General features: G+C 50.8%; 37 protein-coding genes and 2 pseudogenes. 23 read left to right on the plus strand and 16 right to left on the minus strand.

The genetic code is table 11. The annotated features are described in order from the left end of the window. Positions 1-55: 55 nt before the first annotated feature. Positions 56-262, plus strand: a complete 207-nt coding sequence (locus AC2FFA_RS21140; protein ID WP_496853128.1) for a hypothetical protein — start codon at positions 56-58, stop codon at positions 260-262. A 1-nt stretch (position 263) separates the two neighbouring features. On the opposite strand, the gene AC2FFA_RS21145 is transcribed toward AC2FFA_RS21140, so the two are convergent. Continuing rightward, the gene (locus tag AC2FFA_RS21145) at positions 264-449 is read right to left on the minus strand and encodes a hypothetical protein (RefSeq protein WP_496853129.1); all 186 of its coding nucleotides are present in this window, start codon (positions 447-449) and stop codon (positions 264-266) included. 497 nt (positions 450-946) lie between these two features. On the opposite strand from AC2FFA_RS21145, the gene AC2FFA_RS21150 reads away from it, so the two are divergent. From AC2FFA_RS21150 to AC2FFA_RS21170, 5 genes are all read left to right on the plus strand, one after another. Then, positions 947-1,855, plus strand: coding sequence for a helix-turn-helix domain-containing protein (locus AC2FFA_RS21150; protein ID WP_496853130.1), 909 nt, complete (start codon positions 947-949; stop codon positions 1,853-1,855). Between the two features lie 44 nt (positions 1,856-1,899). Beyond that, complete coding sequence (locus tag AC2FFA_RS21155) at positions 1,900-3,267, plus strand: ParA family protein (RefSeq protein WP_496853131.1); 1,368 nt, start codon at positions 1,900-1,902, stop codon at positions 3,265-3,267. Positions 3,268-3,273: 6 nt separating this feature from the next. Further along, the gene (locus AC2FFA_RS21160; RefSeq protein ID WP_496853132.1) at positions 3,274-4,407 is read left to right on the plus strand and encodes a hypothetical protein; all 1,134 of its coding nucleotides are present in this window, start codon (positions 3,274-3,276) and stop codon (positions 4,405-4,407) included. A 434-nt stretch (positions 4,408-4,841) separates the two neighbouring features. Continuing rightward, entirely contained in the window at positions 4,842-5,519 is a 678-nt protein-coding gene (locus AC2FFA_RS21165) for an AAA family ATPase (RefSeq protein WP_496853133.1), read from the plus strand. An 11-nt stretch (positions 5,520-5,530) separates the two neighbouring features. Further along, positions 5,531-5,902 carry a hypothetical protein gene (locus AC2FFA_RS21170; protein WP_496853134.1) on the plus strand — a complete coding sequence of 124 codons (372 nt, stop codon included), beginning with the start codon at positions 5,531-5,533 and terminating at the stop codon, positions 5,900-5,902. Between the two features lie 239 nt (positions 5,903-6,141). Here the strand turns inward: AC2FFA_RS21170 and AC2FFA_RS21175 are convergent, their stop codons facing one another. After that, a complete protein-coding gene (locus AC2FFA_RS21175; protein ID WP_496853135.1) occupies positions 6,142-6,375 on the minus strand; it encodes a hypothetical protein in 234 nt (77 codons plus the stop codon). Between the two features lie 1,162 nt (positions 6,376-7,537). Between AC2FFA_RS21175 and AC2FFA_RS21180 the strand changes: the two genes are divergently transcribed. From AC2FFA_RS21180 to AC2FFA_RS21210, 7 genes are all read left to right on the plus strand, one after another. After that, on the plus strand, positions 7,538-8,041 hold the full coding sequence (locus tag AC2FFA_RS21180) for a helix-turn-helix domain-containing protein (RefSeq protein WP_496853136.1): 504 nt from the start codon (positions 7,538-7,540) through the stop codon (positions 8,039-8,041). A 286-nt stretch (positions 8,042-8,327) separates the two neighbouring features. Beyond that, the gene (locus tag AC2FFA_RS21185; RefSeq protein WP_480719144.1) at positions 8,328-8,516 is read left to right on the plus strand and encodes a helix-turn-helix domain-containing protein; all 189 of its coding nucleotides are present in this window, start codon (positions 8,328-8,330) and stop codon (positions 8,514-8,516) included. Beyond that, positions 8,517-11,741 (plus strand): helicase-related protein, encoded by a 3,225-nt coding sequence (locus tag AC2FFA_RS21190; protein WP_496853137.1) that lies wholly within the window; start codon positions 8,517-8,519, stop codon positions 11,739-11,741. It begins immediately after the preceding gene. Further along, positions 11,738-12,511 (plus strand): DUF4391 domain-containing protein, encoded by a 774-nt coding sequence (locus AC2FFA_RS21195; RefSeq protein WP_496853138.1) that lies wholly within the window; start codon positions 11,738-11,740, stop codon positions 12,509-12,511. The genes AC2FFA_RS21190 and AC2FFA_RS21195 overlap by 4 nt, the downstream gene beginning before the upstream one ends. A 10-nt stretch (positions 12,512-12,521) precedes the next feature. Continuing rightward, the gene (locus AC2FFA_RS21200) at positions 12,522-14,423 is read left to right on the plus strand and encodes a site-specific DNA-methyltransferase (RefSeq protein WP_496853139.1); all 1,902 of its coding nucleotides are present in this window, start codon (positions 12,522-12,524) and stop codon (positions 14,421-14,423) included. Positions 14,424-14,439: 16 nt separating this feature from the next. Then, complete coding sequence (locus AC2FFA_RS21205; protein WP_496853140.1) at positions 14,440-17,433, plus strand: type III restriction-modification system endonuclease; 2,994 nt, start codon at positions 14,440-14,442, stop codon at positions 17,431-17,433. A 270-nt stretch (positions 17,434-17,703) separates the two neighbouring features. After that, a complete protein-coding gene (locus AC2FFA_RS21210; protein ID WP_496853141.1) occupies positions 17,704-18,714 on the plus strand; it encodes a hypothetical protein in 1,011 nt (336 codons plus the stop codon). A 348-nt stretch (positions 18,715-19,062) separates the two neighbouring features. Here the strand turns inward: AC2FFA_RS21210 and AC2FFA_RS21215 are convergent, their stop codons facing one another. From AC2FFA_RS21215 to AC2FFA_RS21225, 3 genes are all read right to left on the minus strand, one after another. Then, the gene (locus tag AC2FFA_RS21215; protein ID WP_480719150.1) at positions 19,063-19,590 is read right to left on the minus strand and encodes a hypothetical protein; all 528 of its coding nucleotides are present in this window, start codon (positions 19,588-19,590) and stop codon (positions 19,063-19,065) included. A gap of 55 nt (positions 19,591-19,645) precedes the next feature. Beyond that, the gene (locus tag AC2FFA_RS21220) at positions 19,646-20,407 is read right to left on the minus strand and encodes an abortive infection family protein (RefSeq protein WP_496853142.1); all 762 of its coding nucleotides are present in this window, start codon (positions 20,405-20,407) and stop codon (positions 19,646-19,648) included. A gap of 133 nt (positions 20,408-20,540) precedes the next feature. Further along, on the minus strand, positions 20,541-21,476 hold the full coding sequence (locus AC2FFA_RS21225) for a hypothetical protein (protein ID WP_496853143.1): 936 nt from the start codon (positions 21,474-21,476) through the stop codon (positions 20,541-20,543). A 569-nt stretch (positions 21,477-22,045) separates the two neighbouring features. Between AC2FFA_RS21225 and AC2FFA_RS21230 the strand changes: the two genes are divergently transcribed. Continuing rightward, positions 22,046-23,095: a hypothetical protein gene (locus AC2FFA_RS21230; RefSeq protein WP_480496639.1), complete on the plus strand. Its 1,050-nt coding sequence runs from the start codon at positions 22,046-22,048 to the stop codon at positions 23,093-23,095. Here the strand turns inward: AC2FFA_RS21230 and AC2FFA_RS21235 are convergent. The 3 genes from AC2FFA_RS21235 to AC2FFA_RS21245 all read right to left on the minus strand — a co-directional run bounded on the left by AC2FFA_RS21235 (position 23,092) and on the right by AC2FFA_RS21245 (position 28,191). After that, complete coding sequence (locus AC2FFA_RS21235) at positions 23,092-23,238, minus strand: hypothetical protein (RefSeq protein ID WP_480496637.1); 147 nt, start codon at positions 23,236-23,238, stop codon at positions 23,092-23,094. The two genes, AC2FFA_RS21230 and AC2FFA_RS21235, sit on opposite strands and share 4 nt — an antisense overlap. A gap of 245 nt (positions 23,239-23,483) precedes the next feature. Beyond that, positions 23,484-25,019 (minus strand): hypothetical protein, encoded by a 1,536-nt coding sequence (locus AC2FFA_RS21240; RefSeq protein ID WP_496853144.1) that lies wholly within the window; start codon positions 25,017-25,019, stop codon positions 23,484-23,486. Between the two features lie 283 nt (positions 25,020-25,302). Continuing rightward, the gene (locus AC2FFA_RS21245; protein ID WP_496853145.1) at positions 25,303-28,191 is read right to left on the minus strand and encodes a hypothetical protein; all 2,889 of its coding nucleotides are present in this window, start codon (positions 28,189-28,191) and stop codon (positions 25,303-25,305) included. A gap of 221 nt (positions 28,192-28,412) precedes the next feature. On the opposite strand from AC2FFA_RS21245, the gene AC2FFA_RS21250 reads away from it, so the two are divergent. Beyond that, complete coding sequence (locus AC2FFA_RS21250) at positions 28,413-29,468, plus strand: peptidoglycan-binding domain-containing protein (protein ID WP_496853146.1); 1,056 nt, start codon at positions 28,413-28,415, stop codon at positions 29,466-29,468. A gap of 215 nt (positions 29,469-29,683) precedes the next feature. After that, a complete protein-coding gene (locus tag AC2FFA_RS21255) occupies positions 29,684-30,199 on the plus strand; it encodes a hypothetical protein (RefSeq protein WP_496853147.1) in 516 nt (171 codons plus the stop codon). 402 nt (positions 30,200-30,601) lie between these two features. Here AC2FFA_RS21255 and AC2FFA_RS21260 read toward each other — a convergent pair. Then, positions 30,602-30,769, minus strand: a pseudogene (locus AC2FFA_RS21260) (transposase); the annotation flags it as partial. A gap of 207 nt (positions 30,770-30,976) precedes the next feature. Between AC2FFA_RS21260 and AC2FFA_RS21265 the strand changes: the two are divergent. From AC2FFA_RS21265 to AC2FFA_RS21275, 3 genes and pseudogenes are all read left to right on the plus strand, one after another. Next, a complete protein-coding gene (locus AC2FFA_RS21265) occupies positions 30,977-31,444 on the plus strand; it encodes a hypothetical protein (protein WP_496853148.1) in 468 nt (155 codons plus the stop codon). 180 nt (positions 31,445-31,624) lie between these two features. Then, positions 31,625-31,927 (plus strand): annotated as a pseudogene (locus tag AC2FFA_RS21270) (Tn3 family transposase); the annotation flags it as partial. Between the two features lie 111 nt (positions 31,928-32,038). Further along, on the plus strand, positions 32,039-34,228 hold the full coding sequence (locus tag AC2FFA_RS21275; protein WP_496853149.1) for a peptidoglycan-binding domain-containing protein: 2,190 nt from the start codon (positions 32,039-32,041) through the stop codon (positions 34,226-34,228). Between the two features lie 92 nt (positions 34,229-34,320). On the opposite strand, the gene tnpC is transcribed toward AC2FFA_RS21275, so the two are convergent. From tnpC to AC2FFA_RS21310, 7 genes are all read right to left on the minus strand, one after another. Beyond that, positions 34,321-35,877: an IS66 family transposase gene (tnpC, locus tag AC2FFA_RS21280; protein ID WP_496853150.1), complete on the minus strand. Its 1,557-nt coding sequence runs from the start codon at positions 35,875-35,877 to the stop codon at positions 34,321-34,323. A 54-nt stretch (positions 35,878-35,931) separates the two neighbouring features. Beyond that, a complete protein-coding gene (gene tnpB / locus AC2FFA_RS21285; protein ID WP_496853151.1) occupies positions 35,932-36,285 on the minus strand; it encodes an IS66 family insertion sequence element accessory protein TnpB in 354 nt (117 codons plus the stop codon). Then, entirely contained in the window at positions 36,282-36,671 is a 390-nt protein-coding gene (tnpA, locus tag AC2FFA_RS21290; RefSeq protein ID WP_496853152.1) for an IS66-like element accessory protein TnpA, read from the minus strand. Before tnpA ends, tnpB begins: the two co-directional genes overlap by 4 nt. A 115-nt stretch (positions 36,672-36,786) precedes the next feature. Then, entirely contained in the window at positions 36,787-39,909 is a 3,123-nt protein-coding gene (locus tag AC2FFA_RS21295; RefSeq protein WP_496853153.1) for a peptidoglycan-binding domain-containing protein, read from the minus strand. A gap of 775 nt (positions 39,910-40,684) precedes the next feature. Continuing rightward, positions 40,685-42,475: a peptidoglycan-binding protein gene (locus tag AC2FFA_RS21300; protein WP_496853154.1), complete on the minus strand. Its 1,791-nt coding sequence runs from the start codon at positions 42,473-42,475 to the stop codon at positions 40,685-40,687. Between the two features lie 283 nt (positions 42,476-42,758). Beyond that, complete coding sequence (locus AC2FFA_RS21305; protein WP_496853155.1) at positions 42,759-45,263, minus strand: tetratricopeptide repeat protein; 2,505 nt, start codon at positions 45,261-45,263, stop codon at positions 42,759-42,761. An 824-nt stretch (positions 45,264-46,087) separates the two neighbouring features. Next, a complete protein-coding gene (locus AC2FFA_RS21310; RefSeq protein ID WP_496853156.1) occupies positions 46,088-48,289 on the minus strand; it encodes a winged helix-turn-helix transcriptional regulator in 2,202 nt (733 codons plus the stop codon). A 1,788-nt stretch (positions 48,290-50,077) separates the two neighbouring features. Between AC2FFA_RS21310 and AC2FFA_RS21315 the strand changes: the two genes are divergently transcribed. The 4 genes from AC2FFA_RS21315 to AC2FFA_RS21330 are packed head-to-tail and all read left to right on the plus strand — an operon-like array spanning position 50,078 to position 52,172. Further along, complete coding sequence (locus tag AC2FFA_RS21315; RefSeq protein WP_496853157.1) at positions 50,078-50,674, plus strand: hypothetical protein; 597 nt, start codon at positions 50,078-50,080, stop codon at positions 50,672-50,674. Further along, positions 50,658-50,867, plus strand: coding sequence for a hypothetical protein (locus AC2FFA_RS21320; RefSeq protein WP_496853158.1), 210 nt, complete (start codon positions 50,658-50,660; stop codon positions 50,865-50,867). Before AC2FFA_RS21315 ends, AC2FFA_RS21320 begins: the two co-directional genes overlap by 17 nt. Then, entirely contained in the window at positions 50,864-51,640 is a 777-nt protein-coding gene (locus tag AC2FFA_RS21325) for a hypothetical protein (protein ID WP_496853159.1), read from the plus strand. The genes AC2FFA_RS21320 and AC2FFA_RS21325 overlap by 4 nt, the downstream gene beginning before the upstream one ends. Next, a complete protein-coding gene (locus AC2FFA_RS21330; protein WP_496853160.1) occupies positions 51,633-52,172 on the plus strand; it encodes a hypothetical protein in 540 nt (179 codons plus the stop codon). Before AC2FFA_RS21325 ends, AC2FFA_RS21330 begins: the two co-directional genes overlap by 8 nt. Positions 52,173-52,186: the final 14 nt, after the last annotated feature.

Raw genomic sequence — 52,186 nt, forward strand, 5'->3', positions numbered from 1 at the left:
GGAGTGGAAGTGCAGCGGTTGTGGACCTGCTACCAGGCGACGAAGGAAACGAACAATGAATGATGAGGGATTCTCAGAAGAAGAAATCTTCGGGCGTCCACTGGAAGACATTCAACTTGAAGACTTGATTGCCGGGATTCGCGCGCGATTGAAAGTGGATGAAGCGGTTTGGCCAGCGTTGCTCGCCGTTGTGCAGGATCACGTTGCAGCAGTTGATGATGTGGCGATCTGGACCGACGAATGGATTAAAGAGAACAAATGAATCAGGACTTCTTGCGATCAAGAACCCGATATGCGTGGGACCAGTCAATATTGGCCATCAGCTCCTCGACAGCCACCGGGTCAACCTTGCGATCAGATCCTGCGGTTTTGATGACCCCGCGGACGTAAACAATGAGTGCGAAGGTCGCGACGATGCTAAGGATGAGACTGATCAACTCAGGTGTCATACCGTTATGGTGCCGCCCTACCCTGTTAAGGTCAAGCTGACGAATCCGAGTCGGCACATCTAGTGCCCGAGATTCGTGTTAGAGACTGATTTAGTGTCTAATCCGATTCTGTGAGAGGGCTTATGAATCAAAAAATCTGAGGGGGCTTATCTAATAGAATCAATAAGTTGCCTGAATATAGGCTAGGAAAATCAATAGGTTATGAGATGGCGGCCTAAAGTTCTTGCGTTCGTGCACCGTTATCGGGTTTAAATATAGCAAAAGAGTAAACAACCAAAGGTCCGTCAGAGGCCTTGAGGCAGATTGAGAACCGAGGAGCAGGAGACGGCAGATGATATAATCCCGACCCCCAGAAAAGCGAAAACCGAGCAGTTGCAGCCGCCCGGTCTTCAAAAATTCAGAAATATCTTCGTCAGATATCCTACTGATTAGCATCTTCAGGATAGCAAGACGAGTTTTGCGTCGCAAGTGTTTTCACTTGTGCGAGCGAGGAAAAATTGTCTTCAGTTCCTACAATAGACGCCGCAAAAGGCTTCGTCGCCCTGCCCGCTTCCATCTTTGATATTGAGATGTCACCGGGAGCATTCCGTGTCCTTGTCGAACTCTGCAACCTTGCATGTATCCACGGATACAGCTGGCCCGGACAAGACCAATTGGCCGAAAAGATCGGCCGCTCCAAGGCTTCGATCTCGGCTTATGTGAAAGAACTCCGAACACTCGGCCTGGTGGAAACCACCAGTCAAAAGATGGCATCCGGATACAATTACCGTTGCAAGTATCTGGTGACATTCTGGGCAGATTGGGTGAATTCCCGAAAAGAGAAACATGCCTCTCAACGGGCGCCCGCCAATGTCGATCAGCCAGCTGAACGCCGTGCTCAGCCTAATGAACGCCCTTCTTCGAAGAAAAACAAAATTCATAAAACACAGACCAGCGAGCGCGCGAGGCGGCTCGCAAGTGTTGTGAATGATGTAGATAAAGCCTGGAAAGAGATTATGGATCGTTCGGGCAACTTCCGACATGCTCCACCTGAGGGATTGGTGCAATTCACGAAGAAGCTTTTGAGTGAAACTCCCGTGTCAGATCCCCTCCCTCAGGACAAGGTGGTCGGTGATCTACAATTAATCTGGAATAGCCAAGGCGTAAGTGTATCCGCGGATACAATCGCGGATCAGGCAGACCTTCTCATGTCACAGAAGTGCTCAGATGAAGGCCTTCAGAACTTGAAAAAGATAATCAAGGATCATTGGCAATCACACTGGAAGAAGCCGCCAACAAAGGACCAGTTCACCGGTTTTGTTGTACACGCGATGCCAAGTGTTTTGACCCTAAACAAGCTTGTCGACATCGGTTGTTCACTTAAATCATGGGAAAAAAGAGAAAAAAGGTTGCCAACCGCTGCGTAGCTCTTTTATCGTGATTGCAGAAACACCGACGAGAGAGTGGTGAAATGAGCAGTGCAGATGTGAGTGTATCCGCGGATACACAGGTGACTCCGGGCGAAGATCTTCAGGTTTTTACAGAGCGCATGGCGCGTGTGATGGGCACGGTCAATACGAAGCTTCAAAGGGACCTAACCCTTCGAAACCGTGTTGCGCGCCGGTTTTCACAACGGGAAGTCGCAGAGTTCCTTGGTGTCGACAAGAACTACCTCATCCGTCTAGCTAAGACCGAACCAGATTTCCCGGAAGGCGTAGTTCGCGGTCGAGAGCGCACGTTCAGTCCTGACGAAATCATGCTGATCCGTGCATTGATCGGATCGAACAAGCTTCAAAAGCGCCCACATCTGTTTTGGAGAAAGCCGGACGAGGATTTGAAGATTATCGTTTTCGGCGCGCAGAAAGGCGGGACGGGTAAAAGCCTCTCGGCCGCCCACCTGGCACAATACCTGGCGCTGACATATGGCATGCGCGTTGGGGTCATCGACAGCGACCCTCAGGGCACGGCATCTTTGTATTTCGCCAATGCTGACCTGCCCCTTTTCAAGGAAGACACCCCGACCCTCGCCGACTTCATGGGTGTTGATGAGCCCGGACAAGATAAGCCGACTGCGCACGATGCCGAAACACTGAATAACTTTTGGCAATCGACACCTTGGCCTGGTCTGAGGCTACTCCCTGGAGGCGCGAACATCCTGGCTGGCGACGTGGCGCTCTACTTCATGCGCACAACAACCCGGATCCACAAAGTCTTCTCCAACGCCGTGCGTACCTGGTCGGACGCCTACAAGCCCAAGACGATGCCTGAGGACTTGCGCAGAGAAGATGGATCTTTCGACATGGATCGTTACCAGGCGGCCCTGTCAGAAACGCTGGATGTCATCATCGTGGACCAACAGCCATCCATCAGTTTGATGCAGCTGAACCCGCTTGTATCCGCGGATACACTTGTAATTCCTCAGACGATGAAAGGGTTTGACCTCAGCACTCTTACGACATTCATTTCGGTGCTGCGAGCATACCTGGAAACACTAACAACGAACGATCCGGCATTGGTGCTTGGCACTGGTGGTCACGTCGTATTGCCAACCATTATCCAGGAGGCAAACGACCGGGATACATCTCATATTGTTGACTTGTACCGACGTGCACCTGACCTGATCTCGCAGGTTTGGTATTCCCGTTCGGACGCCATTGCGAACGCCGCCGAAGAATACAAAAGTATCTATGAATACCAGCCACCTGACAGCAGGCGATCTTCAGCGAGAGCATTCATGGCAAATGCAAATTCGGTAAATGATGCACTGGTAAAGCGTATCTGGCCAAACCTCCCATCAAGAGGTTTTGCAGATCGGTTCATTGAAGATCGGTGGGGATAAGACGAGATGGCAAAGCGCAAGAAATTGGACGCCGGCATTGATGAAGCAGAAATTGTATCCGCGGATACAATTCACGAAAATCCGATGGCGGTCGACGGATTGCCGCAAATGTCAGGCGTTGTTCGAGACGTTGCGGCTGGCGATCAGGCGCAGACGATCATTGAGCTTCGTGAGCAAATTGAGGCCTTAAAGCTAAACCCAGCACGAGAAAAGAAAATGGTAGTTGATGCTATTCTGGCTGGGCGCCTATCTATTCAGCTCCATCCGTCATGGCTTATCGATCAAGTTGGAACAGACCGCGATGACCAACTGGGGAACACGCAGGAAAATCCTTCAGCCTTTGAAGAACTGAAGAAAGACCTAAAAGATAATGGCCAAATGCAGCCAATTCGAGTGCGTGTATCCGCGGATACACCTGAGGTTCGGGAAGCACTATACTTGCTGGCCAACAGGATGGGCGTGAGTGAGCCATCTGAGCTTTCCAGCACAGCTCCAGGCGATTTGCACGGAAGACTATTTCTTCAGTCTGGTCGGCGCAGAACTAAGGCATGCGAACTGAATGAAAGGCCAGTTCTTGCGTTTGTGTCCATTGATAAATCCGCGGATACACCTGCGGAAGCTGCTGACCTGCTAGAGCGTTTCAGAGAGAATGCATTGCGATCCGATCTATCCGGATGGGAGAAAATCCGCAGCATCGCTCAGATCAAGAATGCAATGCCCGGAGTGTCACAGCACTACTTGGCTGAGAAGCTCGGCGTCGGACGTGGAGACATCTCAGTTGCCGTTGATGCCTATGAACTTGAAGCCGATATCGAGGCCATGTTTGGACCAGGGTTCCGAGAAAGGGGCGTGCGATGGTTCAGATCCAGTGTGCCGGCCGTAAAGAACTGGGTTGCAGGTGGCCGACAAGTTGCGTCCGAGACTGGCAACGAGCCTGAAGAAAGGCAAAAGCCACAACCACCGGCCAAGGTAACTGCAACCCGGGAAAAGGGCAGGGCGATCCTCAGTAACGGCCTTACGGTATCCGCAGGCCGCGGAGGGGCGATCAAAGTATCTCTGGAAGACGGATCGAAGCCCAGTCAGGACCAAATCGAATGGATCTTGGAGGCGATAGCGAAAGGGGCAGGGCGGGTTAAGTGACACCTGCCCGATCAACTCATTCAAGATCCCATAAGCATCAAATCTACAAGGAAGCGAAAATCTCCTGTTTTACGTGTGCTTGTCAACAGTTTATACTTTAGATTGTGTGGTTTAGAGGGAGGCTACCCTGACATTACCCCCTTTTTTCGCTAGTAACGAAAAAGGGGGGGTAATACCCTCGGTTTGGGTGCCTGGTCTGCTCAAACTCAATGTCGAACTTCAAAAGCCCAATGAAATAAGGGGCATCGATAAGTCAGTCTTGTAAAGTAAAGACGAGTCCAGTTCAGACTTTACTAGTAAAGGTCAGTAAAGGCTTGCCTTTTAAAGAAAAGTCTTGGCCAGTCTTGTAAAGTAAACGCTGTCTAAACCTTTACTTCGTATTTTCCTCAGTGGGCCGAGCAGCTCATCAAAAAATCATTGAGGAAGATTTTGTTATGTCGACTATTTCATTTTGCAGCTCGAAGGGCGGCTGCGCAAAAAGCACTACATGTATTCTCACATCTCTTGAGGCAGCACGGGCCGGCAAGCGGGTACTGATCCTTGATAGCGATCCGAAGAAGTGGCTATCTGGCTGGTCGGATATCAAAGAGATCCCAGAGAACATAACCGTTCAACATGTCGAACGCGAAGAGATCACAGAGCAAGCCCTGTATGCCGCCGACGAATACGATGTCGTTCTGATCGATGTCGAAGGCTCTGACGATGCAAGCATCATTGACGCAATTCTGGTGAGTGACCTGGTCGTGATCCCAGGTCAGGCGTCTCTTCCAGATGTAAAGGCGGCCGTCCAGGTCCTTAAACGGGTTCGGTCACGCAGTAAGATTCTTGGACGTGATATCGAGGCACGCGTGCTTTTAACATTTACTGAAGCAGGCCCAATCGAGGCGAACATCAGCAAGGACATGCGCCAGGTTCTGGTAGAGAACAACGCCCCCCTCATGCGTGCGCAGTTGGCGCATCGGCCGATCTTCAAATCAATGGTTTCCGCAGGAGGCGACTATGTCGATCTGCCAGCGCGCTACCAAGGCTCCAACCTGGATTCTGCGGTAGAGAATGTAGAAGCCATCACCAACGAAATTTTCACCCTTCTGCGCGAACGCGCCGACAAATAGGGAGTTCAGCTATGAGTGCAGATACATCCGCAATCGGTAAAGTCACAATGGATGACGATGAGCCATGGTCTTACAAGGACAAGCATGGTCGGAGACCATCAGGTTCTGACACCAAGCATGCCAAACGTGTTCGCATGATCGCCGAGATCCAAGCAGACGCGGGTAGGGAGCTCGACACTGAAGAGCTGGAAGATGAGATTGAGCTGCGCCGGGAAAAAGAGAAAAAGGCGGCGCGCCAACAGGTCTTCTCCACAAAGGTGAACCCTCGGCTCTATCGCAAGTGGGACAAAGTTGCCAAGAAGAAGGGCAAAAGTGTCGTCGTGGCTATGGAGGAGTCGATGCTGGCTTTCCTCGAAAAGCACGATGTCGACTTTGAGTTTTAGGTCAGTAAAGACAAGACAAGACTTTACTTAACTTACAGTGGGGCAGGGGGCATCTCCTGCCCTAGGAAATCCCAAAAATACTGAGTGAGGCACGTAGGCACGCGGATAATTCATCAGGCATCAGCATGTTCAGGAAACATTTCTATCAACTTAGCATGACCATGTAGCCTCCGAGCGCCTGAAATACGAGAAAACCCCGCCGGTTGCGACGGGGTTTCGCTGAGAACCTGAATGTCTTTTTACATTGCCAGGCCGGAAGCCTCTTCATTCTCTTCGGCCCACCGACGAAATTCGCCAACGACCTGCTCGGCGAGATCTTCGACCGTGCCAGCTTCAACGAATTGGGCAGCGACCCAGTGAACCCCGACTTCTCCGTTCTTGAGCTGGTAATATGTGCGATCACCATCACTGTCGTATTCGGCAAAAGCTTCGATCTCTCGATCCTCGAGGAGCTCATTGACCTTGTCTTCCATTTGACCAATCAGTTGAGTTTCGATGTCAGGATCATGTTCCGGCCATTCGCCTGCACTGATTGTTGCCGCTAGCTCGCGACCACTGCCAGGATTGGAATTACCGAACAGAAGTTGACACGGCTGGCGGCCTCTCCAAGGCAAAGACTGTTCAAATGCAATCGGGGAAAGTTGAGAGTGTCAGCCTCGATAAGTAATTCTTTCCCTCGAACGACCGGGCGATGCAATTAAAATCACCGTCGGGGCAGGGGCCCAAGCTACCGAAACCCCGCAATTGTTCCGGGTATCGGAACCTTTGTAGTTATGATTTATTTTACAGGCTGGCAGCTCACCAACCAGCGCTGTGCTCAGGAGTTATGGGAATATCCCGGGCGCTCACTTATGCAACAGCGATAGGGATACTATTATGAGCGAAACATCAGATAGAAAAGTCACTCTGGGGCCTCTCGTGCTCCCATATGAAACGGTCGTCTGGAGCCCAAAAGAAGTTAAGCCATTTCGGCCGGGGACCACTTGGCTGACGGATCCAGCTTTAGTTGCGGTTGACGAATGGCTTTGTCAGACTGAACTTGACCCGCTTTGTGCGCGACTTGGCTTGTCACATAGCGAGACGATCATAAAATTGGTTCGCGATCATAAATCCTAGCGACTTATGGTGCTGTACTAACAGATTTGGTGATCGCATTTTCAGAAATCTGATACCCAATAATTCGAGTCCCCAATCGGTGTCAAATTCGGTTGGGGGCACTATGAATGACCTGCTCCCCGAAACTTCCCTTGTTCTGATGTAGAGTTTGCTCAACCTTCCGAAGGAGCAAGCTAATGCGAAAGAGCCGTTTCGGGTAGGGCACCTGGCGGGTGGATGAAGGGCAATACAGGTACTGTGGAAGCAAATTCTAGCAAAAGAGATACCTTGAAGTTATCCCCCAGAGGGGTATATAAATGACTAACATTCGATTTGAGTTCGAGTGGGACGACAGTGAAGGTGATGTGGTTATTGCTTCGATCTGGGTCCCCGAGGGACTCATTACGGTGATTGCTGAGGCTGAGCTCAATGAGAAAATCATCATTCTCAAAGGTTTTCACATCCAGGGCTTAGAGGCGAACCAATTGGGTGTAGCGCGGCTAAGAACAATTGGCCGTTACGTATTGGAGACTGTGAACTATGACGAACTCATCATTGAAGGCGCTCGCCGAACGACTGGGGCCAGTCAAGGACGTCGTCCGAAACCAATCCGGATCAAAAGGCTCAATCGCCCTGGTTAGCGCATCAAAAAACCCTGACATCATTCAGGCCTCTCGCGCGCTTGCGAAGTGCGGCCTCTCGCTTCTCAAAGCCAAACGCGCTGTTGAGCAGGTTGCTACAACGGGAACAACTGCACTGATCTTGCTCCCCAAAATCTCAGATTTGAAGGAACTGCTAGCTGAGCTGAAGCAGGCTGGCGTCAAGGCAGTCTCTACAACGCCGGACAAGGGTGTGAACCTCCCGCGGTTGAGGAAGCGTCTCGGCTATACTCAAGAGCAATTCTGTGTTGCGTACGGCTTTGAGGTGAAGACGTTTCAGAAATACGAGGATGGTAGCCGCACGCCATCAGGACCCACTGCAAAGTATCTCTCAATGATCGAGAAAGACCCGAAAATCATGGAGAAAATCTCATTGAAAGAGTGAATAATTGATTTGAGAACGATGCCCAGAGAGCCGAGCGAATTCGAGCTGGGTAGTCTTATCGACCCGCTTGAGAAGGACACTGTACTAGGAACGCTTATCAGCCTAGTTCCCGGCCAGATTGTATGACTTAGTGCGTCTCGAGATTGACACTAGTGGCATAGGCCAGAATTCCCTAGGACTGTTAGCATTGGACAAGTTTGACCTGCCATGTTTGGTAAATCAGTGTTGAGGCTTTCCACTTATTACCATATTTTCTCATATGGGCATGAATACTCCGAGGGGCTCGATGGACACCGACATACTGACCATCAAGGAAGTCGCCTTGTATCTCAAGATCACCGAAAAAACCGCCTACCGTCTGACTGCTGATGGAGAAATCCCCGGCTTCAAGGTTGGTGGGGCTTGGCGCTTTAGGAAGCAGGAGATCGATGCCTGGATTGACGAACGGCTGAAGAGTGGCGGGAAGAGCGAGTAAATGCTTCTTGATAACAAGAAAAACGGTAGAGTTGGCGACGAACTGAGGAAGCACCTTTCGACAGGAACCAAGCTTTCCGTTATGTCGGGTCTGTTCTCTATCTACGGCTTTGAGGCTCTCAAAAAAGAACTTAAAGCCGTAGATGGCGCCCGCTTTTTGCTTTTCCCAACAACATCCAACAATAACGGGGATGATGTCGTCACCTTCCCGATGCTCGAAGGTGACGACTTTGAGCTGCGCTTTAAGAACCAGCTCAACCAAATGCAGATTGCGAAAGAGTGCTCCAAGTGGCTTGCCGAGAAAGCCGAGGTCCGCACAGCACGCTCGCCGCAATCATTCGGTCAAAACCTTATGCTCGCGAGCCGCGCTGATGGGAACGCTGTTGCTATTCAGGGAAGCTCTACATTCACGAGCACGGGGCTTGGCTACTCAGAGTCCAATCGCTTCCACATGAACATGTGCGCAAAGGATGCGCCCAGCACGTCAGCTATGTTGGAGTGGTTCGAGGGGATCTGGCGCGACACTGAGGCTACCGAAGATGCCAAGAGTTTGTTGCTTAAGCAGATTGAACGCCTCAGCGCGGATCAGTCTCCGGAATTTGTCTACTTCCTGACGCTATACAACCTGTTCAAGGACTTTCTTGAAGACATTGACGAAGAGAACATCATCAAATCCAAAACAGGTTTCAAGGACACAATAGTCTGGAACAAGCTCTACAAATTCCAGCGCGACGGCGTTCTGGGGGCCATCGACAAGCTTGAAAAATACAACGGATGCATCATTGCCGATAGTGTTGGTCTCGGCAAAACCTTCGAAGCCTTGGCCGTTATCAAATACTATGAGCTTCGTAATGATCGCGTTCTGGTGCTTTGCCCGAAGAAACTGCGGGACAACTGGACAGTCTACACTGTCAACGACAAGCGCAACCTACTGGCCGCTGACCGCTTCAACTACGATGTCTTGAACCATACGGACCTCACGCGGTTGCAGGGGCGCTCGGGCGAGATCAACCTGGAAACGCTGAATTGGGGTAACTACGACCTCGTAGTGATCGATGAGTCCCACAATTTCCGCAACTCCAGCTCTGCCAAGGAAGGCCTCACTCGCTACTCCCGCCTTATGGATGAGATCATCCGTTCCGGCGTGAAGACCAAAGTTCTCATGCTATCCGCTACGCCCGTGAACAACAGAATGAATGACCTGAAGAACCAGGTCGCGTTCATCACCGAAGGTATCGATAGCGCCTATGGCGACTTCGGCATTGGAAGCATCGAAGAAACCCTTCGCAAGGCTCAGACTCGATTCAACAATTGGCTGCGGTTGGAAGATCATGAGCGGAAGGTTGAGGCCCTGCTGGACACCATGAACTTCGACTATTTCAAACTCCTTGATCTGCTGACCATCGCGCGTTCACGCAAGCACATCGAGAAGTACTACGACATCAGCGAGATCGGATCATTCCCAGAGAGATTGCAGCCCATCAACATCAAGGCTGATATCGACACACAGGATCAGTTCCCGCCGCTCCGAGAGATCAACAGGACCATCCGCAAGCTGAACCTGAGCGCTTACTCGCCGCTCAAATACGTCCGTGCTGACAAGCGTGAAGAGTATAGTCGCAAGTACGATGTGAAGGTGAAGGGCGGAGCCTCCGTCTTCCGCCAGGTGGACCGCGAGCAGAGCCTTATCCACCTGATGCGTGTCAACCTACTCAAGCGCATGGAAAGCTCGATCCACTCGTTTGGCCTAACGCTCGGCAAGCTTCTGGCCGAGGTCGAGATGCTACTCGAAAAGCTTGAGAGCCACAGCGCCTCGGACATCGAAGAGCTGGGCATTGAGGATATCGAAACGGACTCGCCGGAATTCGAGGATTTCCTCATTGGGCGCAAGGTCAAGGTGCTCATCAAAGACATGGACGAGCATCGCTGGCGACAGGACTTGGAAGATGACCGTGCTAAGCTGGCAGCGCTTCTGGACGAGGCGCAGAAGATCGAAGCCAGCAGAGATGCAAAGCTCCGAGCCTTGCGGGAGCTGATCGTTCACAAATGCAAGAACCCGATAAATGACGGCAACCGAAAGACAATCGTCTTCACGGCATTCTCAGATACCGCTGGCTATCTCTACGAGCACCTAGCCGAATGGGCGCTCAAGGAGCTTGGCGTTTATTCTGCACAGATCACCGGCAGCGGAACGAATAAGACGAACCTTCCTGGTCAAAGCAGTAACTTCGACGGTCTGCTAGCCTCCTTCTCGCCGGTCTCGAAAGAGCGCGCCAAAATCGATGAAGCCGCAAACGAAGAGATCGACCTTCTTATTGCGACCGACTGCATTTCGGAGGGGCAGAACCTTCAGGATTGCGACTATCTGGTGAACTACGACATCCACTGGAACCCTGTTCGGATCATCCAGCGCTTTGGCCGCATTGACCGTTTGGGATCAAAGAACAAAGCGATCCAACTAACGAACTTCTGGCCGAATTTGGAGCTGGACGAGTACATCAATCTGGAAGCGCGCGTCAGCGGCAGGATGGTCCTTCTCGACATCTCGGCGACTGGCGAAGAAAACGTCATCGAACAGGATGCCGCTGGCGGCATGAATGATCTGGAGTATCGCCGCAAGCAGCTCCATCAACTCCAGAACACTGTGGTCGATTTGGAAGAAATGTCAGGTGGGGTCTCGATAACGGACCTGACGTTGAACGACTTCCGCATGGACTTGTCCGAGTTCATGAAAGAGCATCTCGGCGAGCTGGAACAAGCACCTACAGGGCTTTTTGCCGCTGCAACGCTAGACGCTGGCTTGAAGCTCGACGGATTGCCGCCCGGAGTTGTCTTCTGCCTGAAGAATGTCGGCAAGCCCGTGAACCGCGAAGACGGCTATGCCCTTGCGCCTTACTACCTGACCTATGTCACCGATGACGGCCAAGTGAACCTGAACTTTGTACAGTCGAAAAAGATTCTCGACGTGCTGAAGAAGCACGGCCACGGCAAACGGCAACCAGACACCGTCGCCATCGCCCGCATGAATGGCATCACAAAGAACGGCAAAGATGTAAGCCACTACCGCAGCCTATTGGAGGCTGCTGTCAGCAGCATCATCGGCAAGTCCGAAGAGAAAGGCGTTGAGAGCCTCTTCTCGCGCGGCGGCACAAACCTGACTAAGGAGAGCTTCCATGGAATGGAAGACTTCGAGGTCATCAGCTACATGGTGGTGAACGCGCCGTGAGCAACGTTCGCTGCATCGAGGACTTCTACGCGAACCTGGGAGTGCCCGAGGCCTGCTCCCTCGGAAAGCGGCTGTTCAAGAAGCAGTTCTATGAGCATGGGCAGCTTGTCGCGGCGGACAAGAAGGCCTTTGTCGAGGACATCGAAGGGATCGACTGGAGCTACACGCTCAAGCCGTCCACCATCAACATACCAAAGCTGGAAGACGACACACATGAGTATCTGGAGATCGCGGTTCTCCAAATCGGTCTGACCGCTATTGGGCGGCATGCGCGCATTGCCTCGGTCATCCAGAAATCTATCCCGTATCCGCTTTTGATCGTCTTCGTGCGCGGGGATCAAATGGCAATCAACGCCGCCGACAAACGGATCAACCGCGCAGATGCGAACAAGATTGTAGTCGAGGCGAGCTACGACACGGGCTGGATCGACACATCTGAGCCGAGCACTGCACAGGACGCCTTTCTATCGGATTTCCGCACGAACAACTTCAGCTACCGCAATCTCTACGACTTCTATCAAGACGCGGTTTCTAGGATCATTGCGCTTAACTGCGCAGCGCACTCGGGGCAGTACGCACCGCCGAATGAGACCACAAAACCGAAGGCCGACCGCCTGGAGGCCCTGCGGCAAATGGACAAGCTTCATCAGGAGCGGGCCGAAACCCGCAATAAATTGAAGAAAGAAAAAAATCTGGGGACGCAAGTCAATCTGAATACCCGGATCAAGAAACTCAGTGATAGCATCGAAGCTATTCGAAAAGAAATTTGAGGAAAGAGCAATGGACGCATTGAAAAAAGAAGACGGTGAGAGCCTAAGCATCGTGGGCGAAAACATCGAAGCACTTAGGGCAATTTTGCCGGATGCGTTCACTGAGGATGGGATCGACTTCGATGTGTTGCGTCAGTTGCTTGGAGATGACGTCGCAGACAGCGAAGAGAAGTACGGACTGACTTGGCACGGCAAGAAGAAGGCCCGTCAAATCGCACTCACACCATCAACTGGCACATTACGACCGTGCCATGAAGAGAGTGTCGAATGGGAGAACACACAAAACCTCTTTCTCGAGGGTGACAATCTTGAAGTCTTGAAGCTTTTGCAAAAAAGTTATGCTGGCAAAGTAAAAACGATCTATATTGACCCCCCATACAATACGGGAAACGAATTTATCTATCCTGACAAATTTCAAGACAATCTAGACACATACCTTAAGTACACCGGCCAAGTCGATGATGAGGGAGCGAAGTTTTCCAGTAATACTGAGACTGGTGGTCGCAAGCATACGAACTGGATGACCATGATTTATCCAAGGATCAAGCTTGCCAAAAATCTGCTGACCGATGACGGCATTATGTTCGTCTCGATTGACGATAACGAACTATCAAATCTTAAGAATATTCTTGATGAGATTTTTGGCGAAGAAAACTTCCTAGGTTCTGTTTGTAGGGCAACCGGGCAAACAACTGGTCAAGATAGCGGGGGGTTAGGGAGTTCCTTCGACTACCTTCTGGTTTACTCGAAGAAAGCTGAATTTGACCTCAGCGGCCTTCCTCTTTCTGCCAAAGACATTAAGCGTTTCGATAACGAAGATGAGCGAGGAAAATTTGCCTACGATCAAATGAGAAAAACTGGCTCGAATGATAGGCGCTCAGACCGCCCGAAACTTTTCTATCCGGTACAGGACCCTGACGGCAACGATGTACTTCCTATCGCTCCAGCTGGCTACGAAAGCTGCTGGAGATTCGAGAAAAAGACATATGAGCGACTGCTCAAGGATAATTTCATTCTGTGGAAAAAGACTAAGCGTGGCGACGACGAGATTTGGTGGCCATATGTGAAGTATTACCTTGAAGGCAGAACCAAGCGCCCATCACCGCTTTGGAATGACTTGGATGGAAACAAGAAGGCGGCGCGTGACGTGCGCGCTTTGTTCAATGGTAAGAAGGTATTTGACTTCCCGAAGCCTGTGCCAATGATCGAGCGCTGCGTACAAATTGCGCCGAACTCATCAAAGAGTGATATTATCCTTGATTTCTTTGCAGGTTCCTCAGCAACCGCTCATGCGGTTATGTCGCTGAATGCCTCGGATGATGGCGATAGACGATTTATTATGGTCCAACTGCCTGAAAAAATTGAAAGCGAGACCGAAGCATTTCGCGAAGGCTTCTCAACTATTGCTGAGATTTCTAAAGAACGAATTCGTAGAGCAGCTAAAAAAATAAAACACGACAACCCCAGCTTCAATGGAGACCTTGGCTTCAAGGTTTTCAAACTCGACAGTAGCAACATCCGCGTGTGGAACCCCGATGCGTCCGATCTGGAACAGAGCTTACTTGAGCATGCAGAACACTTGGTCGAGGGTCGCAGTGAGCAGGACGTGCTCTACGAGCTTCTCCTCAAACGCGGCGTCGATCTTGCCGTCCCAATTGAAGACAAGGAGATCGCCGGCAAAACGGTCTACTCCATCGGTTACGGCGTGCTTTTTGCCTGTCTAGACGAGACCATCGACAGCACCGAGATCGAGACCCTCGCCAAGGGGATCACGGATTGGCACAAGGATCTGGAGCCAGCGGCAGACACGCAAGTTGTCTTCCGTGACAGCGCCTTTGCAGACGACATCGCCAAGACAAACATGACCGCCATTCTGGAACAGAACGGCATCGCTCATGTGCGCAGCCTGTAGGATCGGGGGCTGAGCGATGAAACTGCACTTCGAAGACAATCTCGACTATCAGCACGCCGCTATAGAATCCGTGGCGGCGCTGTTCAAAGGCCAAGAGATCAACCGCACCGAGTTCACTGTCACCTACCGCTCTGGCGACGCGGCGCAGGGCTCGTTCGGCGTCACTGAAAGCGAGCTTGGCATCGGCAACAAGCTTGAGCTTCTGGATGATGAAATCCTGGAGAACATGAGGGAAATCCAGCTCAAGAACGGACTACGGCCGTCGGAATCCCTGACCAGCGGTGACTTCACCGTCGAGATGGAGACAGGCACGGGTAAAACCTACGTGTACCTTCGCACCATCTTCGAGTTGAACAAGCGCTATGGCTTTACCAAGTTCGTTATCGTCGTTCCCTCCGTTGCAATCAAGGAAGGGACCTACAAGACCCTCCAGATCACACGCGAGCACTTCGAGAACCTCTACCCGATGGCCAAGGGCTACGAGTATTTTCAATATGACTCCAGCAAGCCAGGAACGGTGCGCAACTTCGCCACCAGCCCGAACATCCAGATCATGGTCGTCACAGTCGGGGCGATCAATAAAAAGGATGTGAACAACCTCTACAAGGAGAGCGAGAAGACAGGCGGTGAGAAGCCCATCGATCTTGTGCGCGCGACCAACCCCATCATCATCGTGGATGAGCCGCAAAGCGTTGATGGCGGGATGACGGGACGCGGCAAAGAAGCGCTTGAAGCCATGAACCCGCTTTGCACGCTGCGCTATTCGGCCACCCATGTGGACAAACACCACATGGTCTACCGCTTGGATGCGGTAGATGCCTATGAGCGCGAGCTGGTGAAGCAGATCGAAGTGGCGTCGCTCGAAGTCGAGGGCGGGCACAACAAACCATACGTGCGGCTGATCTCAACCGAGAACAAGCGCGGCTCCATTACAGCTAAGATTGAGGCTGACATCTTAAGTGGAGGCAAGATCAAGCGTCAGATTTTCACGGTCGAGGACGGCGACGATCTGGAACAAGAAACAGGCCGCGAGCTGTATGCCAACTTCCGCGTCGACACGATCACGGTCGGCAAAGACAATCAGTCAATGGAACTAAGCATGCCGGGTGGCGAAGCCCTGCTGCGCCCTGGCGATGAAGTTGGGGGCGTCAATCAAGACGACCTCAAGCGGCTAATGATCCGCCGCACCATCAAAGAGCATCTGGACAAGGAAATGCGCTTTGCCGCGCAAAAGCGTGAAGTCAAAGTGCTGAGCCTATTCTTCATAGACAGCGTAGATTTCTACCGTCAGTACGATGAGGACGGAAACATCGTAAAGGGCAAGTATGCCCTTATGTTCGAAGAGGAGTATCGGAAGCTGGCCAAGCAACCCGATTATCAAACCCTCTTCGAGAAGGTCGATCTCGATATCGAAGCTGATGAAGTGCACAACGGCTACTTCTCCATCGACAAAAAAGGTGGTTGGACCGAGACGGCGGAAAACAACCAGACCAACCGCGACAACGCAGAGCGCGCATACAATCTAATTATGAAGGACAAGGAGAAGCTGCTCAGCTTTGGCTCCAAGCTGAAATTCATCTTCTCCCACTCGGCCCTTAAGGAAGGCTGGGACAATCCGAATGTCTTCCAGATTTGCGCCTTGCGCGATATCGGGACAGAGCGCGAGCGTCGTCAGACCTTGGGACGCGGGCTTCGCCTATGCGTCAATCAGGAAGGTCAGCGGCTTCGCGGTTTCGACGTGAATACCCTTACTGTCATCGCCACTGAAAGCTACGAACAGTTCGCCGACAATCTCCAGAAAGAGATCGAAGCCGATACAGGCATTCGTTTTGGAGTAGTCGAGAAGCACCAATTCGCTAACCTGGCCGTCACCGCTGAAGATGGCACCACCAGCCCCCTCGGAGTTGATAGGTCAGAAGAGGTCTGGACATATCTCAAGGATAACGGCTTCGTTGATACTAAGGGCAAGGTGCAGGACACGCTCCGCACGGCGCTCAAAGACAACACCCTGAAACTGCCTGAGGACTTTTCAGAGCAGGAAGGCGGTATAAAAGACATTCTGCGCAAGCTGGCGGGCAAGCTCGACATCAAAAACGCAGACGAGCGGATCACGATCCGCACCCGAGAGGCCGTACTTGAGAGCGAAGGCTTCAAGGCGCTTTGGGAACGTATCAAGCACAAGACAACCTACCGCGTCGAGTTCGACAATGCCAAGCTCATCGAAGATTGCGCACGTGCCATCACGGACGGCCCCAGCATCACCAAAACCCGCGCACAGTTCCGCGTTGCTGACATCGCCATAGGAAAAAGCGGTGTTCAGGCCAACGAGACATCGGCGTCTGGATTTACATCCATTAGCGAGAGCGATATAGAGCTTCCCGATTTGCTGACGGATCTTCAGGACAAAACCCAGCTCACACGCAAAAGCCTGGTCAAGATATTGAGCGACAGCCGCCGTCTGCCAGACTTCAAAAAGAACCCGCAGGAATTCATCGATTTGGCGTCCGAGGCTATCAACCGCACAAAGCGTCTCGCTCTCGTCGATGGGATCAAGTACCATCGCATCGGCGACGATCATTACTACGCTCAGGAACTCTTCAAACAGGAAGAACTGACGGGCTATCTGAAGAACACACTACAGACACAAAAGTCCGTCTACGAGCATGTCGTTTATGACTCAGCGGGCGTTGAACGGCGTTTCGCCGAAGAGCTGGAGGCCAATGAAGCGGTGAGGGTCTACGCAAAGCTTCCAGGCTGGTTCAAAGTCCCGACACCGCTCGGCACCTATAACCCTGATTGGGCCGTGCTGATCGAAGATGAAGGTCAGGAAAAACTTTTCTTTGTGGTCGAAACCAAAGGCAGCGGCTGGTGGGATGACCTGCGGCACAAAGAGGGCGCAAAAATTGCCTGCGGAAAGGAACACTTCGCGGTTCTGGCTCAAGACAAAAATCCGGCTAAGTACATTAAGGCCACCGGCGTAGGTGACTTAATGAAAGCAACAGTATCTTGAGAACAAAGTCGATGATTGGCATCAAAGCCGAAGAAGAGTGCGCGGTTGTGGACTGTTTTTGAGATTGCCAGCAGTGTCGGCGCGGTGCTTTACGGTTCCTCATTGTCTGAGATATTCCTCGACGGTGACTTGGACGCAGGACCTACCACTTAGTTAGATTTAAAGGTCGCCAGGTTTTCGACAACATTGGCGCGGAGCAACTCACCCCGGACAAAAGACCAAAAGAGAAACGCAAGGAAGGGCAGCTTTTAGGTGTCCTAGTGGAAGAGCATGTCAAAGAAATCCAAGCCGACACGGGTCTTTTACTCTTGGCAGAGTGACTTGCCCAAAAAGTCAACTCGCTACGCCATCAAAAATAGTTTGGAGGCGTTCAAGAAAACCAGCAGTTTTCCTGTCCTCATTGATGAAGCAACACGTGATGAGTCTGGCAGTCCTAACATCCCACAGACCATACTGGAAAAGATAGGAAAAGCAGATGTATTTGTCGCTGATGTGTCGACTATAAATTTGCACGACAAGGACTCTAGGAAATGCCCAAATCCAAATGTTGTTTTTGAGCTTGGCTATGCGGTTCAGACACTCGGATGGTCGCGAATTGTCCTACTGTTCAACACTGCGTACGGAACCTTTCCTGACGATCTACCGTTCGATTTCGATAGACATAGGGCGAGCCACTTTGAACTTACAGATACAACAGCAAAGCAAGAGAACGAAACGCTTCGAAAGCTAGTGGCAACTGCGGTAGACAGAATCATCGCCCAGGACCCAAAGCGTCCTTCGGAACTTGCCGGCCTTACTGAAGAGCAGTTGCGCCACTCTCGTGATCTTCGTACGGTTGAATGGGTGCTTGAAGAAATGCACATCCCAACAATTGACGACCATCTAGCGAGTTTGCCACATTCGTTTCCCTATCGAGGGTTGCACTTCTTAGCAGGTGTGGACGGGATTGTACTTGGGAACAGCTTATTTCATCTAAACGACAAAAAATTAGAGTCTGCTTTTCGTGCGTTCACCCGAGCATGGCACCAGACTGTCTCGCAGGATCATCTTTACGACCTAAATCAGGGAGGTACGCTGGCGATTTTTTCCAACCCTGGAGATATGCCACTGCCCCCCGAGAAAGAAGCCGAATGGCAGAAAATCGTTTCAGCGAGAGATATGATGAAAAAAAAACTGAAGTACATCTTGAAGCGAGTTCGAGATGACTTCCCTCGTATCGATTTGCATGAAACCAGCAAAAAAGCTTGGCAGGACTACTTGGCCCATCAATTAGACAGCTAAGCAGCTTGAACGCTTCTCCTTGCCAACCGTCTCTTGGCAATCCAAAGCAATTTCAAAGATTCTTGGTTCTTGTCCGGTTGCAGGTATAGCTGTTTCGCAGAAATGTGTTAAAGACGGCTCAAAACAGTCCTTCGTTGCAATTCCTAGCGCGGGAGTAGGTAATGCCGAGGGCAATACGCATCATCATCAAAAAAAGACCGCACCCGGTGAAGGGCGCGGCCATGCCTCTCAACTTATCGGTATTGGGGGCGGTGGTTCCTTTTAAAGGTGATATTTACCCTGTGGCTGTTTTTCCTGTGTTCGAAGAATATTTTGAGTAAAGCCCGGCAGCTTGTCAGCAAACGCAATTCATCTATCTCCAATCTTTTGCGAAATAACTTTGTTCAAGAACTCAAAAGCAGGTTTGAACCCAACTTCAAACAGGTCGAGAAGAGCATAGCTATTCGTGCTGATTGCCTTCGCCTCTAGCCAGTCCACCCATTCTGCAACAGAGCTGTCCCCAGCCGCTTGTTTTCTGAATGCCTCCTTAAAAAGTATGATAGATTCTTCAAAGATCTGCTTCTCTAGGGCATCCTTTTCCGCCCTGAGTATCATCGACTTTTTGCGTTCGCTTTTGGCCGCCTTAGGGGAGATGGTTTTTATTAGTTGAGATTGATTGTCGTAGTACTGTTCTAGCAGGTCCAGCAAGGAGATCGCGATTTTTGCGGCACTTGGACCAAGTCGGGGCATTCCCGATACGGCATTGGAAGTTCCACGGTTTTTTTGGCCTTGCGCGTGGTCGCTTGGAAGGGAAATCTCCGAGGCTTCGCGTGCTAGTTCTCGACGCAGGTTGTCGATGAAACGAAGGTGCGGGCGACTGTGATTAATCTTACTCAAAACGCGTTCCTTAAATTCACTATTGTAAAAGTCTAATTGCTACTCGCTTTCAAAGCTATGAATGTTCTTTGTGCGTCTCTACGATAAATGCGGCCAAACCGCCGGCCATGTTCACTGCCAGCGCCGCGTGGCGGGCAGAAGGCTTCACAGGTGCTTTGCCGCCCCTGCCATGGCTATCTGAAAAGCGATTTCGAAGGGTTCCTAGGCCATTAACGAGGTTCATGGCGCCGCCCAATATGGCCTTTATTGGTTCCTCAACATGCTGGTTGGGTGCGAGGTTTAGTTCTTTCGCGACCATGCCGTAGAGTTTGGGGAGATCTTCTTTGTCGGAGTACGTTTTCCCCAGATCGTCCAGAACATGCTTGCAAACTGTTTCCAGCAAGGTGCGCGCCGCTGTGATCGCACCTGCTGGATCAGCTGAACGGCGTGACAGTGCGCGAGCCCAGGCCTCGTTTACTCCTGCGGCCGAAAACTCTGACAATGCTTCGGAGACGCGGGTATCACCTGGATTCCGTTGCGGTGCTTCCAAATAATCTATCAGTGGCGTGAATGCTTCAGAGATTACCTGTCGGCGCTCAGCATATGTGCCGCGCTCATGTTTGATGTAAGGCCAGAAAGCATCCAGGCTTCTGTATTTCCGGACAAAGTGGGGCAGGCGATCTCTGATTTCAGGATCGTTCATAAATTCTGTGCGGAGAAGCGCATAGTTGGGATCGGCGTGACTTCCGCCGGTCGCCGCGCTGATCATAATACCCTCAAGCATAGCCACACGTTCAACGCGAGAGGCCGGCAGATCAGCTTCAAATCCAGAGTACATTTGCCCCCTAAAAACTTAGAGTTTGTGGTGACATCGAAGTTCAGAAATCGGCAGCTGTAAAGAGCGAACTATGCAGATCTTGGCTTCCCAACCAGATGCACATGTTCGCTTGCAATGCCGGAGGATCTCCCGATCAGAGAAATTTCTCTGCCAGCGCTCGCTTTCCACGCGGATCCGAACACTGCAACTTGTCACCTTTTTGATAATAGAACCCCGATGTGCTCAAGTCGTAGTCCCCGATCATGACCTTGATCGATAGCTCATGCCCGTCGCTCCAGGTGTCGCGTACGGTTGCTTTGCAGGTCTCACCCCTGAGCTCGAAATCGAATTCTTCACCCTTGCTTTTTGACGCCTTCAACGCTGCCCTGAGGAGCGTTTGGCTGATGGTATCCCGCTTCTTTTCAGACAGCATGTCAAGCGACGACTCTTTGATCTCGCCAAAGATGCCGCTGGCATTCAGGGTCTCTAAGATCTTTCTGATATGCCCACCAGCGTACTGATTTACGAAGAGAGATGACCGCGAACCATGTGGTCTGCCCAGAAGGTAGGAGCGGATGTTCCACCAGGTCTCGGCGACTTCAGCATCGCGGCCAACCTCGATGGTCTTCTCGACAAACCACCGGATCGCATCCCGGCTTTTGATCGTACCGTCCGCTTCCAGTGTCACACTGGTTGCCTCAACGACCACGGGATAGGCGCTGTCAGCGTACAAGGGGCCATCAGGTCGATAGGCGTAGAGATCCGGGACTTTGTTGACTTTGTTGACAAGGCGATCAGCGACTTCTTCCGAGTATGGGCAGGTGACAAAGCCGCGCACGAAGCGGATCGTGTGATCGATACCATCAAAAACAGGGAGGCTTCCAAGATCATATGGTGGCCGATGACGAGGTTCGGGTGGTGCAGTCAGGATTGGGTGCCATTCAGGATAAGATTCAACGGCACACCCCAGACCTTCTACCAGGCCATCGAAGAGCTGGCGTCCAGCCTCGGCGTCCTCCAGGTTTTGCGTCAGGTACTTCAAAGCAAGCGCATTTTGCTCGGCCGCAACACTAGATGCACGGAATTCCATAGGTAGTCCTCACGATTAGCCAGTTCACGTTATGCATCAAATATCGTAAAAAGTACTTTCACGTAAAGTTAATTTTTACGTGAGTGGACAACATCACGGGATCTTCTCATTATGGGAGATGTTCCGACAACATGGGATGAATCCCATGTTGCAGCCCCCTCACATGCATTTTTAGGTCCGACACATCTAATACGGCGGACTAGAATGATGAGAATTGGAAAATTTCGCATAGACTACGATCTCTATATGTCTGGCCAGCTTGAGCTGGAGGACTGGGTGAGATCGGCTCAAATTGAGGCTGGTGCAGATTTCAATGATGAGGGTATTATTGGGCCAGCGGAGATCGCGTCCGCGATTGTTATCGCACTAATGAACACTGAAATACCTGGGCTCAGAGTCGATAGCGCTGATACCAAGAAAATGTTGCCATAGTCTTCGTCTGGATTTTGAGTTTGTTTTCAGAGCCGCCATCGGACAGCGTCTTGACGCCTTCAGGAAGGCGATAGCCAAGGCCTACCGAAACTCGTCTTGGTCAATTGCTTGGACCCATTGAAACTACTGAGCTAAAAATGTACTTCTTTTCAGAGCCTGATGATGTCTACAGAGTTGTTGGTGGCAATCTGACCACCTTCATTTTGGGTAGTAAAAGCGGCAACGAGCGAGCTTACCGGGCAGCTCAGCGTGCTCGCGCGAAGAACACTCCTATGTCGCAGATGGCGAACAGTAAGGGTGGTCAGGATTTTCTGGACGCATTTGATGCTTTGCTGCGAAAGCTAAATTACGGTGAGGCTGATGTGGAATTTTTCAATCAGGCTCCACCAAGTGAAAGGGAGTCCGACTGGTCTCGCTTTTTGCTATCTGCCCGGATGAAAAACTGGGCCCCGCAGACGGCGGACTTCACTACAAAGTTGGCGAGAGGGTCTATCGTTTGTCGAGCCCTTTGGCAGGTGAACAGGCGCTCAGAGGCGATTGATATGATTGCCCAGCTGCCTTGGGCGCATACGGATACAATGCAATGGTATCTTTCTGCGCTCCGAACAAATGAGGCAGATCTCTCGGATGACTGGCATTTTCCGGCACAAACCTTGGGGCTATTTGCGTTCCTTCGCATGTTGAGTATTGAGAGTGCTGAAAGGAACCCTTCGGAAAAAGCTTTCTGGAGTTTTGCTGATTTGCTCGCTTCGAGAAACCCAGACACAGGCAATCTTGAGGCCATCCGGTATTTCCTGGATCGAGCAAAGAAAATCAGTGGCATTGAGACCAACGCTGACTTTTACAGGAAGGCGTTTGATCTTCCCGCAGAGCCCAGCACACACAGAGAGGCTAAAAGGTTTCGGGCTGGCACCAGTATTCCAGCGCACCATGTTTGTCTTAGTGTTCATGCAAACCTGTGCACGAAATCAAGGCTGGATGAGAGATCGGATATCGCACTCTTTATGCTCGCAAACACAGCCAGCTTCTGTCAGCGGGCATTTGAGCGTCTACGACAAACCAGCAACCTAACGCTTGATCCGATCTCTCCGTTTGACGATTATCGGGAACTTCAGGCTATGCCTAAAGAGAGATTGCAGGAGGCTCTGAACCTAGAGACCTCCTACGTCCCCGCGCTGACTCCTTAATCGTCGTCGTAGACGCTTTCCCAGTCGTCCGGCCGCTCGTCGTGGCCCCGGTCGGTCCAATATGTGTCGTTGTTCGGGTTCATCTGATCCGAGTGGTTGTCGTTCTCGTCTTTGCTGTGGTCGTTGCCGTTGTAGCGTCCCATGTGCTGTCCTTTCATTGCTAGGGTGACCTCAAAATATGATGAGCAATCAAGCCATTGGAGTGGGGAATCGGGGACAGTCTTGAATGGCTGACAGAAGTCAAAACCCATTGGGGTTAGAATCCGGTGCTGTGTGAACTGGTAGTGTAGGGGACAAACGGGATTGTCTTAGGGTGAGTGTGAAATCCAAACTCGTGTAATATACATTATGTTAAAAACAATAGGTGTCTTCCGTCGCAAGAATCACCTTATTTCCATTCGTTCGGATCGGGGGCAACACGCATTGTGTCAGGGTCAAAAACTACCTCCAAGCGTGTTGGTCCATTTTTAGGAATTGGCAGACCATTGGCTCCGCACCTCAGAATCGCGCGGCTTGCAGCTTGGAATGCTTGCTCGAAGGCTTTCCCATTTTCACTGCGACCTTCTCTCAATCCTATACCGGAGATGGTGTCAGCAATCGGCCGTTTCTGGGCATCAACCTCAAAGCTTACTTTGACGGTAACCGACAAAGCATTTGTTGATAGGCTTCCGATGTTCCAGCAGCGTGAGATCGCAAGCGAGATGTTTTTTTTGTCGGTAACGGAGACCTCATTGTCGCTACCTTGTGGTTCTTTTTGCCAGACTTCAGATTGTATAGCCGAGCAAATTTTTCCAACATTCGATTGCACTTCGGATTCGCTATTGCCAAGAGCCAAGCCCACATCCTCCACAAATGCTGCGGCTGCCAGAATTGACTTACTGTGTTTTGCCATTACCTGACCACGCAACGCTTCAATCTCTTGATCTTCTGCATTTCGGCGTTCATTTCCGCTTTGACCCATCGCTTGGCGGATGTTTGCCACACTTGGATCTTCAAGAAGTATCGAGTACCTCGTTATGCCATCCAGAAGTTGCTCTTCGCGAACTTCAGACGCAGTTGGTGGCTCCCTGAAAAAACCTCCAAATCTCAATACATCGTTTCGTATTCCATGATAGCTTGCTAGTGCCATTGCTTCGTAAGGTGAGTCTTCATCCAAGCGCTCACCCACCAGACTTGGGCGCTCAAGTACAAGGCAAGAATTGAGGTCATTGTTCCAAGCGTTGATGTTTGGTCGGAACGGGTGGATAATGAATAATTCAGCAAGAAGTAGTTTTTCGGATGAATAAAGTTCTTCAAAGCTGACGTCGCTATTCACTCTAATGTTAACTAGGTCAGCAAACCGAACAGGCCCAACTTCTGACACTTCTAACCCAGACGTTAGAAGGTGATTAGCTATCTCGCCAAAGGGATCAAGTCGAAACACTTCGTCAATCGCCTTTTGAACAGCATCCAATTTTGCGGATGGGTTCTCATCTCTGTTTGGTGGGCGATCCTTGGGCAACTTTTTGATCATTTCTAGGATCAGCGCCGCGATAGATACCTCGTTATCAGGATCAGCTATAGTGCCTTCAATTGACTGTAGAGTTTTCAAGCGCGATTTCAGTGAAGCAATAGTCACTCTTGAAACGCTGTTTCCGCTCAGAATCTCAACTCCTGCACCTCCTATTTGCTGAGCAACCGGTGAGTCTGGATACCGTTCTAAGATGTACTCTAACGTCGAGATCACTTCTTCAATTTGCGCGACCTTCGTCTCGAGTTCCGTATCTTCATTTAGAACGACAAGGCTCTCCAACGCGTCTGCAAGCAAGTCTTCTGGTTCTGTCAACGACTGAGCGCGAGCTTGCATCAAACACGTTGAAGCCAAAATTATCAAAGTCAAACTAATAACTTTTAATACCTTGCCAATTGTCTGCGAGTTATTCATCCAGATCGCTCTTCAAGGTTTTTTGTGCCCCAGTTCTTCTACCACAGTTTTGCATTAACTTGTACGCTAGTTCGCATTCCACCATAGCGAATGTAAGCGTGCAAAAATGCTTAAGGAAGTGACTGGAAGCCTCTCACAAGCACTTGCATTAAGACCTTTGGTTATTCGGTTTCGATATCGGCGGCGACTCTCAATGTTCCTTTCCATATTTTGAATGCGCTCCGCGCAAGCTGACTGAGCTCAACTTAGGTGCTGGCCTAATCGATGACTAGGATCAGGATATTCAAAGCTTCTGGCAACTCGCGACCGCCAGCTTCAGCAAACTTTCGAATTCAAGCACATCATTTCTGGCAACAAACTTGGATACGTAGCTTTCAGGGTTAACGCGATTTGAAACGCTGTCTTTAACATCGAAGAAAAGGCCGCGTTTCGCATGGATTCTGTATACTTGTACATTACTGCTACCCACCGCCATCTCTCCTGGGTGGGATTTTTGAGCATCAACCTGCGCCAATGGGATCACAAAAGATGTCTCGAAGTTCTTGCCGCGATGCGTCCATCTTTCCTCCCTCTTGTACACGCAATTTTCGATGTTTTCGAAATAGTAGAATGGATTGTTGCCCAACACAGCGCCGGCAAGTTGAAGGAACCTCTGTTTATCGGCTGCTGTAAACGATCCCTTCGTTTCCTGATGTTGGTTCGCGGCAGATGTTTTTGAGCCATTTGCCTGCTCTGATGATACCAAGGCCGAAACAGCTTCAAAACACAGGAGGCGCGCCTCGGTGCTCTCGATGCTCGAACACGTGGCCAGTGCAGCTGCCAATCCAGAGCCCGGTGGTATCTCACCCTGTTCTGAGGGTGTTTCTGAACCATGGGCTGACTCAGATGTTGATGTGTTTTCAGAAACCCTCTCGTCGACGGCAGCATGAACCGTCTCGCCTTTGCAAAGGCGTATAAGAGTATTCACGTTTCGAAACAGGACAAACCTGTCCACCCCGTCGGCAACTGAGATCGAAATGCCCCCTGCCAACTGACGGCTTTGGTGCACGTTTCTCTCTGGATTTTGCGGGTATTCTTCTTGTTTTGTCTCCAAAACTTGACCGCCGGTACTGTTCAAAACTAACACACCCGCAGAGCCTTCGGTGACGCTATCGATAGTTTCTAGGCTGATCTGATAGCTAGTCGTCGAGCTTCCAATAGTTAGCTTGCCATCTGTCGTATGCCCCATCCAGTCACCCCAGCTAAAACTCCCTTGTGGAACAGTCTGCTGTTCAATCGGCCGTTTATCGATAGCCGTCAAAGTGCAAGCATCTGGGGAAATCTGCACAAACTGAGTGCCAGTTGCGAGGGCTCCTATAACGCTTAGAATAGCGTCTCGGTGCGATCCCGGTATCGGCGTGTAGTTGCGAGAATTGTTACTAACCGCCTCAACAGAAGTACCATCACTTTCAGTTACCCGGTCCCAGTTTTGGTCGTGAAACGATTGCCCGAGGCCTTTCTGGGAACTCGTTATGACTGAGGTCTGTTTGCCTTCAACAACATCTGAAATAACATATTCGCCTTCATTACTCAGACACTCAGATACAACCTTGCATCTCATGCTATCAGCGTTTCCGTACCCGAAGCAGAGGTTATTGTAGTCGATACGATACGCGCCATGGAACAACTGGCCTTGATGGTTTTCGAGAATTGTATTGCCTGACCAACCGTCGGGTGAGGGACGTGACAGGTATTCACTCCAAGCCTGGCCCTTGCTGTTAACTCCAACAAGTTTTGCGTCAGTAAATGAGTTCTTGAGCCTCTCATTTGTCAACTGCGCCCCAACTGATCGACAAAGGGCTTCACTCGTTGGAGATGACAAAGGGAGATCCCTCAGGCTTGTTCCCTCGATAGCAATTCGAGCGGCCCGCTGTGGTCCATCCCTACCCCAATTGAAAGCGGCATCAATCCAATCTTTAGGGTCATTGACCAAAGTAAGCGGAGACAGGTTGGCAGTATCATTTCCAACTTCGATAATTCGGTCGCGAAGCAAAATTGCCTTTTCAATATCGCCTCGCTTTCGGCGGATCAGAGCACTTCGAGTCAGCTTGAGGATGTGCGCGATTGCAGCAGCATCGTCGGAACCATAGATGTTCTCCGCAAGTCCAAGTGTATCTACAAACACATCATTTGCTATTTGATCTGATCGTTCAGTGGGCTCTTGGCTCATCAGTTCCGCAACGCTATCTGTACTCAAAACAGCGGCAATCATTTGCTGATCTTGCACCTCCATGAGACCACGCGTCGCGAGATAGATATCTACGATATCCCAAAACCGTCGGAACAAACCAGAAGACACCATTGAAGCTCCATGGGGAGCGCTGATGTAATGCAGCGGCTCTTGAATGGCTGTTGAAAGCGCGGCTATGGCAAGATTTTGGTAAGCGTAATCTGCATTCGGCAATGCGTTCCGAACTATAGCTTCGCTGACCAAGTCCGACGTAATGGAAATTGCCGCATCCTTAACAAAACCTTCCGCAACATTTTGGGTGAAGCTTGGGTTCAGACCGGAACCAAATATGTCATTTCCCAAAAAGAATTCGTCCAAAAATTCACTCGGGCCAATGTTCAACCTATTCAAAACGAGTTGGCCGAAGGTCTCTGAGTATGCCAGCTCGATTACCTTCTCAAGAGCTTCAGTAACGGCTTCCCGCGCCAAAGCTTCTCCTGAAAAAACCTCGTCCAGTCGCGCTTGTACGCTGGGGTATCGCTCAGCCAGGCTCTTATCCGGCTCGCTTTGAGGTAGAGTCGATACTCGTGCGTATGGATTCTCCGAGATGTAACTTTGATCCGCCAGGACGGAGATTGAGTCCGAATTTTCATTCAATCCGAGCCCGTCGCCTAAATAGAAGACTCCATCGTCACCTATGACGATTGCTGCGGTCGGACATCCAGATGAACCACATAACCTGGGATCCCAAACCAAAAATGAACTACGACTACCAATTTTCAGATCCTTAGAGAACTGAACTTCCCGAAACGAAAGAGCTCCAATAGAACAGGTGTCTAGACAGTTTTTGGTCAGCAAGTCAGGAAGCGCGCCGACAATCTCATCAGAGGCAATCATCTGATCAGCCACAGCTTCAGGTAAATAGAGATTTAGCGCCGCCAACGAAAACACTACATATTTCAAACGCCGATTTCTCATACCTTTACCTATAGCTGAATTCACTCAAACCAATTGGTTTTCAGTTGACACTGAAAGTAACCTGTCGGCAAGCTTGTAGAGCATTAGAACTGACTTCAATTGACTATTGGGGGTGGCCATACAATGAGCCGTTGTCACCACTCGGAAAGAACTAGAGAATTACCAAAGAACCGCCGAAGCGGCGACGAAAACTTGTAAAGCAAACCATGAAAAAGCTATTTGTTCTCGCGTTTATTCTCTCTGCTACGCCAATCCTGGCTCAGCAGACACCTGCGCAGCTCATTGAAAACGCCCGCCACCTGTACGTTTCCGCTGAGGAACAAGCCCCCGAGGAAAAGCTCAACTCCTACAAAGCAGTTCGTGATATCCTAGACAAGATTGCGCTTGAGCACCCCGACTCTGATGAGGCTATCGATATTCTACTTGGCGAGCCAGTAGCTGGAATTGATATAGCCACTTTGGACGAGTTCATAAACGGTGCTGGCGAAAATGTTGTTTCCACTGGCATTGCAAACAACGACCAGCTTTCAACAGGAGCTGATAGCCCACCGAGTTTTCCCTCACGAATATTCGACAGCAAGTGGAGCAATGAGGAAGGATGCACTGAGGACAAGGGTTGGATCAGCGTATCGCAAATCGCCGATAACACGCTTGAGCTCTTTTTTGGAAACTCTGTCGAACTCATCAGAGTGAGTGACTTTGACGGCCAAGCCTTTAAGGGCTCTGACAAAAGAGGAGCCCCAATCGCTGGAGAAATTACAGGTGACATTATCTTTTTCAGAGTACAGGGCGCCGCTGACACACAAGCCTATTTTAGATGTGTTGGTGCCCCAATAGCATCGGAAGCGACGGAGAGCCTTCTGGCTCTTGACAAGAACGATAGACGCGAGATCCAGCGCCGTCTATTGCTGCTTGGTCACAACCCTAAAGGCGTCGACGGTGTATTCGGGCCCGGTTCGCGCAGTGCTATTTCAGATTGGCAACAAGCAAGCGCATTAATACAATCTGGTTTTCTCGATGCGGAACAACTTCGCTTGCTCAATGAACTCAGCGAAACAAAATTCCAGGAGTGGAAGAAAGCCGCTGCTGCTGCCCCGAAAACTCAAAAAGTCAAAGGTTTCCCTACAGTTCGCGGCCCAAACGGGCAAATTCGCTACAAAGGAGCTGACGGGTGCCTTCGAGAAAGACCAACCAATCGCCGGGGCGCAATAATTTTCGGCATATCAAAGTATTGCAATCAGAGGGCCCTCGGTTTGCGCTGATACCTTTCTGTCAATGATCCTTGACTCAGCCCAAGGTGGATGTGATCGGAACCGATTTTTACTCTTGCTACTCTGGCAGGTTAAGAATGTAGCAGCCATTCATTAGGGTTTATTAAGTTCAGTGTGCAGTCAATATCTCATTGAAGAGGTTAGCTTCTTGACTAACATCTGTTCTTTGGCAAGCTTGCCTTAGGTAAAGGTATAAGGTTTGTAAAATGTACAGCTATGAAAGAACTTATAGAACTGGTCGCACGGTCGCTTCAGTATTGGAGATCGTAGGCTGGGTTATAGTTGTTATTGGGCTGCTCACGGCAATTGCTGGATTTGCATCGGGAGGTTTTTTGGGTGTGGCGTCGCGAAATTTTGGTGGCGCGGAAACTCCAATTATCCTGCGCGTGATTTCAATGTTGCCCGGATTGGTAACGGCTGCGTTAGGACTGTTCTTCATAATGTCATGCCAGCAAACAAAAGCATCATTGGACAGCGCAGAACTTTCTAGAGAAATGCTAAAGATCGCAAGAGGCGGTCATTCTCCGCTAGAAGGCAGTGATGCTTCTTCACAAAATGTGGGCAGTGTTCCAACAACTGATGCGAAAGAAAAATATGCTGTTTACAAAGGAAAAAAGATGGTCGCGGACGGAAAACAGGTGATGGTCGACAACCGAAAATTCTATTCCGTTGAAGCAGCGAAGACTTATATAGACTCACAATCTTCAGAGGGATCAGAATAGGGTCCAGCGGCCTTTGAAATTTCTTATTCAAGGTCGATAGCCCGGAACATTCTTGGGCCGCTTTGTCTCTTCCTTTGCTCGATCAGAACTTGAGCTTCTATTAGCCCGACCAAAGCAAGCGCTTTCTGCAATTCAGGGGCACCTCAGGTCCCTCCAAAGGTTGGAGGTAAAGATCCTGCGGACGTGGCCTAGATGCGATGGGTCCAAAACCAATAATCTTGGCCGGTTGTTTGTCAGGTATTAATTTCGGAGGATGGGCTTCGACCGGTTTTTCATGCTCAAAGGGTGTAACCTTCGCCCGTTCGGGAGTGTCATGAACTCTGTGTATCTGGCCCGGTCCATGCGGTTTCAGATACTCAAGCGTCGAAGCGCTCGACGAAGATGTTGTCGAGGAAGCACCCCTTTCCAACTGTGGATCATCGTGTGATGGACGCCAATTTGGCTGGCAAGCTCAGCCACAGTTCGCTCACCTTTCAAAGCCTCAAGCGCAACTTTCGCCTTGAAATCGGGCGAATGGTTCTTCCGTTTTCGACATCTCTGATCTCCTTCTCGTCGAAGACCAGCAGACAACAAATCATAGCTTACGTCAGTGTCCGAATTTCAGGCCTAGCTCACACAACCCCATACGCCCTCACAGTGCTCTGGGCTGCCGCCCGCCAGCGCCCGAAACCATCATCTCAATGGATCAAAGGCCAATGATGCGCTAACAGTCAACTTGGACCAGTCAGATAAGTCTGCTCACTCTTGATCAGTTTGAACTTCAGATGGTGAAACAACATGAAGCTTATGAAGCTAGTTTTGGTAGTATTTTCATTCTTAAACCCGTCCAATGTGACTGCGGAAACCACCCTGAAGGTGCCATTTCTTGTAGGGGTTCAAAACTTTCAAATTTCGGGAGGGAGGATGTCAAATGGACGTCTCTACCTCACCTTAACTGGGGTTCCACAGTACTACAGTTTCGAGTGTGACCTTGGTGAAATTTCTAGTGAAAGTACGATTAAAGTTGGTCAAACTTGGTGCCAGGCAACTGGAGAACTTGCCAAGATTGATATCGATGGTTTCATTTCTATTTGGGAACGACATGGATGCCTCCTTGGCGATCAGAACGCCTCAAAAATACTGGCTGAAGCTGGTCTCAACGTCGATATTGGAGGCTTCATACCCCACTCATTAATTGCACAGGGGCTAGCAGAAATAGATGTTTCAAAAAATGCCTTTAGGCTCAAAACAAAGAATTGCAGATAGAGTGTATCATACAGCTATGGCATGTTTTAATTGGCTTTTTTTCGCGCTCCGAGGTTGTGTTGACAAAAGGGATTCACACCGAGGCTTAGGCGTGTCTAGCCCCCGTGTTCTGGGCCATCTCGGACTAGGGTTTCGGGGACTGGTGGGCGCATGTTGAGGGCCTGATGCGGTCGGGTGTACCGTGCCAACATTGGTCTCAATAAAGGTGAGGCGCACCATGCTCTGAAAAGTGCCCTACGGATTGGTCGGCAGGGCGAAATCAGAGACCGCAACACGGAAGGCCAGCACTTCCGGATCGCAGGGCTCAACCTGCTCACCGCCATCATTATCTTCTGGAATACAAAACAGCTTGGCGTTGCTGTCGCGCAGCGCAAAAAGGCCAAGTTGGACACGCCAGCATACCTCCTCGCGCACATCTCGCCCCTTGGTTGGGCCCATATCATTCTCACCGGAGAGTATCGATGGCGACGGATGAACGCTTAAAACCTTACCGCCCTATTTTGCACCCAACCCGAGTCGACCCCAGTGTGATCCAACAGGTCAAAAGTACGAAACTGGCCTTGAAGAAACTGTGGCAGGTGATCTGGCAAGCGAATGACTCCTACCGCCGATTCCTCTAAGATAATGAAATCTGCGCCTGCCTTCAGGCATGACGGCGTGCAGACAGTGATTGAACGGTTTCTAGGTTTATGTGGAGGAGTAATACCTTTGTTTCGTGTCTTCATAACAATTGCTCTGATGGTGTTGCCAACGATTGGCGCATCAGAGCCATCCAAACAAGAAATTTCGGAATTTATCCAACGTTTGATAGACACCTCCAGGTATCGCGTTGAGACTGTCAAAGTTCAAAACTTCACTGGCGAAGCTGGGACAGGCCGAACCTCGGTAGCTGGAACGTTGAGACGAACACTTCCAGTATATCAACAAACAGACGGCTCATCAGCAAAGCGCTACTTGAAGGCCAAAGGTTTGACGGCGGACCAAATCAATTCAGAGATTGGGTCAGTGTTGCGCACCGGTGGGTTTTCAGAATGGGTACTACTTGGGCCGACTGGCTCATCGGTTGAGTTTGAGGCTGAGCTAAACTATCGCGAGACAGTTAATGGCTATTCATTCAACGGTAGAATTACGAGGTCAAATGAACCCGGCCGATTGGTTCGAAACTTTTCACCAGGTTCCTACATCGTGGATAGCTTGGAGTGGAAAGCATATCTGGACCAAGCGTTCTCACGAGTTTCAAAAGAAACTCAACAAGCGAACACCTCAATCGCAAACCGGAGTCGACTACTACAAGACACAAAGGCCTTTCTGCTTGGGCTCGATAGCGACGTATACTTCGGAAACTTGGACAGTCGGAAAAAAGAGTTTTCGATATCTTGCCCTAATAACATGCATACCTTTGGTCGAGCAGCGGACCTTGGCCCACTGGGCATGGGGGAAACGTTCGGTTTTTCAGTTGTTTGTGCGGTTACGTTTTCTTCTCCCACCTTCTTAGGCGTGATCAATTACACCGCTGGCCAGACAGTCAATCTCACGTTTGTAGTCGAGATAAGCGGCACAACAGCCCCCATTGCTGAGTTGTATCTTGCTAGCCCATACTTTTTGCAGCAGCGAAATCAGTTTGCAAAAGACCGGTACATCTGGAGGTGGGAAGACGGTACTTTTTCTCGGGTGCCTAAACCACCTTACAGCGGTTACTTCTTTTTGAGCGGTTCGGAAGACGACAAATCGGTACAACTCGATGAAGGAACCAAAGCGGTGGCGCCGACGGTATCCAATCCGGAAAGTGAGGGTCTAGAGGACAAAGAATTCAACACCGTAAAGTCCATGTATCGAATAGCACAAGAGAAAACCAATTCTGAAAAGCTTGAACTATATCGGGGAATTCGTCGCCTTTTGGACCGGATCGTTGAAAACTATCCATCATCGGATTTGGCGGTGCAGATATTGTTGTCGGAGAGGATTGACGGAGTTGACGTTGCCGAAATTGACAAGCTTTTAAAGGAAAGCGGCGCCCTCAGTTCGGAGATTGAAGCGATGCGAAGCCAAAGCAGCATCGAAGGCAATGCAGACAATCGAAACTCGAACAATGATGCTATTGAAAATGAGCCGCTATCAGACCAACAACTGACGCTGATTGCTCCGCAGCCGGGCAATCTTCACCCAAGGATATCAGGTGCAACAACAGAAACAGAAAGTTTACTACAACTTGATAAGAAGGATGTTCGGGATATCCAAGCCCGACTGCTGACGTTGGGCTATGATCCGAATGGGATTGATGGAGTGATCGGGAAAGGCACTCGGAACGCAATTTCGGCGTGGCAATTGAATATGGGCACAGTCGGTAGTGGGTTTCTGAGCGAAGAGCAACTCCAAGCGCTCAGGCTTGAATCTGACGAACCCCTAGCTGCTTGGCTTCAAGATCCAAAAAATCAAGCGGTTTATGATCCTCCGCCGCCAATCGCAGTCGGACCAGGAAACCTATCTGGACGCTGGCGTTTCACAACCAACTGCGGTTCCAATAGCCGCCTCGGTAAAACAAAAATCACTGGTATATTGGATGTTGTTCATGCCGGCGGCAACCGTTACTCGGGCAATGTACAGCAGTCACAAGGATTTAAGGGGCGTTTTTCTGGACAATTGTCTGGGCGAACAATGAATGCCGAGATCAACTGGGGTTTGTTGCTTGGGCGCATTCAAGTGCGTGGTCGAATTGCAGACCAAAAGCTCGTCATGAGTGGGTCCGATTCTAATCGCTGCTCTTTTTATGCGGCTAAATCCTAAATCCCGTCGCTATTGCAAGAGAATTGCTTTGAGCGCCTCGTCACTTAGAATCTTGGCGGACTAGTGCATTTTGAGGGTAAGCGGTGCGCCGATCACACGTCTGCGGCGTAATTCCAGGGCATCAGGCTGCTGATGTCGGATTGCTTATGACCGTTTGCGATGGCGGTCATGGTTTGGGTGAGCCGGGCGTGCGGATCGACATTGTTCAATTTGCAGGTCTCAATCATTGAGGCGAGGATTGCCCAATTCTGAGCTCCGGCGTCGTGTCCTGCGAACAGTGCATTCTTTCGGTTCAAGGCAACCGGGCGGATTGTGCGCTCGACGCTGTTGGAATCCAGTTCCACGCGCCCATCGTCAAGGAACACGGTCAGGCCGTTCCAATGTTTGGCAATGTAGCTCAGGGCCACGCCGATGGGTGATTTTGCGGAGACGCGGGAGCGCGCTTCCCGGAGCCAGATTTCCATCTGATCGATGATCGGTTTTGAGCGCTTCTGCCGCGCCGCCGCTCGGGTTTCGGGGGCGTTGCCCCTGATTTCCTTTTCGATGCGGTAGAGTTCCCGGATTTGTCCGATACCTTCATCGGCAATCGGAGTGGCTTTCCCGGACTTGGTCACGTCAAAGAGCTTACGGCGGGCATGCGCCCAGCAATGAGCCAATTGGATTGCTCCTTCCTGCCGTTTGAGCAGGCGATTGTATCCGGCATAGCCGTCTACTTGCAGTGTGCCGTTGAAGCCGCGCAGGATTTGTTTTGCGTATTCACCGGCGCGTCCCGGCGCATAGGTGAAAGCCACACCGGGGGGATCATCCCCACCCCATGGCCTGTCATCGCGGGCGAGCGCCCAGAAGTAACCTGTTTTGGTCTTCTTGCGACCGGGGTCGAGGACCGGGGCGACTGTCTCATCCATGAACAGTTTGGTTGAACGTTTCAGATCGGCCATCAGGGCATCGTAAACAGGGCGCAATTCGAACGCTGCCCGGCCGACCCATGCCGCCAGGGTCGAGCGATCCAGATCAATCCCTTGCCGGGCGTAAATCTGAGCCTGACGATACAGGGGAAGATGATCCGCATATTTGCTGACGGTCACATGAGCGATGGTGGCCTCGGTCGGCATTCCACCGGGGATCAGATGCGCCGGAGCAGGCGCCTGAATAATGCCTTCTTCGCAGGATCGGCAGGCATACTTTGGGCGGCGGGTGACGATCACCCGGAACTGGGCCGGGATGATATCGAGCCGCTCGCTGATATCCTCACCAATCACATGCCGGTCAGCCCCACAGTCGCAGATCGTACTGTCCGGCTCGACTACCTCTTCGATACGCGGCAGATGCCTTGGTAACGAGCCCCGGTTAGCTTTGCGTGGGCGGGGTCGGCGTTTGATCAGACGGTCGTCTGCATCGTCCTCGGCGTGGATCGCGGCCTGCGCCGTCTCGATGTCTTCAAGCGCCAACTCGAATTGCTCCGGACAGACCTTTTCGGACCTGACCCCGAACAGGGCACGCTTGTAGTCGGTGACCAACTTCTCCAGCTGAACGATGCGCTCCTCTTTACGAATGATCACACCATCCTGCTGGTCGGCCCGCGATTGCGCGGCCAGCACCATCGCCTTCAGGGCATCAATATCATCGGGAAGATCAGCCGGGCGCATCATGGCGTCGACCTACCACGCCCACCCGGCTGATACCTTTGCAAAACAGAGGCCGAGTCACTCCGCCGCAGTTGGCGGACGCGCTGTCAGCGCCTTCACTTTCCGCCAGTCCAACCCCGCAAACAGCGCTTCAAACTGAGCATGGTTCAACGACATCAGCCCGTCCCGGATCTCGGGCCAGATGAAAGTCGTTTCCTCTAGCCGCTTGTAGGTCATCACCAATCCAGTGCCGTCCCAATACAATAGCTTCAGGCGGTCAGCCCGTTTCGAGCGAAAGACGAACACAGTCCCGGTGAACGGTTCCTTGCGCAGCTCATTTTGCACCAGCGCCGCCAGCCCGTCATGACCTTTACGGAAATCCACAGGCTTCGTCGCCACCACAATCCGAACTCGGTTCGACGGAAAGATCATGAGATCCCGTTCAACGCGCGAACAATCTCTGCGATCCGCTCTGGCGGCGTGGACGCATCCAGTCGAACCACAACATCACCCCGCAGCAGATCCAGCGTCGCGGCCGCTGACGAGATCGCAGGAACAGGATCAGCTGCCACAACCAAAGGTGCAAAGTCGGGCTCCTCGGCAGCAGGCAGAACCAACCGACCGTCCTTCGCCTCGCGTCGCCACGCCGACAAATGGTTCGGTCGCATATCATACCGCCGCGCTACCTCGCTCACCGTGGCGCCGTCCACAAGTGTTTCCGCAACAATCCGTGCCTTCAGATCACGAGGCCAACGCCGATGACCACGAGGGCCAACCACCATATCAATGTCATTGAGAAACGACGTTGACTGCTCCATTGAGAAACTCCCTGAAAACTATCTCTCAGGCCGGAATCTCAAATCTCAAACCAAAACAGAAGGTGGGGCTAAAGCACCGCTTACTTTTGAGGAGTAAAGCGAGTGACCTATTGAACTATCTCTCCTGACAATGGCGTGCTGCCTTCAGGAGCAAACTTGAAACAGCTTTTGCATCGACGGGATCTTCGGCAACTATCCAGTGCAAAATACGATTTCGATGAACACCTTGCGGCCCAGATTCCCCAGGTGAGCCAACAAGCCTCCAATCGTTTCCATACTTTGCCACAAACTTAAAGCCAGCCCCCCGGTCTCGCATATTGCTAGCGCCGCTAAGTTCGGTGTCTAGCAGCCTTAGATCGACAATGGCCTCAACATCCTTTGTGCCCTGTAAGCTGCCTTTGACCCATGACACGACATATTTCAAGTGTAGCTTGCAATCGTTAACTTGCGTACTGTATGGCCACTTCATTAACCGATGTCGGAAGTTCATCATTTGCAGAAGCAGCGCCCAGTCTCGATTGCTAAAAAACACCGGTAAATCTTTGGCGGGTAATCCATTCTCTTTAGGTTGAGCGGCAAGCTCATCAAAACACTGGAGCCTTGCTATGTCGTTTTCAACAACAGCACAGTGTTGGAAGGCCGCACTAAGTTGAGTTCCAGAATGGGAGGTCTCGCTCTTCAGCCCGATATCTTTCTGGTTGTCGACTTCTTGAACGATCTGGGGAGGAGAATAAGCTATTTCACTGCGGCGAAAAACGGGATTGTAAGCTGTATCGGGACCGATTGTGTTGCCCAATTTGTCCAGAAAACTATCGACAAGGATAATACGGATTTTGCCTTCCCCATTAAGAACTAAAGACGTTTTCCTATCCTCGCTCATATAAACCCCGTCAAGGAGGCGAAGTGACTGAGGGATTGAATTCTCAATACCTACTTCGCAGTACCAAAGCCGGAGGATCAGCTCGTCGGATTGCGTCCCGTTTTCAGTATGGGCGCAATTTGGCCCTCCGTCGTACCAACTTCCAAAGACGCCGATTTCGTCTGTGTCAGTCGCTGATACTACCGGCCAAGAGCTTGAACCTGGAAACCGTGCGCCAGTCTGTACACCAGAGTTAGCTGACCCTTGAGATGAACCCAAAAAGTCAGAGTTTCGTGCCCCGAAACCGTTTTGCACAGTACAAGCAAGTGGGTTAGAGCTACCATTACAGGGATGAGGTTCCGCGCTCGGTTTCTGTCCTTGACTGGCACCTAGGAAGTCAGACATGCGTGTCCCAGAGATTTGATTCTGTGATCCGTTTGAAACCGCAGGAGGATCAATAGCCTGGGCAATTCCGATTTCTGAACTGAGACCATTGCATGGGGGCACCTTGAAGCGGTCTGGCGAACTCAAAAGTGAGACAACGGATTCATTCAATGCACCGCTGGCCTTGAGGCAATGATCCGCCTGAAACTCCCGTAACGCGTGGATAGTTTGTGGCCCGACAGCACCGTCCATGGGTCCCGCATCGTAACCCCGTAAGTTGAGAGCGAGTTGGAGTACGGAAGGTTGAGTTAGTATTCCTTGAGGAGTGACACTTTTGAAATAATCTAATGTTGAAGAGTGCAGACCGACTGGCACGTATCGCACTGTGCCGCCGGTCTCATCTCCAACCTCAAGGAAGGTCACTGCGCTCCCGATGACCCTACAACCACGGCACTGATCCTGTGCGATCTCCGCCAATACAAAACGTTGAGTGCCATTCGAGAGTGTTCGATGTGAGAATACTTCGCCAAACCAACTTGTTGCTTCAGGGTACTGTTGAATAATTCTACGGCTCGTCTCATCTTGAAATACTCCAGATAAATAATGTGTTAGTTGCACCAGCAGCTCTTTTGTTGGACCATTAACTATGTAGTCTTGCCGACGTGGGTCCGCGTTGCGCTCAGCCTGAATTAGGTCGAGTGGACCAAGTTCATGAAATGCTGTAGCCCGAGTGAAGGCGATGTCATCGGGATGTGTTACACTCGCGGAAAACTTGACTGCTTCTTCACTCATACCAAGTTCACGCCAACAGCCTTCCATTCCAGACCCACCACACTCAGTGTATCCAGGTTCTCGATTCAGTTCGGCGACTACATTAGGACCCCAATCCTCGTCTACCGCAGGCGAAGCATTGGTGGGAGAAGTTGCCATATCTCGCAGCAAGGCTGTTAGCCATCCCTCGTTGCGAGCAACCTTAACCGTTTTTGCTGCCCCAGCCAAAACGTGGATTGCGTGAGTGTAGTCTTTGAGATTACTGAAGTTGGCCAAGGTGCTAGCATCAACGATTTCGATATTTGATATTTCGACATCTTGGGGCCGAAAGAATCCTGATACTTGATCCTGCGGGCTACGAAAGCCGGAAACCCTGCCCTCTTGAAGTCCACCAAATCCCAATTCACGCATTTCGTTTAACCCGAGCGGCGCGGAATTGAAAATAACTGCGGGGTGGCCAGTTTTCATACTAGCTGCTTGCGCCAATCGCCCTCCCAGCGAGTGGCCTGTAAAGCCCAGTTTAGGGTATTTTTTTGATAGTTCTGCCGCGAGTTCTAAAGCATCATCTACTTGTTCGTTAAACAAGGCGGACGGAGACCCAGTACCATACAGGTTTGTAACCCAATCCCCGCGAGTTGCAGACCCACGGAAAGCTAGAATGGTTTCACCGTCACCAGCAACGAATAGCTTTGCGGAGACATCACCAACTAACAGTCGGTCACCTTCAAAAACCTGTAACTCGCGCCACCCGGCGTCACCTGCTGCCCGCAGCCCTTCTTCATCTCCGTAAGCTGCCCAGGATAGAATTGCATAGTCAGCCACGTTGGCGACCAAATTTATTCTTTTTAGGTCACCGGCATATTTTTTCAGAATATCACGAGCTACGCTCTTGGCACCATCAGTGGCATCAATACTGCCAACGTTATTAACCGAGAAGCCAATCTTTTGCAGATTCACGCCTGCCGGGTTTTCTAGTGATAGAATTGCCCGACCTGCATTTGTCGACGGATAGCCGGCGACAACCTGCTCGAAGTAAAAGCGAACCAGTTCATATTTCCCGCGGGCTTGTTCCTTAGGAAGGTTTTCAGCGTGTTTATAAGTCTGGACCGCATCTACAAATAAGGCATTGGCATTTGTGTCATTGAGCAGAGCGTCTTCGCATAGTGCAGGTGCAGAGGAACTGAGCACATAAACGGCCATAGCGTAAGCGAACCCTCTAAACATGCACTCCTCCATAATCAGCTAACTCAACACCAGTATGTCTACAATTCGCTGTGAGTGCGGTTTCGTCAAGGATCATGCCCGACGAAGAAAATGGACGGATTCTCTTATGATCTGCCTCCATATGATTTTTTTATAAAACGGCTTCATGCAATTCTGTGCGGGGAAGCCGAGAGAGACGGTCGAGCGAGCCGATCTCAAATCAACCCCTCCAAACCCGATAGATTCCAGCCTTTTTTCCGGGCTAGATACCAAAACCTTGGTCCTCAATTTCCGCCAAGAATGCAGTTGGGGTCGAGTGCGGCTAAGTGCCAGATCCCCCTTTTTGCAGCTTTTGGGTAAAGCAACCGTTCGTTTATTGCGCGGCGGATTCAACAAGAGAGCCCAATACAGACGGTTGATTGGGCAGTGGATTTATTAATAAACACACACTTATTCTTTGGTGCCATAAGGCCGGATACATACGATCAGGTTCCGAGAACATACTAGAGATCATTTGCGAACAGCATTCGTTACATACACTTGGGTTGCTGTCCTTTGGTCGAACAGGCCTTATTGGATGACGCACATTAAATGGCCGCCACTATAGTGAAAACCATACTGTTCGAGGATCGAGACTTGGTCTGGAGCTTTGCAACACTGCTTCAGTTTTGGGGTCAACCACTGAATCGTTTATGTAGGCCTAAAGTATTTTGAAGACAATAGTTGGAGAAAACCCGATGTTTAGATCAAGTGGGTCCGTCGACGGCCATCTTAGAGACCTTAGCAAACAACCCAACTAAGGCGAAATCACGTTAGACCAAGCGACTACGTCGACAGGTTTGCCGCCGTTCATCATTTGCCCGCTCCACACGCCCGTTGCGTCTTTGGTGAAGGTAACGGTCTTCCAACCGTTGCTTTTGTCTGTAGGCCAGTTTTGGTCAAACAATGTCACGGTCAAGCTGTTTGGGTTGTCTCCCGCCGCTTCAACCTTCTGAGCGATTCCCACGTGTCCGTACTCTGCTAGTTGGCCCGGTAGGTTGATCGAAATAACAGAGCCTTCGCTCGGCGGAACTGATGATGTCCCATTCAAATGTAAGTCAAACAGTTTCGGTGAAATTCTGGACAGGCTGCCCGCTACTTGTTTCCCGTTACCGAGCTTGGAAGTGGAAGGTGCTCCTGCCAATGCCTCATGGTATCGGTGAATTAGCTCCACGCACTGGCGATCAAGTCCGCTACCGACCATCCCCTCGCCAATTCCGTTGGAATTTGAGTATGAGACCAACGACAGTTGGTTTCCCCCGAATTGAAATTGGAGAATACCCTTTTGCTCGTCGTAAGGCAGAAGCGCTACTCGCCCATCTGCTGCAATAGGGAGCGTCGCTGTCGCTGTAATTACAACTCCACTGAACCCAGGAGTGCTTGGCATTGTATTGTCGTCGGACGCGGTGCTTACACATCGCGAGTAGGATTCACCATAGCGTTCAAAGCTGTTGGCGGTCGGGTTTTCCATTTCAAAGATATAGTGGGTTGGGGTGCCGTCGTAGACGCAATCCATACTCAGATAATTCTTCTGGTCACCTACGGAGTACGACACGATTGGGCAGGATTGATCGCCCTGAGTAAATTGGCCTCTCTCGAAGGTTACCCGCAGATTTGCGGCTATCTGTTGCCTTTGATTTCTAGGTGTATTGTCGAAGCTTGGACAGCCTTCCGGGAGGAAACTGAAGACGCCGTCTTCAACTGGAAAAGAGTCATTGGATCCGTTCGTAAACTCGCTCTTTGCCGTTAAATCACCGGCGAACATGCTCTTGCTCAACCTGCTGTCCGCAGGGCACCTAAAAAAGGCTCTCGGCGCAAATGTTCCAGACTCGGTTGGCGCTTCCAGTTCCACGAAACTGTTATTTGAAGTCAGGTCGTACCGCCATTCGTGTTTGAACTGTTGGTTCCCGACAAAGCACGTGCCACGAAAAAGAGTAACTGATCCTCGTATGTCAGTTCGATGGGTTTCACACCCATCTTCGTACCCCCAGATAACACTCTTTCCGTTGATCAGTCGCTGACTAAAATAGGCAGAGTTGGGCGCAACAGAATCGAGGTTGCATTTTGCGATGCTATCTATGTAGACACCTTTTATTAATGGTGTGTTTGCCGTGATGCCTTGCGGCAATGGTTGTCCGACGCACGGTCGAATGTGAAAATTGGCGGTCGCCAATATGGTGGAAGTCCCCGTGTCGAGTTGCCCGGTGGGCGGCAGGCAATGCTCAACCTGGAAATACATCAGCGCAGTTCGTGTCTGGGGGCCAGGATACCCATCGACCTCACCAGCGTTGTAACCCAACTCGTTCAACCGTGCCTGAAGTAATTTTGGTTGAGTTTCATAGTCTGTGAAATTGTTAACTGTGGTTCCCGACTGTGCTCGAACACCATTGGCTGCAATAACCCCAATTATTACGAACACCGACAAAACTACGCTGAGGAAAATGCGCAACTCGTATCCTCCGACAATATTCGACTCCAATTCTGCCCGAATTGGGTCGCGACGCAAGTGCGTTGCAATGAAGCCCAGAATATCAAGAAATTCAGACATCAGCAGCTATCGGACAGATTTAGGCTCAGGACTTCGGTAAGAAAGGTGCAAGCCACGCCATCTGCGCGTCGCTCAATCAGAATAGATTCTGACATGTTCACCGCTCGGTTTTCCACCCGTGAATCACGCAAACAAATGGAAATCAATGGGTCCTGAGCCTAGAGCAATATTCATCCAAGCCAACTTCATTTTGACCTCCTGATTCGACTTCTCGGTGGCTACCGTTCCTTCGTGCCTTCAAATTGCCAAATACTTTGGGGCACAGTTCAATAACCACCACGCCCTAATTTCTCTGCATTCTTGGCAAAGCGTGGTAAATTACATCTCTCGCTATTTCGGGTGGCAACCCAGGCAACAAAATAAAGCCAAGTTGGTCGCCTTGTTGGATCAACCCTTTTGAACGCTGGGAACCGAAAGAATTTATCACCTCGTTTGTCTTGTCCGAGGAACTCATCTCATTTGCGATGGTTTGCGCCCGTTTGAGGTCGCCAGTTCTAGCAAAAGCTTGAGCAATTTTTTCGAAGGCTTGATCCCGTTCTACCACATCTGCCATTTGACTGGCTAACTGAGTTGCTTCTTCCAGGTATTCGGGAGCTCCGGCCGACCCTATGTCGGCGAGAACAAGAGGGCTTCGAACCGGAGGATCGATTTTCTCGTACAGCATTGCAGCCTGAGTTCCCCTATTCATTGAGATTAGAAGTTGCATAGCGTTCCAAAGATTGCCATCGCGCTTTGCCGGCCTTTTCGTTGCCGATATCGCATCATCTAGGCGCGATGAATGCGCGTATATTGCTGCCATTTCGGTCGCACAATTGGGTGCTTTGAAACCCCCTAAATTTAGGCACTCTTCAAAAACAACTTCTGCTGCGTTTGTAAGTAAAGGGTCATCGCTCCATCGAAACGCTTGGTTTAGGACTCGCAATAAAATTTCCGGATCAATCCCAGTCCTAATCAAGTCGTCGGCATTCCCTTCTCCCCGCATCATGCGGGCAACTTCCAGCCATGCGGGCAACGCGACCATCGTGGCTTTAGCCACATACATTTCATTTTCGCTAACCGCCAGTGCGCGTTCTAATGCGTTTTCGGCCACCAATTCTGCCTCTTCGCTTAAACCAATTAACGCCAGTGCAAACGCATATGCAGGAGCATTTTGAGCCAAGTTTTGCACACCAACTTCGATATCCTTTGAAAGATGGTACTGGTAAGTGCTCAAAACCCGATCCGCGTGCCCTTGCACAGCATACCAAACAGCTGCATCTGCACGAAAAAGCAGGAGAAAGTTGGGACTTACGTTTTCTGGATTTTCTCGAATGAACCAAGCTGACTGTTCGACACTTTCCTGTGAGGCACGGTCACCAACAATGTAGTACCAGTCAACCAAACAGAGTAGATTCGGCTCTAAACTACATGCCTTGATCATCTCGAATTCAAGCCGCTCTTTTGTTAACGGAGGCAATTTGGAGCTTGACATCCCTTGGCCCAATAGAGCTTTGGAGTAGCTCCCTCCGGGAAAGTCTTCTAGTAGCCTTCGAGCTGCGTAGGTCGCTTCGACAAAATGACCTACTGGGTCTTCGGAGTTTTGGGCCAGTTCTGTCTGATCAACTACTATTTTGCGGAGATTATCTTGAGTTCCCATAGATGGAATATGTTCTGATGCAACCTCACTAGGTTTCACGACATACCGATGTTCTCCTGAACCGTCAGCAATTCCACCATATTGGCCAAAGGGTTTACTGAAGACACCATCTTGCAAGCAGGATGATCCCGACTTCCAGTCGCTCGTTTTAATGGCAATGCAGCTATCGCTGGGGGTTGGGTTGAAGAGATCCATCCGAAATTCGATTTCAATGTTCTCTGGCCCACCACTTGCCACTTCGCGCCAACCAATCTTGAAGGTAGAATCATCAATGGTTTCCAATTTAGTTGGCGCCGTAGAAATGTACGTTTCCCTGAAAGCTCCATTGTTACTGTTTTGACCCAGAACTTTCCAATCAAGTGAACTCAGATCGAAGGAAGAAAACTTCGCAACGGGCTTATCGCCCTCCCAAACAGTCCCCCCGTTAGCGATACCACCAAAATGTTGTTCAATAATTTTAGGGAGCGTACTGTTCTCGTAGTCGAGCCAACCCATCATACTTGCCAATAAAGCCTGATAGCGGTCACTGTCTAGTGGGATTTCGTTTGCGCCCAATTCATGTAATGTGCGGCAACAGATTTCGTGATTTACACCACCACTAAAATTAAATCCGTCAACTGTTTCTAGGTAACTAAGTTCTGCGGTGAAGGGAAATGAAGCGCCTTGTAAAACAATCGGTCGAACAATCCGATACCCTGACAGCCCTCCCGTATTAAAAATACCAGCTGCCCTTCCATATCGTTGTATTTGATCCTCCGACATACCGCCAGTTTTTAGGGTTTCGACAAGTTCTCGCAGTACCATCGTAGGATCGCCAAAATCGTACCTGGATTCTAGCGATTGAATGTCGCCAGCCGCGCTTACGCGCCCCTGACCGGCGCTGGACAACGGGAAAACTTTTATTCGAATGTTCGTGACTTCGAGGCCAGGCCCCAATAATCCGGTGAGATATTCTCGTACATTTTCTTCACTTGGCTCAGCCCGAACTTCTGTAGTGAACACGACGGCAATAATTGACAGCGTCGCTACGTTGATAAAAACAAACCACTTCAAGACACCTGATAGAACAGCCTTTGACACTAAAAGAAATGGAGCCACAGAAACCAACCTCGCACCCAAAAACCAAATAAATGTGACGGAATTCTGGAACACCCCTTACCGCTATGCAATATCAAATAGCAGAAGGTAGGTGATTTGCTCTCAATCGGGTAGCCCGGTTTCGTCTTGTTACGACGATAGTCTCTGATTTGTTGTTGCGGCGCATTCTGATGCCAGAGAACGCTGTCACAATGCTCTGTGCGTCCGGAACCTGTCATAGTAGGCACAGCATTGCTTGATCAGGATTTAGGTTTCACCCAAACTGTGGAAGATTTAATCGCCGGGCAATTCATCTTGTTCTCCAGACATCTCCCGACAGCCACTGATCGATGATCCCGGTGAAGCCATGCAGCTCGGCCGCCGGTAGCCGGGCAGGCCCGAAAACGCCATAATGTTGCGAACGCTGTCACAAGATAGCTCGAAATACCATGCCGCTTCTCGCTAGCTTATACCCTCGGCACAGGCCAATCGAACTTTACAATGCAAATCCGCGGCGAAAATCCTCACTCTGTTAAAAGAAGGAGCAAAGATGGACGACATTTACGCCGCCCGCAGGAGGGTCATCCCGCCGCTTTTCAGGAACGCTCGTGGTGTTATCGGGAACGCAGTCACAAAGACCATGTAAAGGCTTGATCTAAATTACAAATAAATTGGTCAAAGTTTTCAACCACTCTATCGAGATAGCGGGGAGGCCCGTACAACGGCATCCAAACAGTTAATGATTGATCACCAGGTGCGGATTAATATGTTGTTTTAGATGATAATTATAGCGCGCTGTTCTAGCTGTGAGTAAGGCGCATGTGAAAACACGAGCTGGATGTTCCTAAAAACACGTCAAGCGTTCCTAAAAGCACGAATAGCACGCTGGGATGGTCACCTTAGCCCGACCAAAGCAAGCGCTTTCTGCACTTCTGGAGTGCCTCAGGGCCCTCCAAAGGTTGGAAGTGAAGATCCTGGAGATTTGAGCCGGTTGCGATGGGTCTAAAACTAATAATCTCGACCGTTTCTTTGTCAGGCTTTGACTTCGAAGGAGATGCTTCGACCGGGTTTTCAGGCTCAACTGGTCTAACCTTCGCCCCTTCCCGTACTTTCTCCCATTTCTTGTCCGACAGCTTCACAACGGATGCGGATTTGCGGATCGAAACCAAAGCCTCCTCCTGGTTTGAGAGACCTTTATTATATATAGACTCATCTGCGCCTCGCCGCGCCGGCTCGCTCCTATTATCTTTACAAGGACAAGCCGAGTCAGTTCTGCCGGTTTCGTTCTCCATTCGTTTCAGGCGGCGTTGAACCAGGCCCAACGAAACGCCCAGTTCAGCTGCGACGCCCCTTTGGGAGAGACCCTTCTTCTCCATGAGTGCCTTTATCGCCCTGCCCTCAGCCGCATACTGCGCGGCTTTCTCTTCAAGGGAGATCGGATTTGTAAGCTGACCACGCTCCAGGGCCTTACGAGTGCGATCACGTTCACGACGGATATTCTTTGAGATCAAAACACGCAGATTCCAACTGCGCATCTCAGCATCTGAAATCCTGAACAGGTCTATGAGACGCTTCGCTGAAAAGGAGTAGTTCAGAACCGTGCGCCCCTGGGAGCCTTCCTTAGCTCCCCATTTTGTCTTTGATTTGAGAGCTTCGGCATCGCCCTCACCCGCCAACAGGCCCGAATTGACAGCGTGCTGGGCCAGCATTCTTTGATAAGCCGGCGCCATAGCCTTGGCTGTGGCCATCCCCTTCAGGCCGACCTCGACACCCTTGGCGACGATTTCATCGGTGAACGCTTTCATATTGGCCGGGCGAACAAGCACAAGCTTTGCTGCAACCCACGCCAAGAGCCAACGATTTCGATTGCCGCGTGGGATATGCCCTCCACCCCACTTCAATTTATGAATCTTTTCAAGATCTTCGACCGAAGTGCGGGCATAACTGTGGCGACCTTTGTGCTGAGGAAGCGTGGCCGACTTTTTGGTAAGGGAAACAACGCTGTGCCTGTAAGCCTCAGTAGCCGCCTTGCGTTCTGCATTGATGCGTTTGAACTCTAATCCACGCTCGATGTATTGGCGCATGCATAGGTCGCGATACTCATCTGATGACATAGGCAGGATCTCATCACATAGCTTGTTAAAGTCGTGCTCATAGGGCCGTCCTCCCTGCCCCGGGCGAACCCAGAGAGGTCGGCACATCGCGCCACTCTTGGTGTTGATCGAACCTGGCACCCGCAGCACTCGGCTGGGATCTGCAACGGCTGGGTCCGGCATGACATCTGCAAGCATATTGCGCAGGCGCTGCATTGTCAGGCGCCAACGCCTGATTTTGTTGGCACCCTTCACTGGCTTGACATACCAGGTGGCACAGACACCGCGGCCCGTATGAAAGACGGCCGAGGGCAGAGGAATGTTTCTCTGCTCGCAGGCTGCAAGAACGAAAGCGGCAACTTGATCAGCGTCCATATTGTGATTGGTCAGCAAGTCATCAACATCGAGATACAGAGCCCGGATGATGTCGACGTTATCCTCGCATCTCCGCCAAGGCATAATCTTTGTGCGATCCTCAACTGGAACGCCTTGTTCCGCTTCAGCGCGATACTGGTGAAGCTGTGGAATCCAATACCAGCTGTTGCCAACCGGATTCTGTGAGCAGTAGATATCACCTTCTCTTTCAACGCTGGTCATAACGGCCAGTGCCTTAAATGCAGCGTCGTCACCCTTGGGATCCAGAAGAGCATCCATCTTGAACGACTTAGTGATCCACTTGCGATTGGGCGAGACCTTTTCTCTCCAGAACATATCCTGAGCACGCCAGATCTCGAGCTCTTCTTCAGTGACGCCCTCGTCAAGGACGCGTTCATAGTTTCGCTCTATAGTGACATAGCTGCCGCCATACCCGGCCTCGACACATGGGCCCCAAAGAATACGGAAGTAGTCCTCGGGCGTCCACGGAGCCGGGCAACTATAGACAATCTGCTCCAGGTAGGTTCGATAAGATGGTAAGAAGTCAGCATCGATCTGGATCCGCAGCGGGATCAGACTTACGCTTTCCTGGACTTGTTCTTTAACCTGGGTCGTTGTTACTAGGCTCGACACGCTGGGCCGGACACTTTCCGGCCTGCCGCAGTGCTGGTTACAGCACGCGCAAATGGTGGAGCCAGGATTGGCACATAGTCTGTATTCTGAAGACACACAGCATGCGTCTTTGGGTTGCCCAAAACGAACATTTTTTAGAATCCATTTGTTATGCTTCAAGACCAGAAACTCGCGGCCGGCGATCTCTAGTCCTGAGGCCAACCTAAATTGATCGGCTGAGTGGGAAGTAAGCGATGCCCTGGCTCAAATCAAGAAATCTGAGAAGCGATGAGGGCGATTCTTAACTATTTTTTAAGCATTTAGAGCAAATCGCCCAGAAGAGGAAAGATTAACCCCAAAGACTTGCAACGCGCATCTGAACTGCCATATCTCCCTCATAGGCGGTCCATTGGGCCGCCAACGGACGATAAGAGTCTCCCATTGGACTACACTATCGTTTCGCGGCCCAGATAGGATCGCTCCAGGTGTAAATCTGGAGCGTTTCCTCGTTTTAGAGCCTTCAAAAAAGTGGGCCCCTCGCGGCCTTTCTATCGTCACGCAAGGCAAGTCTTTCCAAGACAAGACTTTACTGAACTTGTTTAAGCCATGGAGTAGTCGCCCTATCGCGCTCTGTCATTTTGTTTGGCGTCGACGAGCTTTTTGAGCCCCCTGCCCTACCGCGATTGATCCCCAATCATCCAGTTCACAGTCTGATCAAGCAGGCCATCTGAAACACAAGTGACCAGGATTTGACCCATCTGTTCGAGAGGGCTTACAGGCCCGAGCAACGTGCAGCCAAACGAATTTGAAAGCGCTTCTCGGCGTGCGATTTTGGTTGCCAAACTCAACATTTTTCTTACCCAACCCCTCCACAAAATGGTTACTCAACTTTGGATTCTGCGTTCTTTTGGAAGAAGTAATGGGGAGAGCAACGCGCTTTTGAGTTTGAACGCCAGACCTAGATTTCAAACGGTCGTATAGGTCCCTGACCGACGCTCAGATCTTCAAGCCTTCGACCAACGGGTTCGATCCAATCCGGGGAAGTGATGCGAGCTGATCCGACGACGTGACCCGAGACCAGCGCCCAAAACAGGCCGTTGACACGACTCGAAACTGTGCATACCCAATATGCACGATGACTTACTTTGTGCACCAGTCGAGCAATCTCATACGTCGCTGATTCAGCGTCGTCTTTGGGAGTGCCATGGTGGGCCAGAAGTCTTATAAGCTTTTTGCACCGGATTAGTGTCGCGGCGAGGGATCATGCCCCTCCACTCCTACCAATCACAGGAGGAGTCCGACATGTCGTATAGTGTTTCGAACGCAGTTGATTTCAGCGATATCAAGCAATCGGTCGAGGAAAGCCTCGGTCATACACCCAATGGCTGGGCCAGCTTGGTCACGACGCTCTTTTCAGAGATCAAACAGTACTGCGATCAGAAACAGGCGCCCTACCCCGTCATTCTTCAGATCAAGGAAAAACTGGGAGAGCTCCGTATCTACCACAGGTGTGGTGATCGACACATCCAGACGATGATCACCGCCACGATTGCACGAGCAAATCGTACCTGTGAGCGATGCGGAAATAGTGCCGAGACCCAGCTATTGGACGGCTGGTACACAACCCTTTGTTGTTGGTGCGCACATTATGTCGCGAGCAAGCACCACCCTGAACGGAAGAGGCTTTTTGGTGTTCGGAAAAAGCCTGTTCGGGATCAAATGACTTGCTCAGTTTGTGGCTATTTCGGTCAGATCGACCGAACGGATGACCGCGGTCGGTGTCCTGCATGTGTGAAGAAAGGGTGGTGAATGATGCTCAAAATCGTTGTCTATGTGAACGAACACGAAGTTGCCCGGGCCCACGCTGGGAACATCAGCGACGATCTCGACAGACTCTGCGACTACGAAGTGCGCGTGAACGAAAGATCATCCGAACATCTCGACATCAAGGAGAAAGCAGTTCGCTTCGAGATCTCACAGCATAATCGCAGGCAGACTGTTTGGGCACTCGTCGAGAAGGTCGCCGCCATGTGGCTGGAGAAGACCGGTGAGCGAGAGCCCCGCACTAAGGCTGAAGAGGTGACGCACGCATTCCTGAAGTTGAAGAAGGCCGAGTTCCTAGCCGGACAGGCACCTCTGACTGGCCCAATCGGCAGTGCAGAGGAGTTCGACGCGCTCGCTGCTGACGTCGAGATTGATCCACTGACCAGTGCGCTTTTGGCACTGCAAGAGGCAAGGATCGCACTTGGCCGGGCAAGGTTATCTGGTCCGGTCAGCGCAGATGAGATCAGAGCTCGTAAGGTGGATGGAGATCGCAACGAATTGCTGTCGCAAATCCGAACAAGCATTCGTGAGTTAGATGAGCGCATCACTAAAAAAGAGAATGACTATGACCAGGACAATTGAGCCAGTTTTCAGCAGGACGGAAGCCTCCAGGTTCCTGAAGTTGTCGTTTGCAGTTCACGACAGTGAAAACAATGTCGCGTTCCCAATCTCGCCGGCCGATTTCGAAGGTATCGAAGATCTCACCGATGACGAGATCATGCGTGTTGTTAATGAGAAAGCTGACGCGGTGGCGCAGTTGAAGGATATGCAATGAAATCAGTTGTCGACTGGAATGACATCCATAGCAGCGTTCTCAGAGAGCTTGGTGAGCATCGCAAAGGGTGGGCTGACCAACTTGCTCTGGTGCTTGAAGACGTAAAGCGCAGCGTTGAGCGATATCCTGATGTTTTTGGAGATGAGCTGCCAGACGTCCAGCAGATCAAACCAAAAAGGGGAGGCCTTCGCGTGTACACGCGAGAATGCAATCAAAATATCCTCGACGAGGTTGATACACGTGTCGATGAGATCGAGAGGACCTGTGAGAAATGTGGGAATGCGGCGCAGGTGCAGAGCATTCAGGGCTATCTGACGACACTTTGTTGCTGGTGTTACAACGACTACCTCGAAGAACGGTTTGAAGGGGCTGAGATGAGGTGGCCGACAGATCTCGAACTCGATATCGCAGATCGCTTTCCAGATCTGGTCAGCGCAGATGCTGCGAGCCTTAGGCCGAACATTGGCCCAGGCTGGCTTGTGCCACTTGGGCAATTTCTCCAAGCGACAGAACATGTGGTCCGGAAAGCTTTCGAAGAACCGGTTGTGGTGCAAATTACCGATGTAAAGATGACCCGAAATGGTTCAATCAACATCGTGTTTAGCAGATATGATCACTGCCTGGATCAGCCGCTAAGGCGGATCGAACTGGATAGTTGTCGGATTTGTGCGCATTGCGGCCACAAGGGTGACGTCGTCCGAAAAAAAGATAAGGCGAGCGTGCTATGTGCACACTGTGAAGGCCGTGGTGAATGGGATCCGTTCAATGAGTGACAAAAAAGATAATATCACCGCAGGATCAGGCAGTGTTTATACCGATATTGGGCTGCCAGAACCTGTTGTCAGTTTGGTGTTCTGCGACCTGCGCGTCGTGGCCGTGAGAGGGCAATTCTACCCCATCGAGATCGCAGTTTTGAGAGTGGTAGATGACAAGCCTCGAACTTGGTCGTCTCGCATCTACCCTGCTCTGAACTGGTCAACGCAGGTTATGGACGCATCACCTGTCGACCTGTCGACAGCTCCAGCTGCCGTAGATGTAGCTCGGCAGACACTGGATCTCATTGATCAATGTCCGGACGGCTGGGTCTACTCAGATTCGTCAGCAACAGGAGCACTAATCGAACGCCTACTTGCAGAGGCGGACGTCGGCTATCTGCAAAAAGTGGACATTCTCCCGGCCCGTCAGCTGTCTGATGAGATGCGAGATCAGCTGAAGAAGAACAGGCGGACATCAGACGATCCCGGAGTGGAAGTGCAGCGGTTGTGGACCTGCTACCAGGCGACGAAGGAAACGAACAATGAATGATGAGGGATTCTCAG

It is taken from the genome of Ruegeria sp. YTSB088, assembly GCF_059609825.1.

What these genes read in the sequence shown, in the direction of transcription:
- AC2FFA_RS21175 (WP_496853135.1), bottom strand. Translation starts at nt 6,375, where the DNA reads ATGGAAGACAAGGTCAATGAGCTCCTCGAGGATCGAGAGATCGAAGCT.
- AC2FFA_RS21275 (WP_496853149.1), top strand. Translation starts at nt 32,039, where the DNA reads ATGACTCCTACCGCCGATTCCTCTAAGATAATGAAATCTGCGCCTGCC.
- AC2FFA_RS21300 (WP_496853154.1), bottom strand. Translation starts at nt 42,475, where the DNA reads ATGTCTGAATTTCTTGATATTCTGGGCTTCATTGCAACGCACTTGCGT.
- tnpB (WP_496853151.1), bottom strand. Translation starts at nt 36,285, where the DNA reads ATGATCTTTCCGTCGAACCGAGTTCGGATTGTGGTGGCGACGAAGCCT.
- AC2FFA_RS21225 (WP_496853143.1), bottom strand. Translation starts at nt 21,476, where the DNA reads ATGGAATTCCGTGCATCTAGTGTTGCGGCCGAGCAAAATGCGCTTGCT.
- AC2FFA_RS21180 (WP_496853136.1), top strand. Translation starts at nt 7,538, where the DNA reads ATGACGAACTCATCATTGAAGGCGCTCGCCGAACGACTGGGGCCAGTC.
- AC2FFA_RS21230 (WP_480496639.1), top strand. Translation starts at nt 22,046, where the DNA reads ATGTACTTCTTTTCAGAGCCTGATGATGTCTACAGAGTTGTTGGTGGC.
- AC2FFA_RS21185 (WP_480719144.1), top strand. Translation starts at nt 8,328, where the DNA reads ATGGACACCGACATACTGACCATCAAGGAAGTCGCCTTGTATCTCAAG.
- AC2FFA_RS21315 (WP_496853157.1), top strand. Translation starts at nt 50,078, where the DNA reads ATGATGCTCAAAATCGTTGTCTATGTGAACGAACACGAAGTTGCCCGG.
- AC2FFA_RS21325 (WP_496853159.1), top strand. Translation starts at nt 50,864, where the DNA reads ATGAAATCAGTTGTCGACTGGAATGACATCCATAGCAGCGTTCTCAGA.
- AC2FFA_RS21200 (WP_496853139.1), top strand. Translation starts at nt 12,522, where the DNA reads ATGGACGCATTGAAAAAAGAAGACGGTGAGAGCCTAAGCATCGTGGGC.
- AC2FFA_RS21250 (WP_496853146.1), top strand. Translation starts at nt 28,413, where the DNA reads ATGAAAAAGCTATTTGTTCTCGCGTTTATTCTCTCTGCTACGCCAATC.
- AC2FFA_RS21295 (WP_496853153.1), bottom strand. Translation starts at nt 39,909, where the DNA reads ATGTTTAGAGGGTTCGCTTACGCTATGGCCGTTTATGTGCTCAGTTCC.
- AC2FFA_RS21145 (WP_496853129.1), bottom strand. Translation starts at nt 449, where the DNA reads ATGACACCTGAGTTGATCAGTCTCATCCTTAGCATCGTCGCGACCTTC.
- AC2FFA_RS21155 (WP_496853131.1), top strand. Translation starts at nt 1,900, where the DNA reads ATGAGCAGTGCAGATGTGAGTGTATCCGCGGATACACAGGTGACTCCG.
- AC2FFA_RS21160 (WP_496853132.1), top strand. Translation starts at nt 3,274, where the DNA reads ATGGCAAAGCGCAAGAAATTGGACGCCGGCATTGATGAAGCAGAAATT.
- AC2FFA_RS21170 (WP_496853134.1), top strand. Translation starts at nt 5,531, where the DNA reads ATGAGTGCAGATACATCCGCAATCGGTAAAGTCACAATGGATGACGAT.
- AC2FFA_RS21240 (WP_496853144.1), bottom strand. Translation starts at nt 25,019, where the DNA reads ATGAATAACTCGCAGACAATTGGCAAGGTATTAAAAGTTATTAGTTTG.
- AC2FFA_RS21320 (WP_496853158.1), top strand. Translation starts at nt 50,658, where the DNA reads ATGACCAGGACAATTGAGCCAGTTTTCAGCAGGACGGAAGCCTCCAGG.
- AC2FFA_RS21190 (WP_496853137.1), top strand. Translation starts at nt 8,517, where the DNA reads ATGCTTCTTGATAACAAGAAAAACGGTAGAGTTGGCGACGAACTGAGG.
- AC2FFA_RS21140 (WP_496853128.1), top strand. Translation starts at nt 56, where the DNA reads ATGAATGATGAGGGATTCTCAGAAGAAGAAATCTTCGGGCGTCCACTG.
- AC2FFA_RS21265 (WP_496853148.1), top strand. Translation starts at nt 30,977, where the DNA reads ATGAAGCTTATGAAGCTAGTTTTGGTAGTATTTTCATTCTTAAACCCG.
- tnpC (WP_496853150.1), bottom strand. Translation starts at nt 35,877, where the DNA reads ATGATGCGCCCGGCTGATCTTCCCGATGATATTGATGCCCTGAAGGCG.
- AC2FFA_RS21165 (WP_496853133.1), top strand. Translation starts at nt 4,842, where the DNA reads ATGTCGACTATTTCATTTTGCAGCTCGAAGGGCGGCTGCGCAAAAAGC.
- tnpA (WP_496853152.1), bottom strand. Translation starts at nt 36,671, where the DNA reads ATGGAGCAGTCAACGTCGTTTCTCAATGACATTGATATGGTGGTTGGC.
- AC2FFA_RS21255 (WP_496853147.1), top strand. Translation starts at nt 29,684, where the DNA reads ATGTACAGCTATGAAAGAACTTATAGAACTGGTCGCACGGTCGCTTCA.
- AC2FFA_RS21235 (WP_480496637.1), bottom strand. Translation starts at nt 23,238, where the DNA reads ATGGGACGCTACAACGGCAACGACCACAGCAAAGACGAGAACGACAAC.
- AC2FFA_RS21205 (WP_496853140.1), top strand. Translation starts at nt 14,440, where the DNA reads ATGAAACTGCACTTCGAAGACAATCTCGACTATCAGCACGCCGCTATA.
- AC2FFA_RS21210 (WP_496853141.1), top strand. Translation starts at nt 17,704, where the DNA reads ATGTCAAAGAAATCCAAGCCGACACGGGTCTTTTACTCTTGGCAGAGT.
- AC2FFA_RS21330 (WP_496853160.1), top strand. Translation starts at nt 51,633, where the DNA reads ATGAGTGACAAAAAAGATAATATCACCGCAGGATCAGGCAGTGTTTAT.
- AC2FFA_RS21220 (WP_496853142.1), bottom strand. Translation starts at nt 20,407, where the DNA reads ATGTACTCTGGATTTGAAGCTGATCTGCCGGCCTCTCGCGTTGAACGT.